Genomic DNA, 57,671 nt, shown 5'->3' with positions numbered 1-57,671 from the left:
AGGAAGAGAGATGGTAGAAGAATACCTTCCGAAGCTGAAAGAAAAATACCAGCCAGCTGCAACGATTATTAATGGCGAAAACGCAGCATCTGGAAAAGGCATTACTGAAAAAATCTATCGCCGGTTTCTTGAGTGCGGTGCCCAGGCCGTTACCCTTGGCAATCATTCGTGGGATAAGAAAGAAATTTTTGATTTTATCGATGATGCGGACTATTTAATCAGACCCGCTAATTTCCCGGAAGGTACACCTGGAAGCGGCATGACATTTATTAAAACACCAAAGGCGGAAATTGCTGTTATTAATTTACAAGGGAGAACGTTTCTGGCTCCGAACGACGATCCTTTTAGAAAGATCGATGATTTAATAGCGCAGGCAAAAAAAAGAACGAATGTAATTTTTCTTGATTTTCATGCAGAAGCAACAAGCGAAAAGCAAGCAATGGGGTGGTATGTAGATGGTCGCGTAAGTGTGAACGTTGGTACGCACACCCATATTCAGACAGCCGATGAACGAATTCTTCCAGCGGGTACAGGCTATATTTCAGACGTAGGGATGACGGGGCCTTATGACGGAATATTAGGAATGGAAAGAGAAGCTGTACTCAAACGCTTCCTGACAAATCTTCCTGTACGTTTTGAAGTTCCAAAAAAGGGAAGAACACAATTAAGCGGATTTTTGGCAGATGTAGACGAGCGGACAGGCAAAGCTCAAAAAGTAGAACGTATCCTCATCAATGATGATCACCCCTTCTTCCGCTGATTATTTGAATTTTGTGACAACTTCACTCATAATGAAAAGTAATATTCTACATCTCCAAGAATATAGTAGTTATGGAATAACTATAGTGATTGAAGGAGGAGCTAGTAATGGATGTATTAAAAGTATCAGCTAAATCCGTACCTAATTCAGTAGCAGGAGCTTTAGCAAATGTGGTTAGGGAGAATGGTACTGCAGAAATTCAGGCAATCGGAGCAGGTGCTTTGAACCAGGCTGTGAAAGCGGTTGCGATTGCTCGTGGATTTGTGGCACCTAGCGGAATGGACTTAATCTGCATTCCTGCCTTTACTGATATTATGATTGATGAGGAGGAACGTACGGCGATTAAGTTAATTGTCGAACCTCGTTAACTGCGCTTTCATGAAAAATTCAATTATTTATAGTGAAACTGCACTCTTCTACAGAGTGTAGTTTTTTTAATGTTCAAGTGTACACTGTGTACGTACACGAAGGGTTGCGGAAAAATTATAACATGTTAAGATTGTGGTAGTATTAGTTTTTGTTTAAAGAGGAATGTAACGGGAGTGTTCACTGTGAATGGAACTATGAAAGCAATTGTTAAACATCAACGAGGAGTAGGTGCCGAACTTAGAGAAGTTTCGATTCCTTCTATAGGAGAAGAAGAAGTATTGATTCGAGTTAAAGCAACTTCCATTTGCGGCACAGACGTGCACATCTATAATTGGGATGAATGGTCTGCGAGCCGCGTTCAGCCTCCTTATGTATTCGGGCATGAATTTGCAGGAGAAGTAGTAGAAGTTGGCGAAAAGGTAAATAATTTTACTATTGGAGATTATGTAAGCGCTGAAACGCACCTCGTATGCGGCGATTGTCCCCAATGTTTAACCGGACAGTATCATATTTGTGAAAATACAAAAATTATTGGTGTAGATACACAAGGTTGTTTTGCGGAATACGTAGCACTGCCAGCCAAAAACCTCTGGCGTAATCCTGAGGACATGCCGACCGATATCGCCTCCGTACAAGAGCCGATGGGGAATGCTGTCCACACGGTTTTAAACGGAGAGGTGGCAGGGAAATCCGTTGCTGTTATCGGGTGTGGTCCCATTGGATTAATGGCTGTAGGAGTAGCAAAAGCAGCTGGAGCATCCCAAGTCCTGGCCTTCGATTTAAATGAGTACCGCTTGGATTTGGCCAAACAGATGGGAGCGTCTGCTGTCATTCATTCTGGAAACGTTGACCCTGTAAAGGAAGCGAAAGCTTTGACGAATGGTCATGGAGTAGACGTTGTTTGTGAGATGAGCGGGCATCCGGCAGCGATGGATCAAGGATTCAAAATGATTACCAATGGCGGCAGAATGTCTATTTTAAGTCTGCCGGCAAAACCAGTAACTTTAGACGTCACCAATGATATAGTCTTCAAAGGTATTCATGTCCAAGGAATTACAGGAAGAAAAATGTTCGAAACTTGGCAGCAGGTTTCCCGCCTACTTCATTCCGGGCAGGTAGATGTCAAGCCTATGGTTACTCATCATTTGAAATTGGAAGAGTTTGAATATGGATTTGATTTAATGAACGAAGGAAAGTGCGGTAAAGTAGTATTGCACCCATAATTGACAAGGAGGATTCTTAATGAAGGGTTTTGAGTATCTGCAAGAAGAGCTCGATCAGATGAAAGAACAGGGAACGTTTAGAAACTTGATTCCACTTGAATCAGCACAAGGTTCTAAAGTAAAGATCAAAGGAAAAGAAGTTATTCAGCTTTCCTCTAACAATTACTTAGGACTTACTTCGCATCCCAGACTTGTTCAAGCCGCAGATCAGGCAAACGAAAAGTATGGCGTGGGTACGGGTTCTGTTCGTACCATTGCCGGCACCTTATCGATGCATGAGGAATTTGAAAAAAAGCTTGCTGAATTTAAGCATACCGAGGCTGCTCTCGTTTTTCAGTCGGGTTTTACAACTAATCAAGGCGTGCTTTCTTCTATTCTTGGCAAAGAGGATGTAGTCATTTCAGATGAATTAAACCATGCGTCCATCATCGATGGTATTCGTTTGACAAAAGCAGACCGTAAGATATATAAACACGTTGATATGGGATCACTGGAAGAGGCGCTGAAGGAAAGTAAAGATTACCGGACACGCTTGGTTGTTACGGACGGTGTCTTTTCCATGGATGGGAACATTGCTCCATTACCTGAAATTGTCGAGCTTTGCGAAAAATACAATGCCCTGGTGATGGTGGATGATGCTCATGCCAGCGGTGTCCTTGGCAGCAATGGAAGAGGATCGGTCAATCATTTTAATCTAGATGGCCGTGTTCATATTCAAGTAGGTACACTGAGTAAAGCAATAGGTGTGCTCGGCGGATATGTAGCAAGCACGAAAACGTTAAGAGAATACTTAATTCATAAAGGCCGTCCATTCTTATTCAGCACTTCTCATCCCCCGGCAGTTACAGCGGCCAATGCTGCAGCCATTGACGTGCTATTAGAAGAACCGGAGCTGATTGAAAAGCTTTGGGAAAACACGAAGTTCTTTAAAGATGGATTAACTAAGCTCGGATTCGATACCGGCATAAGCCAGACACCGGTAACTCCTGTGCTAATCGGCGATGATGCGCTGACCCATAAGTTCTCGGACGAACTGTTTGAACAAGGTGTATTCGCTCAAGGAATCGTTTTTCCTACTGTTCCAAAGGGAAAAGCAAGGATTCGTACGATCGTAACAGCGGAACACTCGAAAGAAGAATTGCAGGAAGCGCTTGATGCTTTTGAAAAAGCAGGCAGAAAGTTAGCGATTATTTAAATAACGTATAGACCGTTAAGGCTTATCTTAGCGGTCTATCTTTATTTTCCAATCCTTTTTGTAGTATAATTAGTGGTTAGAGGTTGGACAACTGCCTGCATTAAAAGGAAGGCATGTTTGGGCACTTAAAAAAGTGGGTGAATCCTGATATAATAAGGCAGTTAGCAGGCTCTTTCTGAAAGGAGATAACCATGAACGAAGAACAACGAAAACAAATGACGCAAATTCGCCAAATAGATCCAGCGGACGTAAAATCCGACCAGGATAACTTGAAGCGGATTAAAGAAAAAAGCAGCGAAGATTTTATGGAATATTTTGAAACGACCTATCAGCCTCCTAATTTGCGGGATGCTCAGCGCCGACGCAAACAAAAGGTGGAATTTCATTATGATTTCTCGATTCCTGAAGACATGGAGAGAGTTGGGAAAGGAAGAAAATATTTAATCCGCACGTATGGATGTCAAATGAACGAACATGACACCGAAGTAATGGCAGGTATCTTTGAAGAGATGGGTTATGAATCAACGGAAGATACGAAGGAAGCCGATGTGATCCTGCTGAACACGTGTGCGATCCGTGAGAACGCAGAAAACAAAGTGTTTGGCGAAATCGGTCACTTAAAGCCTCTTAAAATGGAAAATCCTAACTTAATTATCGGTGTCTGCGGGTGTATGTCCCAAGAAGAATCTGTAGTAAACCGCATCTTGAAAAAGCATCCGTTCATTGATTTAATCTTTGGAACACATAATATTCACCGGTTGCCGCAGCTTGTGAAAGAGGCCATGTTCGGCAAGGAAATGGTCATTGATGTCTGGTCGAAGGAAGGGGATATTATAGAGAATCTTCCCCGTTCCAGAAAAGGCAACATTAAAGCATGGGTCAACATTATGTACGGCTGTGACAAATTTTGTACGTACTGTATTGTGCCTTACACACGCGGAAAGGAAAGGAGCCGTCTGCCTGAAGATATCATCCAGGAAGTCAGACACCTCGCTGCCCAAGGGTATAAAGAAATCACGCTTCTTGGTCAAAATGTAAATGCGTACGGAAAAGATTTGGATATGGAATACGGGTTAGGCGATTTAATGGATGATCTCCGCGGAATTGATATCCCGCGGATCCGGTTTACAACCTCTCACCCGCGCGATTTTGATGATCGCTTAATTGAAGTTCTCGCTAAAGGTGGAAACATGCTTGATCACATTCATCTGCCGGTTCAGAGCGGCAATTCCGATGTGCTTAAGATCATGGGACGTAAGTACTCAAGAGAGCAGTATATGGAGCTTGTTCGAAAAATTCGTGCAGCGATGCCGGAGGCTACTTTGACCACGGATATTATCGTGGGCTTCCCGAATGAAACGGAAGAACAGTTCCAGGATACGTTATCACTCGTGGAGGAAGTCGGTTTTGAAGCTGCTTATACGTTTATTTATTCCCCAAGAGAGGGCACTCCTGCGGCTAAAATGAAGGATAACATTCCGATGGAAGAGAAAAAAGACCGGCTGCAGCGGTTAAATCACATAGTCAATCAATACTCTGCAGAAGCGATGCAGAAGTATGAAGGCGAAATTGTGGAAGTCCTCGTCGAGGGAGAAAGTAAGAATAATCCAGATGTTTTAGCAGGACATACGAAGCGTAATAAACTCGTTAATTTTACAGGTCCTAAATCAGCCATCGGCCAGATTGTACCGGTTAAAATTGTGAAAGCAAAAACCTGGTCCTTGGACGGCGAAATGGTTGAGGAAAGAGCAGAGGTGAAATAATGGCTCAATATACTAGAAAGCAAGTGGTGGAAGAAGCTCATAAGCTTGCCAAAATGATGGCAGATATCGAGGAAATTGACCGTTTTAAACAACTGGAAGCTAAGCTGAATGAAAATAAAAAGGTCCAGGACTATATCCAAAGGATTAAAGCTTTGCAGAAACAAGCCGTGAATTTCCAAGCGTATGGAAAAACAGAAGCGCTCGAAAAAGTAGAAAAAGAGATCGACCGTCTGCAGGAAGAGCTCGATCAAATTCCTGTCGTTGCTGAATTCAAAGAATCCCAAATGGTCATTAATGATATACTGCAAATGGTTTCAAGTACAATTTCCCGTGAAGTTTCCAATGAAGTGATCCGCTCTACGGGAGGAGACGTTCTCAAAGGGGAAACGGGGTCACAATTAAATAATCAAACATCTTGTAATCACTAATTTGACGCCATCCGTCAGAAGGTTTTCACTTCTGACGGATTTTTTTTGTACAATTCTATGGGCATTTGCATAGAATGAATTACACACGTCCTAAAGCCATTATTATTTTTAGTCACCAACCGCCCAGCCCAAGCATAGGATGGGTGGTAGAATAAGGAGGAGAGAATCCTATGTCATTTTTTGAACGTGATTACAGAGAAATCATCACGAAGGCTGTAATTGGAAAAGGAAAAAAATTCACAGAAGCTGAACATACGATCAGCCCTTCTCACCGCCCAACCAGTATATTGGGGTGCTGGGTCATTAACCACATTTACAATGCAAAGAAGAAAGGCGATCACGTCGAAGTGTCCGGCAGCTACGACATTAACGTCTGGTATTCGTATAATGATAATACGAAAACAGAAGTTGTCACAGAACGGGTAAATTATTGCGATCAAGTACCGCTTGCTGTTAAGGATCACAATTGTGTTCATGACGATGTAGAAGTCATTGCCAAGGCTGTTCAGCAGCCCAATTGCCTTGAAGCGAATATTTGTGCCCAAGGCCAAAAAATCTGCGTAGAGGTAGAAAGAGAGTTTGTCGTAGATGTCATCGGTGAAACCAAATTATGTGTAAAAGTTGATCCTCACGGTTGTGATAATGAGGATGATTACGATTTTGAATTATCATCGGATGAGTTTTCAGCAATTGAAACGGACTTCCTCCCATCCTCTTCAGACAGCCACGACCATAACAATGATTAGAGACCACAGTCCTTGCTGATTCAGCGAGGATTTCTTTTTTATATGGACAAGCCCATCTCGTTCAATGGGGTCCTTTTATTATGCTATAATGAGCTCATGACGAATTTTGTACGTTTTGGGGGATTATTGAATGGCACAATACACACCTATGATGCAGCAATACTTAAAAATAAAGGCACAATATAAGGATGCTTTTTTATTTTTTCGACTCGGTGACTTTTATGAGATGTTTTTTGAGGATGCTTTGAAAGCCTCTAAAGAACTTGAGATTACGTTAACGAGCAGGGACGGTGGCAAGGAAGACCGGATTCCGATGTGCGGCGTTCCTTATCATTCTGCTGAAAATTACATAAAGCAATTGTTGGAAAAAGGATTCAAAGTAGCGATTTGTGAGCAGGTGGAGGATCCGAAAACGGCTAAAGGAGTAGTAAAACGGGAGGTCGTTCAATTAATCACTCCAGGGACCGTTATGGAAGGAAGTATGCTGAATGAAAAAGAAAACAACTATTTAGCATCTTTAACTGAATTTGCGGATGGAACATGTACGGTCAGCTACAATGATTTAACTACTGGAGAAACGAGCATTGCCTTAGTAAAGGATGGTTTCGAAGCCGCTGTAAGTGAATTGTACACCCGCCCTGTAAAGGAAATAGTCATTGGAAGCGACCTTAACGAAGATAAAGTAGAAGGATTAAAAGAACGTCTTGGCTATACGGTTTCCATAGAGGATCGTACAGAAATCGATGATGAATTCCAGCCCTTAACGGAAAACATTCATCAAGAAAAATTTCTCATTGGTTTTGGCCGTTTGTTACAGTATATCCAGCATACACAAAAGCGTGCACTTGAACATCTTCGGCCTGTAGATGTGATTGAACTAAAGCAATTTATGGCTTTAGACATGTATTCCAAAAGGAATCTGGAATTAGTGGAAACGTTGAGGAAGCAAGGGAAATCCGGCAGTCTTCTTTCAATCCTCGATCGCACGATTACCTCAATGGGGGCGCGCATGCTTAAAAAATGGATGGAACGCCCTTTGTTAAGCAGGCAGGACATCGAGCTCCGTCACCAGCAGGTAGAAGGGCTTTTGGAACAATTCTTTGAACGGGAATCTTTAAGGGAACAGCTCACCTCAGTCTATGATTTAGAACGTCTGGCTGGCAGGGTTGCTTATGGAAACGTAAACGCCCGCGATCTGATCCAGCTGCGCCAATCGCTCTCTCGAGTACCGGAGATCTTGAAGATTCTTCAGGATTTCGCTAATGAATCGATTGAACGTCTGTACCAGTCGATTGATCCATTAACGGAACTAAAAGAGCTTCTTGAGGAGAGCATTGCAGAGGATGCGCCGCAGACACTGAAAGAAGGCGGCATGATCCGGGACGGGTTTAACAGTAAGTTAGATGAATACCGGCATGCACAGGCGAACGGGAAACAGTGGATTGCCGAGTTGGAAGCTAAGGAACGGGAAGCGACTGGAATCCGGTCGTTAAAAATCGGCTATAACCGAGTGTTTGGCTATTATATAGAGGTGACAAGAGCTAATTTAAAACACCTGCCTGAAGATCGCTATGAACGCAAGCAGACGTTAACAAACGCTGAACGTTTTATCACACCTGAGTTAAAAGAGAAAGAAGCGTTAATTTTAGAAGCGTCAGAAAAGGGAGTGGAGCTTGAGTACGAATTATTTTTGCAAGTGCGTGAACGGGTGAAAGCATTTGTGCATAAGCTGCAGCTGCTTGCGGATCAACTAAGTACAATTGATGTACTTCAGGGATTTGCAGAGGCTGCTGAGAGTCATGATTACGTTAAGCCGGAGTATCACGAGACACGGACTGTGGATATAAAAAAGGGCAGACATCCCGTAGTGGAACGAGTGATGAAAGAAGAAACTTTTGTACCCAATGACATTTATTTAGATGATGAGACGGATATCCTTCTCATAACAGGTCCTAATATGTCAGGGAAAAGTACGTATATGCGGCAGCTTGCACTCACGGCTATCATGGGGCAGATGGGCAGTTTTGTTCCTTGTGAATCTGCCAATCTTCCAATCTTTGATCAGATTTTCACAAGAATTGGAGCAGCAGATGATCTCGTCTCCGGGCAAAGTACATTTATGGTCGAAATGTTAGAAGCTAATCATGCCTTGAGTCATGCGACAGAAAACAGCATGATTCTCTTAGATGAAATAGGCCGGGGTACAAGTACGTACGACGGAATGGCGCTTGCTCAAGCCATTGTCGAACATATTCATGAGCATATCCGCGCCAAAACGCTTTTTTCCACTCATTACCATGAGCTGACATCGCTGGAGAATGAGCTGAACCGGTTGAAAAATGTACACGTACGTGCAGAGGAATACGAAGGAAATGTCATTTTTCTTCATCAAATAAAAGAGGGGGCAGCAGATGAAAGCTATGGCATTCATGTAGCCAAGCTTGCTGAGATGCCTTCTTCACTCATAGACAGGGCATCGGAATTATTAGCCTTGCTTGAAAATCCTGCTCGGAATGAAGCGGCGGCTGGTCAGGAGCAACAATTGAGTCTGTTTGTGGAAGAAGCCCGACAAAAGAAACCAAAAGCTGAGAATGAGGATCTTGAAAAGCAGCTGTCACAATTAAACCTTATGGAAATGACTCCAATGGATGCCATGAACGAGTTATATCGTTTGCAAAAAAAGCTAAAATCATAAGGAGGGAACTTACGTGGCAAAAATTCAGCTGATGCCGGATCATTTGTCGAATAAGATTGCGGCAGGAGAAGTTGTTGAACGCCCGGCCTCTGTAGTAAAAGAGCTTGTGGAGAATAGTGTGGATGCCGGCAGTACATGGGTACAAATCGATTTAAAAGAAGCCGGACTGGAAAGAATCCACATTCGGGATAATGGAGCGGGGATGGAGGAAGACGATTGTGAACGTGCTTTCTTCCGTCATGCTACGAGCAAAATTTCCAGTGAACATGACTTGTTCCACGTGCGGACACTGGGGTTTCGCGGTGAGGCCCTAGCAAGCATCGCGGCGGTCAGCCGTCTAAGAATTCACTCCTCTACAGGTGAAGAAGCGGGAACGTGCTTAGAACTTGAGGGAGGAAAGCTCATAAAAAAGTCCAAAAGTGATGCACGTCAGGGGACGGACATTACTGTAAACGAACTCTTTTTTAATACACCGGCCCGCTTGAAATATATGAAAACCATTCATACAGAGCTTGGACACATTACAGATGTCCTCAACCGAATGGCGTTATCCCACCCGGAAGTGAAATTCACGTGCACTCATAATGAAAAACAATTGTTTCAAACAAACGGAAGAGGAGATCTTCTTCAAGTCATTGCTAAGATATACGGGGTAAACGTTGCGAGAAAAATGGTGCGCATCGAAACGGAAACGCTGGACTTTTCTGTGAAAGGATACGTGGCTAAACCTGAGATCACAAGGGCATCCAAAAATTATATGTCTACGATCATTAACGGGCGCTATATTAGAAACATTGCATTAAATAAAGCGATTCTACAAGGCTATCATACGCTGCTTCCAATCGGGAAAAGCCCCATTACTGTATTAAATATTGAAATGGATCCTATTCTAGTGGATGTAAACGTCCATCCTGCCAAGCTGGAAGTACGCTTTAGTAAAGAAAAAGAACTATTTGAAGCAATTGAGGAAGCCGTCAGGACGACCTTCCGTGGTCAGACGCTGATTCCGCACGCGGCCGATACAAAAGCGAGGCCGAAAAAAGAAAGCGTGAAGCAAGAAGCGTTGAACTTATATGATGTTCATAAAGAAGAAGCTCAACAGCAAAGGGAAACCGCGTTTCAACAGCTTGTTGAACAAGAGGACAGTCGGTTTGTTAATGAACAGCAGAACGTCATAAAGGAAATGCAGGAACCTGAAGAAATATATGAAGAAGGCAAAAATCTTCCACCTGAAACTACGGAAAACGAAATACGCCAAGAGAAGCCAAAACGTGTGCCGGCTATGTATCCTGTTGGTCAAGTGCATGGTACTTATATCATTGCGCAAAATGAAAATGGGATGTACATCGTTGACCAGCATGCTGCACAAGAGCGGATCAAATATGAATTTTTCAGGGAAAAATTAGCCGAAGTTAATCATGAAGTACAGGAGCTGCTCGTCCCAATAACGTTTGAATTCTCACATCAGGAAGCCTTGCAAATTGAAGAATATAAGGAACAGCTAGCTGAAGCCGGTTTGTTTTTTGAGCCATTTGGAGAAAAGACATACATTATTCGCAGTCACCCGCAATGGTTCCCGAAAGGATTCGAAGAAGAAGTGATTAAGGAAATGATAGACCAGCTGGTCAATGAGGATCGTGTGGATATAGGAAAGCTTAGAGAAGAAGCGGCGATTTTAATGTCCTGTAAACGATCCATTAAAGCCAATCATTATTTAAATCATTCCGATATGCTGCGGCTGCTGGAGGATTTAAGAAATTCAACAGATCCATTTACTTGTCCTCACGGTCGGCCCATCATTGTATTTTTCTCAGAGTATGAAATGGAGAAAATGTTCAAACGCGTAATGTAACGCTGCTGTCCAAAAAAGGGCAATCTATTTAATATTTGTAAAAAAATCTTCTGCCTGCAATGCAGAAGATTTTTTTGTGGGTGCATATTTTAATAACTTCAATCATGAACTGAATAGAGAGGGGGATTTGCGCGTATGACAAATGAACACCATCATCGTCCGCATATGACTGTAAGAGGGGAGGGGAGTATTACAGCTGAGCCTGATTTGGCAGAGGTTGAATTAGGGGTGGTTACGGAAAATGAAAATGTAACGACTGCTCAGCAGGAGAATGCCGTGATCATGCATCAAATCCTGCAATCGCTCCTGTCATTCGGGGTAGGGGAGGGGCAGATCCAGACAAGCGATTATTCCATTTATCCTAAATATGATTACGAAGACGGGAAACAAATTTTAAGAGGCTATGTAGTGACACATATGATTCGGATACGGGTCCCTGACATATCCATGATTGGCAGTCTGATCGACAGTGCGGCTGCAAACGGAGCGAACAAAATTGCCGGCATACAGTTTACACTGAGAAATCCTGATACCTATGAACAGCAAGCGTTAAGTTCTGCGGTTGACGATGCGTTAGTTAAGGCGAGAACGATTGCATCTACCATTCAAGTACAATTAGTACCTAAACCTGTACAAATCCTCGAGACGTCGACACAAGGCCCCCGGCCCCGTACGATGATGAAAGCAGAGTCGTTTAGTGCTTCGTCAACACCGGTTCAGCCAGGGAAGTTAGAGATTACGGCGAGCGTGGAAGCGAAATTTGAGTATATTCGATAAAAGAAATACCTCAATGAAGACTATAAAAAAACCATGACAAGTTAACATAAGATCGTTGAAGTTAACTCTTCATGGTTTGCCTGTTTATATGAGCAATCATGATATATTTTTTTGCTGCAGGAGAAAGCGGAAATAATTCTCAATTTGCTTTATTTCTTCAGGCTGTACACCAAACCAGGCTTGTTTGTCAAAAAAGACCGGATGGTCGTACCCCTGAGTTTTCAAATGTTCTTTTATTTCTCTCATTTCATCTTCTGTCTCATCGCTTAACCCGAGTAAATAATCGGCTGTCGTATGGAGGGCGTGAGCGATCTTCGACAAGTCCTCAATGTCCGGGGAAGTATATTGCCGTTCCCAATTGGATACCACTTGAGCAGAAACACCGACTTTTTGAGCGAGCATTGTTTGTGTCAACCGTCGTTCTTTACGCAGGGATCGAATTCTTTCATGTACCACGAAAAGACGCCTCCTTTTTTACATAATACCATAAACTAACGAAATGCGATAGTATAACTAACGAATTTTTTGATTTTTAATAACGGATTTCGTTACTTATGATAACGGTATACGTTAGTTTGAGGCTTGAGGTATGATTCTGTAAGGGTTCATGTATAATGGGAAACGTAAGGAAGGTGGAGTTTATGAAGCCAGCAGTAGTTTCTGTGGTGGGACCGACAGCGGTTGGAAAATCAAAGCTGGGTGTGGAAATCGCCAAAGCGTTTGATGGAGAAGTGATCAGTGGTGATTCCATGCAGATCTATAAGGGAATGGACATTGGTACAGCTAAAGTGACGAATGAAGAAATGGAAGGTGTCCCTCATCATATGATTAATATTAAACGACCGGATGAGCCCTTTTCTGTCGCTGAATTTCAAAAAATGGTGCAAGCCTTAATTTATGATATTTCTGCCCGTGGAAAACTTCCGGTCCTTGTGGGAGGTACTGGATTATACATACAGGCTACGCTCTATAACTTCAACTTTTCCAATCAGCCCAAAGATACAAGGATAGTGGAAAAGCTTGAAAAGGATTGGGATACTTACGGACCGGAAGTGATGTATGACCGTTTGATTGAGGTGGATCCCCGGCAGGCAGAGAGGATTCACCCAAATAATAAGCGGCGGGTCATCAGAGCGCTGGAAGTTTTCGAGAGCACAGGGAAGGTAATGAGCGACTACCAGGAGGACCAGGCTGCCGCTTCTCCGTTTCACCCTTTATTAATAGGGTTGGAAATGGAAAGGGAAGCGTTATATGAGCGAATTAACCGCAGAGTAGAGGAAATGATGGAGAATGGTCTGTTAGAAGAAGTAAAAGCTTTGTATGAGAAGGGGCTTGAAGAGGCGCAATCGATGAAAGCGATCGGATATAAAGAATTTATTCCTTATTTTAAAGGCGAATATCCACTTGATGAAGCCGTAGAATTATTGAAGCGGAATTCAAGAAGGTATGCAAAAAGGCAGTACACGTATTTTAAGAATAAAATGGATGTGCGTTGGTATGAGGTTACCGAAAAGAATTATGTGAATGAATTTACAACAATTTTACGTGATTTAGCAGGAATGCTGAAATAGGATATCGAATGGTACTAATACAGATAGAAAAGAGGAGGCAGATTCATGGCTCAGTCCGTAAATATTCAGGATAATTACTTAAATCAGTTAAGAAAAGAACGCATTCAAGTTACTGTCTTTTTACTCAATGGTTTTCAGCTGCGTGGAGTAATAAAGGCATTTGATAATTTTACCGTCTTACTTGAAACCGATGGCAAACAGCAGCTGATTTTTAAACACGCGATTTCCACTTTTGCTCCAATGAAAAACGTGACATTGGATAAAGAATAAGAATTCAGCGGACGCCTTTAAGCGTCCGCTTTTTGATGGAAAGATTCTCGCGAATTTAATGGGCGGATGTCACAGGTTCTCCATATGACGCGTATGATGAAAGGAAATGAGGAGGGATCCATGTGCAACCGCAAGCTAAATCCGCCCGTCTAAGGACGATAAATATCGTGCTGAATGAAACAAATACCTCCACGGTAAGCGTCCAGCAGACAAAATCAAAAGAATCCGCCATTCCACCTTTTCAGCGCATTGATGAATTTTTTGCCAATATTATTGGAATGGAAGAATTGAAAAAGCGTATGAAAGAAATATATGCTCAAGTGCTTATTGCTAAGAAGCGTAAGGACCTGGGTCTGAAATCTAACGTCCAAGTGCTACACATGGTATTCAAGGGAAATCCAGGTACTGGAAAAACTACGATTGCCCGGATGGTCGCTCAAATATTTAAAGAGATGGAAGTTCTCGAGAAGGGCCACTTTATCGAAGCTGACCGATCTGATTTAGTTGGAGAATATATCGGACATACGGCTCAAAAAACAAAAGACTTAATTCATAAGGCGCTCGGGGTGTGCTGTTTATTGATGAAGCTTATTCACTTGCCCGCGGAGGAGAGAAAGATTTTGGGAAAGAAGCCATAGATACGTTAGTCAAATGTATGGAAGATCATCATGACAGGCTCATCATTATCCTTGCTGGATACCCATATGAAATGGAACATTTTCTTAGCATAAACCCAGGGCTTGCTTCGCGTTTTCCTATTCAACTAGACTTTGATAATTACTCTGCAACGGAGCTTGCTGCTATAGCTCAAACGATGTTGGAAGAAAGAGATTATCGCTTAACCCTACAGGCTGAACGAAAACTTTATGACCATTTGCTTTCTGTATGTTCCCACACTCCTTACAATTTTTCCAACGCCAGGTATGTCCGCAATTTAATTGAAGAAGCTATACGCAAGCATGCCTGGAGAGTTATTGCAAGCAGTAATCCGAAAAAAAACGCGCTGATGACTCTCGAAGCTGAGGATTTCACGGCTTTAACAAGGTCCGAGTATCATTAGCCTTTGAACTTTTGTTATGATTTAGTAAAAGCAAGGTGAGGAAAGAGGGAGTTTAGGATGATGGAAAAAGAACAAGTCATACTCGTAGCAAGACAAAGTCCCAATGAACAGGAGCACCGTTTTACTTATTCACTGGAAGAACTGCAGTCTTTAACAGAGACGGCAGGCGGTGAAGTGTGTAAAATAGTGACGCAGAAAAGAGACCGTGTTCATCCTGCCACCTTTCTTGGGGAAGGAAAGTTAGAAGAAATTAAACAATTGGCAGATGAACTTAACGCCAATCTAATTATATTTAATGATGAACTGTCCCCGGGACAGTTAAGAAATATATCGGATAAACTGGAACGGACGGTTATAGACCGAAGCCAGCTGATCTTGGACATTTTCGCCAGCCGTGCCCGGACTAAAGAAGGGAAGCTGCAAGTTGAACTTGCCCAGCTGCAGTATTTGCTGCCTCGCTTAGCTGGGCAGGGAACTGCCCTATCTCGTCTTGGCGGCGGAATTGGAACGCGTGGACCAGGTGAGACAAAGCTTGAAACAGACCGCCGGCATATTCAAAGGCGGATTGATGATATTAAAAAGCGGCTGGATGCTGTGGTTAAGCAGAGGGAACAGTATCGAAAAAGAAGAAAAGAAAACAGAGCTTTTCAAATGGCTATCGTCGGTTATACTAATGCCGGTAAATCAACGTTCTTTAACCGGGTGACTGAAAGTGATTCTTTCGAGGAGAACCTGCTCTTTGCTACGCTTGATCCGTTGACACGTCAAGTAACCCTTCCTTCTGGTTTCAAGGCGCTTTTATCAGATACAGTAGGGTTTATTCAGGATCTTCCAACTTCGCTCATTGCGGCTTTTCGTTCCACCTTGGAGGAAGTGACAGAAGCTGATTTTATTTTGCATTTAGTAGATTCTTCTCATCCGGATCATGTTCATCAGGAAAGGACTGTGTTAAGTCTGCTTGATGAACTGGGTGCGGGACACCTGCCTGTGCTTACCGTATATAATAAGAAAGATCTGCTTACAAAAGATTTTATTCCCCATGCGTTTCCTTCTATAACAGTAAGTGTCCATGATCCTATTGATATTAAGCGGATCTTACATAAAATTGAGGAAGTTCTGTACGATGAATGGCAGGAGTTTGATGTATTTATTCCTGCCGATGAAGGGAAGCTTTTACAGGAAGTGAAAACTTCAAGTATTGTCACCAGTTTAAATTTTTTTGAAGAGAAAGAAGGGTATGCTCTGCATGGGTATATTCATCCGGAGCATCCAATAAAATACAAGATTCTATAAGGGTTAGGAAGAAGAGGACAAGATGAACATAAATGAAGCAAAACAAATAGCGGAAGAGAGCATCCAGCCTCTTCATGCTCAAGTGAACAAACGAGTAGAGAAAAACCAGCAGAAGGTCCTTGAGGCTTTTCAGAAACTGCGGGTAAGCGATGCTCATTTTCACCCGACGACAGGGTACGGGTATGACGATTTTGGCAGAGATACGCTTGAAGCCTTATATGCGGATATTTTTAAAACGGAGGACGCCTTGGTTCGTCCACAACTTATTTCCGGTACCCACGCCATCACTACTGCACTGTTCGGAGTACTTCGTCCGGGGGACGAGCTCTTGTATATTTCAGGGGAACCCTATGATACGTTAGCTGAAGTGATTGGCAAGCCATCGAAAGATACCGGCTCGCTTTCAAATTTCGGTATTTCATACAAAGCTGTTCCATTGACGAACGAGGAGACTTTTGATCTGGCGGCTATTGAACAATCCATCACTTCCAATACCAAAGTCATTGCCATTCAAAGATCTAAAGGGTACGCCACACGTCCATCTTTTTCGATTGAAGAACTATCAGCTGTCATTAAACATGTGAAATCGTTAAAGGAAGACATCATTGTATTTGTCGATAACTGTTATGGCGAATTCGTAGAAGAAAAAGAGCCGGTTGAGGCAGGGGCTGACTTAATGGCCGGTTCCTTAATAAAAAACCCGGGCGGAGGTCTTGCTAGAATCGGCGGGTACATTGCAGGAAACAAGGACTTGATTGAGCTTTGCAGTTTCCGTCTGACGGCTCCTGGGCTGGGGAAGGAAACAGGAGCGACAGTGAACAGCCTGCAGGAAATGTATCAAGGGATCTTTCTCGCACCTCACATAGTAGGGGAAGCGCTGAAGGGGGCGATTTTCACGGCAAGGTTTCTGGAATTGCTGGGATTTGAAACGTATCCTTCTTATGACACGCCGCGCACGGATTTAATTCAATCGGTTACTTTTCAAACAGCTGAGCAAATGATCCGTTTCTGTCAGGCGATCCAGCACGCTTCACCGATTAATTCCCATGTGACTCCGCATCCCAGTGCCATGCCCGGATATGAAGACCCGGTTATTATGGCGGCGGGAACGTTTGTTCAAGGAGCGAGTCTTGAATTGACTGCGGACGGACCGATTCGTCCCCCTTATACTGCTTTCGTGCAAGGCGGGCTGACATATTCCCACGTGAAATTGGCTGTAACAGCTGCAGTGGATAAGATGTTAAACACGCGGTAATCCTCTTTTAATGTAAGTAGAAAATCTGCCGTGAAAGCGTATTTAAAAATGCGAATGTAAACTAATCTAACATTCATTGACATATCACCTTCATGACGTATAATAAAAGTATCATTTCATTTGGGAGGAGGCACATCGATGAGTGATGAAATTCGTCGTTCCATGCCGCTGTTCCCGATGGGGATTGTTCAATCTTTAACCGATCTTTCTGCACGACAAATCCGTTATTATGAACAGCACAAGCTTGTGAACCCTGCCCGGTCAGAAGGCAACCGCCGCTTATTTTCTTTTAATGATGTAGATCGTTTGTTGGAGATTAAAGATCTCATTGAAAAAGGCGTGAATATGGCTGGTATTAAGCAGGTGTTAGAGCTTAGCGAGCACCCGGAAAACGATGCGATCGATGAAAACGTGGAAGAAGTCCACAATGAACTTTCTGAAAAAGAACTCCGTCGAATGTTACAGCAGGAATTATTCACCTCGGGGAGACAAGGTAAACTAGGGTTAAGACAGGGAGAATTATCACGATTCTTCCATTAATTATAGTTTAGAAGGAGACGAGGCAATGGGATTAACTAAAGAAGAAATTTACAAAAAACTGGATGAAGAAAATGTCCGCTTTATCCGTTTGCAGTTTACGGATATGCTGGGCACGATTAAAAACGTGGAAATTCCTATGAGCCAATTAGAAAAAGCGCTCGACGGGATGATGATGTTTGACGGTTCTTCCATCGAAGGATTTGTCCGCATCGAAGAATCCGATATGTACTTAGTACCAGACCTTGACACATTTGTTGTCTTTCCGTGGACTTCAGAAAAAGGGAAAGTCGCACGGTTTATCTGTGATATATACAATCCGGATAAAACTCCTTTTGAAGGCTGCCCGCGTTATAACTTAAAACGAAATTTGAAAAAAATGGAAAAACTAGGGTTCTCTGCATTTAATATCGGTACAGAACCGGAATTTTTTCTGTTTAAATTAGGTGAAGACCGTGAGCCTACAATGGAACTCAATGATAAAGGCGGATACTTCGATTTAGCCCCTACGGACCTTGGGGAAAACTGCCGCCGCGACATCGTGCTTGAACTGGAAGAAATGGGTTTTGAAATTGAAGCTTCCCACCACGAGGTAGCTCCTGGACAGCACGAAATCGATTTTAAATATTCTGATGCTGTTAAGCACTGTGATGATATACAAACCTTTAAACTAGTAGTAAAAACAATTGCCCGTCAGCACGGGCTGCATGCGACGTTCATGCCGAAGCCGCTGTTTGGCGTAAACGGTTCAGGCATGCACGCAAACATGTCTTTGTTCAATGATAAAGGCAACGCGTTTTTTGATGAAAAGGGAGATAAGCAGCTTTCTGAAGTAGCATATCAGTTCACAGCGGGGATCATTAAACACGCTACGAACTTTACGGCTGTCACGAACCCGACGGTAAATTCATACAAGCGACTTGTTCCTGGCTATGAAGCTCCTTGTTATGTAGCCTGGTCCGGTCGTAACCGTTCACCACTTGTACGAGTACCGACATCCAGGGGCTTAAGTACCCGTATTGAGGTGCGCAGTGTGGATCCATCCGCCAATCCTTATATGGCAATGGCTGTTTTGCTTGCAGCTGGGCTTGACGGAGTGGAAAATAAACTGGAAGCTCCTACACCAGTGGACCGGAACATCTATGTTATGAATAAGAAAGAACGCGAAGCTCACGGTATTAAAGACCTGCCTGGAACTCTGTACGATGCACTTGAAGAGCTTCAAGAGGACCCGGTAATGGTAGATGCCTTAGGAGAGCACCTTTTTGAGCATTTCATTGAGGCGAAGGAAATCGAATGGGATATGTTCCGGACACAAGTTCACCCTTGGGAACGCGAACAGTACCTGCAAACGTATTAAACAAAGAAAACCTCGACGTAGAAAGCGTCGAGGTTTTTTGTGTATAGATCAATCCTTAAATATCGGCGCCAGCCTGACTTTTCACAGCAGGCTACTCCAAGGTGCAGTCGAATTATCAAAATCCTTATTAAGTTAACAGAGCGGAGTGTCACTGTAGAGGCGTGGGGGGAATGAGAGGTTTAAGAAAGAGGCTGGGCGAAACAGGAGTCACTCAGGGGGCTTACTTCTCTTGGTGCTTAAGTTTTGCAGTCTGTTTAATAAGCCGTCAAGTTCTTGGGAGATTTTTAAAACGACGTCATATTGTTCAGCGTTGTTATAAGCTTCATACATTTTTATGCGGGTTTTTTCAATTTGTTTTTCTAAACAAGTTCTGTTCATTATTAGCGCTCCTGCCTCTTAGATTATAAAACTTCCATTATGTTCTATTCTAATCTAACAGACTTACTAATTGTCGAAATGTGGCAATTAGCAAACAAAACTTAATAAAACAACTGCAGCCTCGGAAAGTAGGTTTGATGTTATACCCACTCATGAATATGCTTACCGGACGTTTAACATGTGTTCATTCATTGATCTAAGATAACATCAACAGGAGTTACAAATATAAATCCCTCGGTAACTTTCTCTCTAAGAGCAGGGATCATTTCATTTATGATTGCACCGGAGGCTGCCGTCTCAATTATAACAGGTTCAGCAGCATGAAAAGAAAAGAAGGACGAGTCTTCATGAATTGGATGATTTCTGCCAAACCCTTCAATCCCTTTTGTTACAGTAGTCCAAATAAAACCTCGCTCATTTAGATCTTCCAGTATTGTTTGGTAAAGCGGGGATTCGAACCACTTGTGTGATTCCTGGAGAAATATTTTCAACATGTAATGCCTTCCAGGGTCAAGGTGCTCTTCTTTCATCAACTTATATCCTTCCATAACGAGTATCTCTCCCTTAGTAAGTCTTAGTCTTAAATCACGAACGGCTGCTTCTACCTGCAGGTGTTTACCTGCTGATTCGACTACGACAGGCAGGTTATTGTAAGCGGGGTCTTCGAGAAGAGCCATGCGGAATATGCCATCACCACTGATGCCCTCTGAAGACCTGTAAGCAGTCGCTCCAGGGAAGTTATGTTTATGAAGAATGTCCAAAATTTCATCATATAGAAACTGCTGCTTATGCTCGTCGTTAAATTCAAATTCATTGAGTACTATTCTAACCATTTTGTAAGGTTCCAATGAATCCACCTCCTTACCCTATCTTTACCCGAAAATTGGAAATATCAACAATGATCCAAGGAATTTTCTGTTTATTTGAACGCAATAGCATCTTTACTATAAATTACAAGTATACAAAAGCTTGGTTCACTCATATAATAAGAACAAACGTTCTTATTGGGGGTGGTTTTTGTGGATGCTTTACTTAGGCGGTCTAAAGAAAAGCAGGACCTTCTGGAAATTATTTATTTGGATCAGGACCAGCAGCTTTCCCAGCGGTTAATAAAAGTCATTGCAGTTAAGAAAAGTGTAGTGTTTGCCTACTGTTTTCATCGGCAAGGACTCCGTTCTTTTAACAAAGAAAACATTTTGTCAGCTTATCCTTACAAAGGAAGTAAAACGGGCTCTTAAAAGAGTTTAAGGAGCAGCAGTATTTCCAGCTTTTTTTAATCGCTGCCGTGAAGATTGCATGTCATTAGTTACTGGCTTTTGACCTAACGCTTGACCTAGTCCGAATAGAGGCATATTACGATATATTCCTTCACAATTACCTTCTGGAACGAGATACGTTTCGTGATAAATACCGACGGCATTGTTGTTTCTCATTTTATCATTAAAATTCTTCCACGCATTTAGATGCTTCTCATTATGAGCATAGGAAATCAACTGTTCAGAAGACCGCCAATACTGCACCATGAGAGTCGTTCTGATTCCTGCAAATGTTTCCATCGATAAAAAGCCGAGGTCTTTTGTTGTGTACAATTCCTTGATCATCGGCGGCATTGCCTTAAAGACCGGGAGCCATTTATGAACTGCTCTCCACTTATTCACTCTCATACCAATTAAAAACACAACCACTCCGTCTTCATTCGGAATATTGCGGCCGGTATATATTCTTTTTCTCAATTTATTCTTCCTCCTCTAATTGCTGTATTGTGTGTTCACACCATTCAATAGCAGCTTTCGTCACCTTTTTTCCATATTCCAGTGTAATCAACCCGTATTTGGCGTCAGCATCAAACGCACAGCTTGATAGAATGGAATGCTCGATGGTGAGATAAGCATTGTAGCGTTCTTGTAGACTGTTCAAGTAAGCTTCGACTTGGGCTATGGCCTTTTCAGCTGGCTGATGGCGGCTGAAAAATAATTTTAGAAGCAGCTCGTTTCTCTCAGTGGGTAAAGAGGAAAGAGGACCGCTGACCCATTGCTCAAGGGCTTCCTTGCCTCTTTCCGTAATCACATATTCTTTTCTATCGGGTTTCCCTCCCTCGTTCGCCGTGCTGACTTCCGCGAATCCTTCATCCGCCAATTGGCGAAGTGTGGGATAAATTTGTCCATAGCTGATTTTCCAAAAGTGATTCAAACTGTTGTCCATCATTTGTTTCACGTCATAGCCTGTATGACAGCCTGCTGTTAATAAACCGAGAATAGCGTAAGTTGTATGGTTCATTTTTACCACTTTTTCTGCCACCTTTATATATATCATGATGATATGTATCATTATGATATATAATACCATCAAAAAAAGCTGGAAATCAAGTAGTTCTTGATTTCCAGCTTTTATTAATGAACGGTACGGTATAAGCCGACAACTTTTCCTAGAATGGATACATCATTAAGGATGATCGGATTCATGGTGGCGTTCTCCGGCTGCAGACGAATGTGGTCTCTCTCTTTAAAGAATCGTTTTACTGTCGCTTCCTCATCCTCTGTCATCGCGACAACGATATCTCCGTTTTGAGCGGTCTGCTGCTGTCTGACGACGACCATATCCCCGTTTAAGATTCCTGCTTCAATCATACTTTCCCCTTGAACAATCAGCACGAAGGTGTTCTGTTCCGAGCCTGCGAGAGAGTCTGGGAGCGGCACATATTCCTCAATGTTTTCGACGGCTGTAATGGGTGAACCAGCTGTAACTTTACCAATTACAGGTGCATAAGAAGCTTCGCTTCTTGGAATGCTGTGGTCTTCTTCCAGCTCTATGACCTCGATCGCCCGTGGCTTAGTCGGATCACGCCTGATATAGCCTTTCTTTTCAAGTCTGGATAGATGTCCGTGAACGGTAGAACTTGAAGCAAGACCTACGGATTGTCCGATTTCCCTTACTGAGGGGGATACCCCTTTAATAGAACCTGGTCTTTAATAAAATCTAGTATTTCCTGCTGCCGCTTTGAAAGTTTACTCATAGAATTGACACCTCGTACATAGGATTATAGTAACCACATTGTACCATGCATCTAAAATAAATACAAACACGCGTTCGAAAAAACTGTTGACAAGAACCTGTGTTCGTATATAATGGAATTAACAAAAAGCGAACAGAGGTTCTTAAGGAACGTTCGTTCTTATTTGGAGGGAATAGTACATGTTTAATAAACTATCAAAACTTGATGTCACTTATATCATTTTGTTCGTGGTCAGTGTAGCGTTTTTGTATTTCTCTATGGTAATTACAGGATAGCTGGTAGAATAAAGGAAAGTAGAAGGAAAGGAACACATCATGAGAGTTATCCTATATTGCCGTGTGAGTACGGATAAAGAAACCCAGGTTTCTTCTCTTGGAAGGCAGAGAGAAGAATTAAATAAAATGGCGGATTTATATTCAATGGAAATTGTAGACAGTATTGAGGAACAAGCAAGTGGGTATGAAATCGAACGGGAAGGTGTATTTACACTCCTTGAATATTTTTCGAATGGACGTGCGGACACTTTGCTTATCCAGGATGAAACGCGATTAGGACGTGGGAATACAAAGATTGCTTTGTTTCATCAAATGAATAAGCTGGGCGTCCGTATTTTCACTTTATCCCATGAGGGAGAGATGGAAATCTCGGAATCGGATTCCATGGTTTTACAGATTGTGGGCATTGTTGAAGAATACCAGCGGAAAATACATAATATGAAAATCCGAAGAGGGATGAAGAGAGCTGTACAAAATGGATACAATCCCAATGAAAATCTTTCTAATCAGCACTTAGCTCCAGGAAGGGAAAGGATTGATTTTCCGGTTGAGGAAGTGGTTCGCCTCCGGAACAATAATCTCACCTTTCAAGATATTGCTGCGACCCTTCGCGGATTGGGTTACAATGTATCGAAAGCGACGGTTCACCGCAGGTACCGTGAATACGTATCACTTGAAAATAAAGCTGAATCAAGTTACGATAAATAAAAGACAAGGGTCCTTTTGGCGCTTGTTTTTTTCATGGAACTTACCATACAAAAGGGGTATGCGTTATGTTATCTAAAGGTAAGATTAATCGAATTAACGAGCTTTCAAAGAAATCCAAACAAGAAGGTTTAGATAAAGAAGAAAAAAAAGAGCAGCAGGAATTGCGCCAGGAATATTTAAAAAATGTCCGCAAGTCTTTTAAAAACCAGCTTAAAGGAATGAAAGTCATTGACCCGGAAGGGAACGATGTCACGCCTGAAAAGGTAAAGCAAATGCAAAGAAATGAAAAGAAGCACTAAGCCCGTACCTTTTTATGAGGTACGGTTTCTTTGTTTGTGAAATGAAGGGAATCCCGCGCCTTTCTATTGGAAAAGTAAAGAAATCCAAAGAGAATGCTTGTCACTGGAACGTTTTCATTATAGGATTATACATGTTACATATAACAGAAGAGAAAGGAGAAATTTGAACATGGCCAACAGCCTTGAACAAACTTCTATTAATACGATTCGAACGCTGGCAATTGATGCAGTTGAAAAAGCAAACTCAGGACATCCTGGTATGCCAATGGGAGCAGCTCCGATGGCATACACCCTTTGGACGAAATTTATGAACCACAATCCAAATAATTCTCATTGGTTTAACCGCGACCGCTTTGTGCTTTCTGCAGGTCATGGTTCTATGCTGTTATACAGCTTGCTTCATCTCTCTGGTTATAACGTGAAAATTGACGATTTAAAATCATTCCGTCAATGGGAGTCCAAAACTCCAGGGCATCCGGAATACGGTTATACGGACGGCGTAGATGCCACAACAGGACCCCTCGGACAAGGACTTGCTATGTCTACAGGAATGGCGATGGCAGAAGCCCATTTAGCAGCAAAGTATAATCGCGAAGACTATAATGTAGTCGATCACTATACATTTGCGATCTGTGGGGATGGCGACCTAATGGAAGGCGTCTCTCAGGAATCTGCATCGTTAGCGGGCCACTTAGGTCTCGGAAAATTGATCGTGCTTTACGATTCCAATGACATTTCTCTTGACGGAGATTTGGACCGTTCTTTCAGTGAAAGTGTAGAGAAACGCTACGAAGCTTATGGATGGCAGGTCATTCGTGTAGAAGACGGGACTGATACAGAAGCCATTGCCCGTGCGATTGAAAGTGCGAAGCAAAACACTGCACAGCCGACTATGATTGAAGTAAAAACCGTTATTGGCTACGGAGCACCAACCAAATCAGGAAAGTCAGCCTCTCACGGCGCTCCATTAGGTGATGAAGAAGTAACAGCAGCAAAAGAATTTTACAACTGGGACCATGAGCCTTTCCATGTACCAGATGAAGTTTATCAAGATTTCAAAGAAAAAGTACGTGACCAAGGTGAAGAGAAAGAGAAAGCCTGGAATGAGCTGATGAAAAATTACAAGGAAGCTCATCCGGAGCTTGGGGCAGAGCTAGAGGCTGCGATTAATGGTGAAATGCCTGAAGGGTGGGACAAAGAACTGCCTTCCTTTACAGCTGGAGAAGATAAGCTTGCCACCCGTGCTGCTTCCGGTGAAGTGATTAATGCCTTATCCGAGGCTGTACCTTACTTCTTTGGCGGCAGTGCCGACCTCGCAGGTTCTAATAAAACGACAGTCAAAGGGGAAGAGGACTTTTCCCGTGTGAATTACGCCGGCCGTAACATTTGGTTCGGGGTAAGAGAATTTGCCATGGCTGCTGCTTTAAACGGTATGGCGCTGCATGGCGGCTTAAAAGTCTACGGCGGAACATTCTTTGTATTCAGTGACTATCTGCGTCCTGCTTTGCGCTTATCAGCGATTATGAATCTCCCTGTTAATTACGTTTTCACTCATGATTCTATTGCGGTAGGAGAAGATGGACCTACACATGAACCTGTAGAACATCTTGCTTCGCTGCGCGCGATCCCGAATCTTTCCTTAATTCGTCCAGCAGATGGGAATGAAACAAGTGCAGCTTGGAGAATTGCTCTGGAATCCAATACTACACCAACAGCGCTTGTCCTTACCCGTCAGGGGCTTCCAACTCTAGAGGGGACAGCAGAGAATGCTTATGATGGCGTAAAACGTGGAGCTTATATTATCAGCGATTCTGAAAAAGAAGAACCAGATGCGATTCTTCTTGCCTCAGGCTCTGAAGTGCAGCTTATCGCTAAGGCTCAGGATGAATTGAAGAAAAAAGGCTATGACGTACGCGTTGTAAGTGTTCCTTCCTTTGATCGATTCAAGACACAAAGTAAGGATTACCAAGAAAGCGTTCTGCCTTCTAATGTCCGTAAGCGTCTCGCAGTAGAAATGGGAGCTTCCTTCGGATGGGAACGTTTCGTAGGATTAGATGGTTCTATCCTTGGAATCGATACCTTCGGAGCTTCTGCACCAGGAGATGAAATTATTAAGAATTACGGCTTTACCGTAGAAAATGTAGTCAAGCATGCAGAAAATCTTATGAATTCCTAATCAAGGAGGCAGCTGCTGCTAACGGGCAGCAGCTTGCTTTTTTCTGCTTTTGTTTAGACAAAAATCGAAAGCATCGGATGTCATAATGTGACAACTTTCGCTCTTTGAAATCGTTATAATACGACCAAGGAGTGATTAGGATGCAGTTTACTATTTATGCTATAAAGTCCGAAATCAGCGTCATGTATTATTATAAGGTAGAACTAATGAAACGTTTTTTTCTCGAATATCTCCGCTATCCGAAGTCTGAGATCTATAGAAAACAGGTTGAATATATTACCGAGCCTTTTCCATACATAGATTGGATTGAAAATATGGACGCCAGCCATAGAGGAAGCATGGTTTCAATGGATCGCTTTCCTTTTTTTAATGAGGCTGAAAAATATGGTATAATTACGAATAAGAATAATAGCTGTCTCTTTCAGTGTAATAGTCTCTGGCAGGCTGAACGCATGATCTTTCAGCCTTTAAGAAAATGCCATCAATCCTTTTATATTTTAGAAAAAAACGGCGAACACTATGGATGGATTTCATCGTTAGCCCGTCAGCGATTATTATCGTAAAATGCCCTATTGTATTCAAATGAGCATTTTACTATACTGTTATGGGAGACAACACGAAGGAGGAAGACAAATCGATGACACTGGGGATTGTATGGGTAATCATCATTGCGGTATTAGCTCTGATCGGTGGAGTAGCCCTTGGCTTTTTCATCGCTAGAAGATATATGATGAACTATTTGAAGAAAAACCCGCCTATTAATGAACAAATGCTTCGAACCTTAATGATGCAGATGGGTCAGAAGCCGTCGCAGAAGAAAATTAACCAGATGATGCGTTCTATGAACAACCAAATGAAATAAAAACCTTTACAAGTCTTCTTTCCTTATCGAAAGAAGACTTTTTTACAGCTTTTTTAAATGCAGTTGGAAAAACGGGTCCCGGTCATCGTTTTTTGTGTAAGGGTTTGATACAATGGAAATCTAGTAAGCTTATGGGGGTCAAAATCATGTCGGATCTCAATATATTCCTAGCTTTTGGAGCCGGGTTTCTATCTTTTATTTCACCCTGTGTGCTGCCTCTTTATCCAGCGTTTCTTTCGTACATAACGGGAATGAGTGTGAATGAACTACGCGAAGACAACGGCATGCTGAATCGAAAAAGCCTCTTGCATACGATTCTTTTTCTGCTTGGGTTTACGACGATCTTTATCATCCTTGGCTTTTCAGGATCTTTAGTATCGCAATTTTTTATTACGAATGAAGAATTAATCCGCAGGCTTGGCGCCATATTAATTATTTTCTTCGGATTTGTCATCGTCGGTGTCTTTAATTTTAAATTTCTTATGAAAGATAGAAAAATATCGTTTAAGAACCGTCCGTCAGGCTTTTTAGGATCTTTTTTAATCGGTTTGACTTTTTCTCTCGGCTGGACTCCGTGTACAGGCCCCATTTTGTCGGCTGTCCTCGTGCTTGCCGCAGACAATCCGGAATTGTTCTTGATTATGATGGTTGCGTATTCTTTAGGGTTTTCCGTCCCATTTCTTATCCTTTCGTTTTTTATCGGCCGAATGAATTGGATCAAGCGGCATAGTGCAATCATTGTAAAAGCAGGAGGCTATGTCATGATTTTCATGGGCATCGCGCTTTACTTTGATTGGATGACAAAACTGACCTCCTATTTAGTCAGCTGGTTTGGATTTCAAGGTTTTTAAACCATGGATTTTAGAGGCAATTTATATTATCATGAAATTATTGATACTACGTAAAGGAGTTTGCACATGGCCCGCACGAATGACATCATTCTTCGAACTACAACAACCTTAATTGCTTTTATCCTCTTTGGATTTTCCATCTACTTATTTCTGGCCGGGCATAATGCCCCGGGTGGAGGATTCATAGGCGGGCTGATGACATCTGCAGCGATCGTTCTTATGTATATGGCTTATGGCTTTCGAGCTATGCAGAAAGTCCTTCCTGTCAGCTTTCGTTATTTTGTTCCTGCCGGACTGTTGATTGCTGTAGGTACAGGTATTGGTTCTTTTGTGTTTGATCAGCCTTTTTTAAGTCATACTTATGGTTATTTTCATTTGCCTGTGCTGGGAAAAACAGAATTAGCAACCGCGTTGTTGTTTGATCTCGGAGTTTACATTACAGTAATTGGCGTAACGATGACCATCATCCTTACAATTGCGGATGATATTGATGAAGAGTAAATTGGAGGAGCACACATGGCAAAAATTTTAGTTGTAGATGATGCAAAGTTTATGCGTATGACACTAACTACCATCCTGGAAAAAGGCAACCACGAAGTCATCGGAGAAGCAGAAAACGGACAGGAAGCAGTGGAGATGTATGAGAAGCTGAACCCTGATCTTGTAACCTTGGACATTACCATGCCGGAAAAAAATGGCCTGGAAGCTCTTAAGGAAATTAAGGCTCAATCAGAAGACGCCCAAATTGTGATGTGTTCAGCAATGGGGCAGCAGAAAATGGTCGTGGAAGCGATTGAGAACGGAGCGAAAGATTTTATCGTAAAGCCTTTTGATGAAACAAGAGTTCTTGATGCCATTAAACGAGTTTTGAACTAATCGTAAATGAGCGGAATGGGAAGAGTGAATAGTTTATGTATTGGTTAATAGCAAGTACGATCCTGGCGGCTGGTATGGCAACTGGGATGATTTTTGTGCGTCTCAAGGCAGCCAAAAAGCCAGCCAGTATTAAAAAAATCATTTTACCGCCGATATTCATGAGTACAGGTGCTTTTATGTTTTTGTTTCCTGAATTCCGTGTTGCTTGGAGTCAGGTAGCGGAAGCCCTGATTGTAGGGGTGATCTTTTCGATTTTTCTCATTCGGACATCACGCTTCGAAATCCGGGGTGAAGAAATATATTTAAAGCCCTCAAGAGGATTTGTTTTTATTCTCGTTGGCTTGCTTGTGCTTAGAATTATACTGAAGGTTATTATCGGCCAAAAGGAAACCTTAGGCGAAACAAGCGGGATGTTTTTTCTCCTTGCCTTTGGAATGATTATTTCCTGGCGGATTGCCATGCTGAGACAATTTCTGCAGTTGGAAAAGAAAATGAAGACTCAGGATGCAAACGTTTAATTAAAAAAGGACCAGGCGGTTTAGCCTGGTCCTTTTTTCTATGGTGTTATACTTTGTTCCAAGAGCGGCTGATAGGGAGTGAGATCAATTTGTTTTTCTTCCAGTTTTTTGATGAGAAATTTATGATCTCGTTTTGGCGTTGCCAGGATATATCCTTCAATGAGGATGGATTCCGTAATCTTTGAAGATTTTTTTTCAAGAGCCACTTGCCCGATTCTTCCTGCAATCTTCTGACGTGCTACATCTCTGAACAGCTCAGGGACAGGTGAAACGAGTTCTTCGAGCAGGTCCTTTTTTTCCTGGGTCCACATATGACGTGTTAATTCAATGTAACGTTCTTCCCAGTCGATCACGGATCGTCCGTCTTCCTTAGGCAGGCGTTTAAGAAATTTTCGAAACATAAAAAATCCGCCGATACTCATCAAGCCGATCATGATGATAATCCACGATATGATAAATAAGGAAAAGCCGAGGGACATTGATAATCACCCTGTTTCATCTTCTAAGTATTTGATGTCCTTAATTATAAGAGGTTGGCGTCAGAATTACAAGAACCTTCCATTGGTAATGACAGCGGATACATGAAAGGATAAGTCGAAAAATATAAAAATTGGACTTATTTGTTTTACTTATAAATCGTTTTCATTTACAATAAAGGGTGCAAATTTGTGTCCTTTTTTGTAAAATGGACTCAGATCAACAATTGGGGAATGGGGAAGCCGCTCTGGCTTCACCATTTAATTTTGATGAGGGGGTAAAAAGGAATTATGGCTAGCAGTGCATATAATGCTCGCAAACAATTTGATATTAATGGCAAAACGTACAACTATTACGACTTAAAAGCCTTAGAAGAAGCGGGACATGGCAAGATCTCCCGTCTGCCTTTCTCCATCCGTATTCTGCTTGAATCTCTGCTCCGTCAACACGACGGACGAGTTATTAAAGATGAACACGTGGAGAGTCTATCTAACTGGGGAACTAGTAAATCCACTGGAGAAGATGTTCCATTCAAACCTTCCCGGGTTATTTTGCAGGATTTCACAGGCGTTCCAGCTGTTGTAGACCTCGCTTCCTTGAGAAAAGCAATGGTTGATATGGGAGGAAGCCCGGATAAAATTAATCCTGAGGTTCCTGTCGACCTCGTTATTGACCATTCTGTTCAAGTGGACAAGTACGGTACACCAGATGCCTTGAGTGCCAACATGGAACTGGAATTTGAACGCAACCAGGAACGTTACGAATTTTTACACTGGGCTCAAAAAGCCTTTGATAACTATCGTGCAGTTCCGCCTGCAACAGGGATTGTACACCAGGTTAACTTGGAGTACATTGCTAATGTTGTACATGCGAACACGAACGAAGATGGTTCAGTAGATACGTATCCGGATACACTAGTTGGAACCGATTCCCATACGACGATGATCAACGGTCTAGGCGTTCTCGGCTGGGGTGTCGGCGGTATCGAAGCTGAAGCAGGAATGCTTGGCCAGCCATCGTATTTCCCTGCACCTGAAGTGATTGGAGTCAAACTGACAGGAAGCTTCCCGCAAGGAACGACTGCAACGGACTTGGCTCTTAAGGTAACGCAAAAGCTTCGTGAACAGAATGTTGTCGGCAAATTCGTTGAATTCTTCGGATCCGGCCTGCAGGAAATGCCGCTTGCGGACCGTGCGACGATTTCTAACATGGCACCAGAATACGGAGCAACTTGTGGATTCTTCCCTGTTGATGGGGAATCGCTTGAATACTTACGTTTGACTGGACGCAGTGAAGATCAGATTGCGCTCGTTGAGAAGTATTGTAAAGAGAATAATTTATGGTATGATCCTTCTTTTGAAGATCCTGAATTTACGAAACTGATTGAAATCGATCTCGGAGAGCTTGAACCAAACTTATCCGGACCAAAGCGTCCACAGGATTTGATTCCGCTTTCTAAAATGAAGGATTCCTTCCACGAAGCGATCACAGGGCCAGCAGGGAACCACGGGTTCGGCCTTGATAAATCCGAATTCAAAAAAGAAGCGGAAGTCGAATTTTCAAACGGCGATAAATCAATCATGAAGACAGGGGCGCTTGCGATTGCTGCCATCACTTCATGTACGAATACTTCCAACCCGCACGTTATGCTGGGAGCTGGGCTTGTGGCGAAGAAAGCCGTGGAAAAGGGCTTAAACGTTCCAGCCTATGTAAAAACTTCCTTAGCACCGGGCTCCAAAGTCGTCACACGCTACCTTGAAGATTCTGGTTTGATGGAATACTTGAACAAATTAGGTTTTAATCTCGTCGGTTACGGTTGTACAACTTGTATCGGGAATTCCGGACCGCTTCTGCCTGAGATTGAAAAGGCCATTGCCGATACAGACTTAACGGCAGCTTCTGTATTGTCTGGTAACCGTAACTTTGAAGGTCGTATTCACCCGCTTGTGAAAGCCAATTATCTTGCTTCTCCACCGCTTGTAGTGGCCTATGCCCTCGCAGGTACAGTGGATATTGATTTGAAGAAGGAATCAATTGGCAAAGATGCTCAAGGGAATGAAATTTTCTTTGATGACATCTGGCCGACTCAGGAAGAAATTAAACAGGAAATCGCACGCGTAGTGACTCCTGAAATCTTCCGTAAAGAATATGAAAATGTGTTCAATTCCAATGAAAAATGGAATGAAATCGATACAACGGACGAACCATTGTATGATTGGAATGATAAGTCCACATACATTCAAAATCCTCCATTCTTTGAAGGATTGTCCAGCGATCCTGAAGAAGTGAAGCCGCTGAACGGAATGAGAGCGATTGGTAAATTTGGTGATTCTGTTACGACGGACCACATCTCCCCGGCAGGTGCGATTCCGAAAGATATGCCTGCAGGAGAGTATTTACAGGAGAATGGTGTCAGCCCTCGAAACTTTAACTCTTATGGCTCTCGTCGTGGTAACCACGAAGTAATGATGCGTGGTACGTTCGCCAATATCCGTATCCGTAACCAGTTAGCTCCAGGAACTGAGGGTGGATTTACAACTTACTGGCCAACGGAAGAAGTCATGCCTATTTATACAGCAGCGATGAAGTATCAAGAAGACAAAACTCCACTGCTTGTCATTGCAGGAGATGACTACGGTATGGGAAGCTCTCGTGACTGGGCAGCTAAAGGGACAGATCTCTTAGGTATTCGCACAGTAATCGCTCAAAGCTTTGAACGAATTCACCGTTCAAATCTGGTTATGATGGGGGTTCTGCCTCTTCAATTTAAAGAAGGAGATACCATTGACTCCCTCGGATTAACTGGACGTGAAACGTATGACGTAAGTATAGATGAGTCTGTGAAGCCGCATGACCTTGTTAAAGTAACGGCTACAGATGAAGAAGGAAATAAAAAAGAATTTGACGTAGTAGCCCGTTTTGACAGTGAAGTTGAAGTGGACTATTACCGTCACGGCGGAATCCTGCAAATGGTTCTCCGCAATAAGCTTAACTAAGCGAAGCTTACACTTTCAGCTGCCGAGACGATCTCGGCAGCTTTTTTTGTTAGGAGAGCCTATTCTTAAAATCTGCATGAATAAAATTGTTAGGTGATAGAAGGACGGTTATCCTATATAATGAAAACATTGAATAAAGCTTAAACAAGGCTACATACATATAAGAATAGAGAGATCATCAAGAAAGGAGCGGCCTGGAAATGGTTAAACAATGGCTCGCTGCAGCTTTTCTCCTGCTGTTAGTAGGACTGCTGCTTTTTAATATTTATCAACGGACAAGCCAGACCGAACAAAATACGAACGAAGCGGAAGGGAAACAGCAAGTGCAAACGGCAGATGAACAAAGCGGAGTTATGGTAGCTCCCAATGCTCCTGAAGGTTTGAAGCCGGGGGATAAGGCTAAAGATTTTACACTGGAGACTTTGGATGGAAAACAAGTAAAGCTGAAAGATTTGAAAGGAAAAAAAGTGTTTTTAAATTTCTGGGCTACTTGGTGTCCGCCATGCCAGGAGGAAATGCCTGAGCTTGAACGCTTTTATCAAACGTACGGCAACGAAGTCGAAATCCTTGCTGTCAATGCTACAGGCACTGAAAAAGGAGTCGACGAAGTTCGTAAATATATGAATAAACACGGATATCACTTCCCAGTCGGATTAGATAAAGATTTATCTGTGAACAACAATTATCAAGCTTTAACGATTCCTACCACATATTTCATTGGCACAGATGGAAAAATTCAAGAACAGAAGCATGTAGGACCAATGACGTTCGATTTTATGGTTAAAATGAAGAACAAGCTTAACTAGTATAAATTTTTACAATCATGGGAATCCTTTTGCTTAAAGGAGAGATTTCCATGAGAAAAAAACCATTCATTTCCTTCCAGGAGCGTGTAGAAGAGAATATTCAGAGCATTTTGCAGGATCAGGAGCAAATGGAAAAGATCGATGAAAAGATTGAACAACGACATAATGACCGGTTAAAACAGATTCCTTCTTAATGAGATGGAATCTGTTTTTGTATAATCGCACCTGCAAAGGGCAAAAGTAAACATGACTTTGAGTTCGATATACAGGAGGGTTTAACATGACAAACGAGCAGCGGCCAAATCCGGATAACCGCGCGGATAATGTCGATCGTTTACAGGAAAATGTAACGAATACCATTGAAAACATTGAAGAATCGCATGAAGCCATGAAGTTCAGCAATGAAAAAGAAAAGCAGCAAATTCAAGAAAAGAATAAGCGTCGTGAGCAATCGATTGAAGGGATGCGCGAGGAAATCAAAGAGGAAGCAGAATTTAACGACGAGCGTTAAATCATTGATTAAAAGATAGCAGGAGCAGCTTGTAGAGAAGATCCAATTTTCTACAAGCTTTTCTTGTGTAACGTTTTATGAAAAGGCAACTTTGTCAGATCTTTCTTCGAGCGTGTTCGTCTACATACAATTTGGAATGTGATAAAATGAAGGGCGTTGATAGGAAGGATGTGAGGACATGGTAGACGATATGAAGCAGTGGAGAAACTTAGATCAGGCTCCGCCTCTAAGTGAAATAGAGGCTCTTCGTTATTTAGATGCACAAGAGTCCGAAGACAAAGAACTGCAGGCTTTATTGTATGTGGCACTTGCCTATCACAGAATGAAGCGTCATCCAAACGGGGATGCACTTGCTGATCAATTTATTGATGAAGCTAGAGTTATCAACGGCGGACATTCCATTGTAAAAGAGATCTATGAATCTAAACAGCTCCTGCAGGCCTATACGCTGCTTAAGGACACACCTATTGAACAGTGGGTGATGCATGAGACAGACCATGACTCGGCTAAAGCCAAAAAAGCAAAAGTAATCCAGGCAGACATCTCTCAATTATTGAGTCATTGGGATCAGGAATTAGCTGAAAAGACGGTCGTGGACGCATCAAGCCGTATTGGACTTTACCAGGAAGTTTATGAGCAATTGTTAGACTTAAGAGAAATGCTGGCAGGTGCAATCGCTACGATAGAAAAAAGGCGGATTCTTGTACCTGTGAAAGAAATAAATGAGAAGTCAAGAAAACTTACTGATTATCAGGATGAATTATACAAGCAGCTCCCGGATGTGTTAACTAATGCCGCTTCTTCAAACCCGCTGGAAGAGTTTGATCAGATGGTAGGGCTTACAGATGTAAAAGAGTACATTACGCGCTATTATCATTTTCTTCAATATCAGCAGGAGAGGAAGAACTTTGGCTTTTCCATGGTAGATGAACCCGGTCTTCATATGATTATTACCGGAAATCCAGGGACGGGGAAGACGACGATCGCAAGGCTGCTCGCTTCTATTTATTACGAGCTGGGAATCCTGGATACTAAAGAAGTCGTGGAAGTGAATCGTTCCCATTTAGTCGGTTCATATGTGGGTCAAAGTGAAGAAAATACGATGAATTACGTCAAGCAAGCCATAGGCGGTGTCTTGTTTATTGATGAAGCCTACAGCTTGAAACGGGAAGGACAGACCGGCAACGACTATGGCCAGGCAGTCATAGATACCCTTGTTTCAGCGATGACAAGTAAGGAGTTTGGCGGAAAATTTGCCGTTATCTTAGCTGGATACCCTGAGGAAATGCGTCAATTTCTATGGTCCAATCCAGGCCTCAGAAGCCGTGTTCCTGAGCAAAACCACATCGCGCTGGCTGACTACCGGATGGACGAACTGCTGACCATTGCTGAACAAACGGCCATAGAAAACGATTTTTTCTTTACAAAGACAGCACTCAGTGAATTCGAAACGCTGATCGATAAAGAAAGGGTAGACGAATCTTTTGGAAATGCGAGGACGGTAAAGAATCTTGTATTGAAAACAGTTTTTAATAAAGGTGCGCATGAAGCAGAAAGAGATAAGCATCATTGGCTTGATCATATGAGAATTGTGAGGAAAGATTTGATATGGGAAGACGAAATACCTGAAAATGAACCAGCCCCGATGGAAAAATTATATGAACTTATCGGGCTTGGAAGCGTAAAAAATGAAGTGAAAAAACTTTCCTCCTTTGTCCAGGCTCAGCAAAAAAGGAAAGAAAATGGTTATCCAGTCGTACCGATTCAGCTCCATTCTGTATTTTCAGGCAACCCTGGAACCGGGAAAACCACCGTTGCTTCCATTTACGCAGATATACTCAAGCAATGTGGTTTATTGAAGCGTGGTCATATGGTCGTTGTATCACGCAGTGATCTTGTAGCTGGATATGTGGGACAGACAGCTATAAAAACAAAAAGGAAAATCAGAGAAGCCTTAGGTGGTGTGCTGTTTATTGATGAAGCTTATTCGCTTTATAACGGCAGCCGGGATGACTTCGGCAAGGAGGCGATCGAAACTCTGGTGGACGAAATGACCAAGCATAACGAAAACTTGATTGTCATTCTTGCCGGGTACCAGCAGGAAATGGAACAGCTCATTAACAGCAACCCGGGGCTTGCAACACGATTTAAGAAGTATTTTTATTTCGCGGATTACAATGAGCAGGAATTACTGGATATGACCACTTTCCAGGCGGATCAATACGGTTATCAGCTCGTACCGGAAGCAACTTCGTTCCTTTATCAAAAATTTCAAGCGCATGCGATCAGAGGGAATGGACGATTCGTCAGCAATCTTGTAAATGAAGCGGTTCAATATCAAGCCATCAGAATCGTAGAGCATGAGGCCGTAAACATAAATGAATTGACTCAGGAGGATTTTGAAAATGCGTGGAAGTCGACGAGAAGGGAGACTTAAGGATGATAGTAACTGAGACACCGGTTCGCGTACGCTATCAGGAAACAGATATGATGGGGGTTGTCTATCATGCCAATTATCTCGTATGGTTTGAAATGGGGCGCACCGATTTTATTGATCGATTAGGATTTAAGTATCATGAGTTGGAAGAGCAAGGGGTTGTCTCCCCGGTCGTGGATGCTTCTATTCATTATCAAACCCCGGTTCGTTACGGGGAGGATGTATATGTGAAAACGTGGCTTGCAGCTTATGACGGCCTACGAGTCACCTATGGATACGAAGTGATGCATACGAATGGAGAAGCTGCTGTAACAGGAGAAACGAAGCACGTGATTGTGAAGAAAGACAACTTCAGACCTTTATCGATCCGCCGGAGCTTTCCTGATTGGCATGAAGCTTATCTCGGGGCTTTGGAGCAGGCAAAATAATGGCATTTGGAATTAATCGTAACGAATTGCGCTCTTGGAAAACGAAGGTGAAAAGAGGTGAAATTGCTTTTTTAACGCATTTTTGGCTCGATGATCGTTTTCCTGGCTGTGATTCGGTTACAAAAGTTGGCTGCTCCGACCTACAGAAGCTGGCTGAGTGGGGAAACAGCTACGGGCTTGATCCGAAGTGGATTCACCGTGATGATCATTATCCTCACTTCGATTTATTTGGTGACCGTCAGCTGCGGATCTTAAGAAAGGAATCTCAATGGAACCAGATTGAACGGTTTCAATTGGAAGAAAAAAGACGCCGTTAGCTTGCTTGGCGGCCACTGAAAAATATTCTTGCTAATTTAGAGATGCTGCTAAAGTCTTTCCTTGATTCTAGCGAATCACTTGTCGGTGGATGCTTGCCGCGGGGACGGCTTCAGAACTTGGGAGTACGTTCCAAGATCGTAAAATGATTTATTCTGTCGGAGCATCGACAGATCATACGAGTCCCAAAGCTCATGAAGGAGTAAAAGCCAAACGTCTCGTCGAGAGTATAAGAGAAGCCGAATTGGAGGGTTTTATCGTCCAATTCGGCTTCTCTTTTTATGCATAATTCAGAAAGGCAGCAGTTCTCAAACGGCTAGCGGGTGTCTTTATTTTCTTCGTATTTAAATTCCGGCTCTTCCCATGCCTCATTTAATTCTACAATGATGGACTGGTCGTCAAAATACCAGCTGTCTTCTTCTTCCACAAAATAAGTGACTTCGTTGATATTTTCTTCAGCAATAGGGTTTTCTGGAGTTTGTCTTTTGATTGCTAATGAAAAACCTGGCTGCAGTCCTCCACTCCCCCCGTAACGGACGTAAAAGCGCAGGGAAGCATCCTTTGGAAGATCCAGTTCTTTTTCATACCAATTCGCTGCTTGTTCAGTTAAGGTAAGGTTCACTTGATCATCTCCTCTGATTTTAACGAGTCATGTAATTCGTGATTTCCGATTTTCCTTGAGGTTAAACTTTTCCCGATGCGAATGAAAAGAGACAGGGAAATCCTTAAACTCCTCCAGCTATAGGCTTACAACGAAGGAATATGTCGAAGTCATACTTTCGTTCATTTCCCATAAAAAACCCGGACGAGGATGAAATCTTATCATAAAAATTTCACTCTCATCCGGATTTTAGAATGGCTGACCCCTTTTTTCCAGCTTTTTTATTTACCCGGCTGTTTTTTTTCTGGAACAGGATCAAAGCCACCTTTGTGTAAAGGGTGACATTTAGCTACGCGTTTAACAGTCAAGTAAAATCCTTTGAAAAAACCGAACCTTCGGAAAGCTTCCAATCCATAGGCCGAACAAGTCGGTTGGAAACGGCAGGAAGGCGGGAAAAAAGGGCTGATTCCTTTTTGGTAGAATCTGATTAATCCGATCATGACATACTTCATAGGCTATCATTACTCCGTACGTTCAGCTTTTTTATCATAGCTTAAAGAAGCGACAGCATCGTGCAAATGGATGGATTCTTCATTTCGGCACGTGACTTCAAAAGACTCTACAAAATCGTATTCGTAAAGATCAGCCGCAACAAGCCGTACGATGTCCTCTACGAAACGTGGGTTCTCATATGCCTGTTCCGTGACCATTTTTTCGTCAGGCCGTTTTAACACAGGATGAATCCTGGCACTTGCATTGCTCTCAGCCGCTTCAAGAAGAGCAGCTTTCCAGTCGGTTTCCTGCTCGTTAAAATCATCGGCCAGCTTCACTTTCATCGTTACATTTCCCCGCTGATTATGGGCGCTGTATTCACTAATTTCCTTTGAACATGGGCAGAGAGTAGTGATTTTACCCGTTAAAGTGACGGTGACATCATGTCCAAGCTCCTGATCGTAATTCACATCAATGGTTGCATCCGCATGGTTCATTCCAGTCAAGTCCGAATAAGGTCCTTTTCTTTCAAAAAACCATGGAAAATCCACAGTAACACTGGCATCGCTTTGTTTCAGACGCTCTGCAAGTTCCACGGTGAATTCCTTCATCGTGGCAATGTCAATGGCGAAACCTTCGTGGTGGTATTTGTCAAGCTGTTCCGTGAAGCGGCTCATATTGGTTCCTTTACTGCCCTGGGCAATGGAAGACCCGAAGGTGAAGGTGCCAATAGTAGTTTGGATCTCAGGAGTTAACTTACTGGAAATGCGAATCGGATGTTTTACGTTGGAAATTCCTACCATGTCGATATTAAATAGAAAGTCTTTTCTTGAATTCTGTAAATCAGCCATTTGGTCTTTTTCAATGGGTTTCGTTCTCGGACCTGGGTCCACAGAGCCGAATAATTTATGTCGCTCTTCCTTGGAAGGTAGCTGTTTTTGTTTGTTTAATTCAGTTTGGTTCATAACAAGGACTCCTTTCAGACCTTATACGACAAAGTATACAATATGTAAAGGGATATATACAATTTAATGCTTTTTATGATGTGCTATTTAGGATGGCTCGTTTACGTTGAATTTATCCAACTGAAACAAGCCTACGGCCGGCAGCCATAGACTTTATCATTGAGATTACATCCAGGTAATTTTAGGCTCAGTTTTATTGATAATTCTCTTAATATTCGTACGGTGGCGGTAAATGACAAACAAGGTCATTAAAGATATGACGATCGTAAGCCCGTATTCCTGCTGGATGACAGTAACTATAATCGTTACGATCCCGGTAACCATCGAAGATAATGATACATATTTACTTAAGTACAGCATTAAAAAGAAGGTGCCAAGCATAATAACAAAGAGCAGCGGATTTACTCCTAACACAACTCCTGCTGAAGTGGCTACCGCCTTTCCTCCTTTGAAACCGGCAAAGACCGGATACATATGGCCCACTACGGCAAACAGCCCAATAATGAGAGGGATGACATCTGCTTGAAATAATATCGGTAAAACAACGGCTAACGTACCTTTTAATATATCAGCTGTCGTGACCACAAGGCCTGCTTTGATCCCTAACACCCTGAACGTATTGGTGCCGCCTAAATTGCCGCTGCCGTGTTCGCGTATATCGATTCCATAACCAAGTTTGCCTACAATTAGACCCGATGGAATGGCTCCTAATAAATAAGCAATCAGTCCGAAGATTAAATAATCCATGAAGCCCAACTCCTTAAAGTCTCGTATATGTCTAGTTTATCATGATTATTAAGATAGAAGAACTAGTATAATAGTAAAAATCCAACGAATTCTCCCTCTCTTTTCTTTACCTTTTTTTACAAGATTCGATATGATGGAGCAGGGAGGAATACGATGCAGAAATCAGAATCTTTATACCAGCTTCTCTTAAAAAGAAAAACAATTATTTTCATTATTCTCGGGGTATTCGCTATCCTTATCGGGATCATCATTAAGTTCTTTCTGCTAGCTTCTAACACGCAGAAAGAGTATTTTCCATATGAGCATTCGATTATTTTTCAAAACCAACTGGATCGCGCTCATCCTGCAAAAATGATTGATGGTAAAGTCTTTGTTCCGCTTGATTTCGTGAAAGAATCCATTGATTCTACAGTTACTTACGACCAGTCCACTCAATCTGTGATTGTGACGATGCCTCGTTCGGTTTACCAGCTTCCTTCTGAAAAATTAAATTATTTCATGAATGAGAAGAAATACAAATTGGATTTTCCTGCCATTAAAGGTGGTGGTCAAACAACGTGGGTCGCCGCTGAATGGATCGCAAGTGTTTATCCAGTAAAAGTAACGTACCAATCCAGTACAGGAGCTGTATTTTTATATAAAAACGGCTATAAAAAGCAGCAAGCGGCCGTCAAAGCTGACGCAAAGGATAAATGGACAAAACTGAGGGAGAAATCGTCGCGCACATCACCCTATTATACCAAGTTACAGCCTTCTGACAAGCTGTTTTTAATGGGGAAAGTGGGTGCTTACTACAAAGTGCGCACAGCAGAAGGGTACGGCGGCTACCTTCCTGAACAAGTCGTCCTGAAACAAAATACGAAGACAGTCGAGACGAAAACAAAAATAACGAAAGCGCCTGAAGTCAATCAACCTTCTCTTCCTTTTCAAGTCGTTTGGGATGGGATTTATGTCGCTGAGGCAAATCCGAAGATGGTGGATCAGTTAGCAGGCGTAGAAGTGATGTCACCTACGTGGTTCAAACTAAAAAATAAGGAAGGAGCTATAAAAAATATTGCTTCCAAATCTTATGTGGAACAGGCCCACAAAAACGGAGATAAAGTCTGGGCACTCTTTTCCAATGATTTTGATCCGGATATGACAGCTCAAGTTCTGCCTTCGTTTGAAAAGAGACAGTCGATGATTAGACAGCTCATTAAATTTGCTGACATTTACGAAATCGACGGCATCAATATCGATTTTGAGAATGTGTACGAGAAAAACGGGGATGATTTTACTCAATTTGTCCGTGAACTGGTCTCTTATGCTCATTCAGCCGGCCTGACTGTTACTGTAAACGTAACCTTTGAGTCAGGCAGTGGTCAGTGGTCGAAATTTTTTGACCGCAAAGAGCTAGCGAAAACCGCTGATTTCTTGATGGTTATGGCTTATGACGAACATTGGGCCAATGCGCCTCAGGCAGGGAGTGTGGCTAGTCTTCCATGGGTCGAAAACCACTTAAAAAGCACTTTACAAAAAGTCCCTGCTGATAAACTGCTCTTAGGAGTCCCGATGTATACCCGCCTTTGGAAGGAAGAGAAGCAGGAAAACGGTGAAACTAAAGTCAGTTCTGAATCTAAAACTATGAAGGAAGCAAAGCAGTGGATGAACAAACATCATTTGAAACCAAAGGTTGATCAATCTTCAGGCCAGCATTATGTAGAATTGAAAAAAGAAAACAAGGTATATCGAATGTGGCTGGAGGATGGATTTTCCTTAAAAAAACGGATATCTCTAGTGGGAAAATATAATTTAGCAGGAGTTTCCGCCTGGAGCAGGCATTTTGCAGAACCATCCATTTGGAAAGAAATTGAAAAAGACTTGAATCGTAAATGAACATGAGTTTAGCTGCCGGAAATTTGCCGGCAGTTTTTTATTCTGAGACGAAGCAGTTGAAGGAATTATGCTTACAAGGATCCATCTGTTGCGAACAAATGTTTTGATAAATGTTTTGTATTATGTAAATGTGGGAATATAAGAGTGATCTAATTTTATCTAATCAGGGGGAAGGCAATGATAACTTTTGAAAATGTCACAAAGACTTTTCCAGATGGAACAACAGCAGTCAAAGCTATTGATCTCCATGTGGAGGAAGGAGAACTATTAACACTAATCGGACCGAGTGGTTGTGGTAAGACGACGACGATGAAGATGATCAACCGTCTTATCCAGCCGACGGAAGGGACGATAAAAATACATAATAAAGATATTCGTGACTACAATATTCATGAATTGCGGTGGAATATCGGCTATGTGCTCCAGCAGATCGCTCTATTTCCCCACATGACAGTAGAAGAGAATATTTCGATTGTTCCGGAAATGAAAAAATGGAAAAAGAAAGAGCTGTCCAATCGGATTGATGAGCTGATGGACATGGTTGGACTTGACGCTTCCAAGCATCGAAAAAGAAAACCTAGAGAACTCTCCGGCGGCCAGCAGCAGCGCGTGGGAGTGATTCGTGCCCTCGCTGCAGACCCGGATATTATCCTCATGGATGAACCCTTCAGCGCTCTTGATCCGATCAGCAGGGAACAGCTGCAAACAGATATCAGGGAATTGCAGAGGAAAATTCAGAAGACCATCGTGTTTGTTACCCATGACATGGATGAAGCCATGGCACTTGGCGACCGTGTCTGTTTGATGAAACAAGGAGAAATCATCCAACTGGATACGCCACAGAATTTGATTTTGAATCCTGCCAATGCGTTTGTTAAAGACTTTATCGGAGCACGCAAGTCCCCTTGGCAGACGGCGGTGGATGTTATGCTCGACCAGACAAAAAGCCACGTATTTACGGAGGATGAATTTACCAACGGGCAGATACCGGACCGGGGGACATTTGCCTTAAAAGATGCTCAAGGAAAATATACCGGAGGCGTTCATGAGGGAAATAGAACAGAGCTTCCAGTCCTTGGCAACGGCATGACATTGAGAGAAGCCACTGCAGAATTTGAAAGTTGTGACTACCCGCTTCTTCCGGTTGTTAAAAATGGTCAGCTGCTTGGGACGCTTTCCTATAAGGACATGGTGTTCTACCTTAAACAGCAGATTAAAACGGAAAACGGGGTGGTGCAGACATGAGCGGATTTTTGGAAGTGTTTCAGCAGAGGCAGGATGTATTCCTTGAAAAAATATGGGAACACCTGCAAATATCCATCATTGCCCTCGTTATCGCTACGTTAATCTCTGTACCGCTCGGGCTGCTTTTGACAAGGAATCAGCGGATTGCAGAACCCATTATCGGAGTGACGGCCGTACTGCAGACCATCCCAAGTCTTGCCGTTCTAGCCTTTTTAATTCCGTTCTTTGGCATCGGCCAGACGCCGGCAGTAATTGCCCTAACCGCATATGGACTCCTGCCGATTCTCAGAAACACCTACACAGGGATTAAAGAAGTCGATCCGGCATTAAAAGAAGCAGCGACGGGGATGGGAATGAGTTCCTTCCGCAGACTGTCGCGAGTAGAGCTGCCGCTGGCCATGCCGGTCATAATGGCAGGCATTCGGACATCGATGGTGCTGATTGTAGGTACGACAACCATCGCCGCTTTAATCGGGGCAGGAGGCTTAGGGATTTAATTTTACTTGGATTGGACCGTGGAGGAGATATTAATTTAATTCTTCTTGGAGCGATTCCTGCTGCTCTTTTAGCTATCATTCTGGATGTTATTTTACGGATGTTTGAAAGAACCTCTGCTAAATCCGGGTTTCGTTCCCTCGTCACACTTCTCGTTGTTGCTGCCTTGATTGCTGTTGGTCCGCTTGCCTTTGGAGGAAAAGCTAAAAACGACATCGTTTTAGGAGCGAAGCTTGGAGCTGAACCTGCCATACTCATTAATATGTATAAGCTGTTGATTGAGGATGAAACCGATTTAAAAGTAGGTCTTAAGCCCAATTTGGGAAAAACCGATCTCGTTTTCAGCGCTTTACAGGAGGGGAGTATCGATATTTATCCGGAATTTACCGGCACAGCGATCGTTTCCCTCTTAGATCAGCAGGCCGACAGCAATGATCCGGAGAAAGTATATGAGCAGGCGGAAAAGGGCATGTCAGAAACGTATGACATGGCTTATCTTCAGCCGATGAAATATAATAACACTTACGCCGTGGCCACGACCCAGGAGCTTGCTAAGAAATACAATTTAACATCGATTGGCGACTTAAAATCCGTTGAAGATCAGATAACCGCCGGGTTTACGTTGGAATTCAATGACCGTAAAGACGGATACCAGGGCATGAAAAAAGTCTACAACTTGAATTTAGGAAAAGTGAAAACGATGGATCCTGGCTTAAGACAGGGAGCCATTTCCAGTGGGGAAGTAGATGTAATAGATGCTTATGCTACAGCCGGCTATATGGTGGATTTAAACTTAAAAGTGCTTGAAGATCCTAAGCATTTATTCCCGCCGTATCAAGGGGCTCCGTTAATGAGACAAGAAACGCTTGATGAGCATCCGGAGCTTAAAGACGTGCTCAACCAGCTGGGCGGCAAGATTACCGGCGATGAAATGAGAGAGATGAATTATGAAGTTGATTTTAAAGACCGCGATCCTCAAGAGGTAGCGAAAGAATATTTGGAAAACGAAGGATTACTAGATTAGGAGGAATATTCATGCCATTTGAAAACCCTTCCAGAGACCAGATCAAAAAACTTCTGGATGAATCGAAGACCATCGCTGTCATAGGTCTCTCCGATAACCCGGCGCGTACTTCCTACCAGGTGAGTCAGGCCATGCAGCAAGCAGGTTACAGGATTATTCCTGTAAATCCGACGATTGGAGAAGCATTAGGTGAAAAGGCATATGGAAGCATAACGGAAGTGGAAGAACCGATCGACATCATCAATGTGTTCCGCAGACCGGAACACTTACCTGAAATTGCACGTGAATGCCGGACGGTTAAAGCTGAAGCGTTTTGGGGACAATTAGGAGTAATTCATGAAGAAGCGTATGAATATTTAAAAGATACCGATAAGCTTGTTATTATGGACATGTGCATTAAAGTCGCGCACGCCGTGCTCCGATAAAAGATATAGGAACTGGTTAAAATCCCTGTTTATGCAGGGGTTTTTCCTTTGTTAAGAAAGAATTTTATTTGCGTCTTTCGTCAAAACCGCTACAATATAACAAGCGATGCTTTTATGGGACGTTTACACTTGCGAACATTTGTTCTATTATAGATGTAGATGCTGTCGAGCAGAAAGGAGCCGATGGAAAATTGTCAAAACAACAACAAGCCTACTCAGATGATTCCATTCAAGTACTGGAGGGGTTGGAAGCGGTAAGAAAGCGGCCCGGAATGTATATTGGGTCAACAGATCACCGCGGTTTGCACCATCTGGTTTATGAAATTGTCGATAACGCTGTAGACGAAGCTTTAGCTGGTTTCGGACAAGCGATGACAGTCACTCTTCATCAGGACGGAAGCGTTTCTGTAGAGGATGAAGGACGAGGAATGCCTACCGGGATGCACAGAACAGGAAAGCCGACTCCAGAAGTCATCATGACTGTGCTTCATGCCGGAGGCAAATTCGGCCAGGGCGGCTATAAATCAAGCGGAGGACTGCATGGTGTCGGAGCTTCTGTTGTGAATGCTTTGTCGGAATGGCTGGAGGTTTATATTTGCCGGGATGGTGAGAAATTTTACCAGCGGTTTGAAAATGGCGGGGTCCCTGTCACCTCCCTGGAGAATAAAGGGAACACAAGAAAATCTGGAACAACGATACGTTTTAAGCCGGATCCGGGCTTGTTTTCGATCACTAAGTTTAATTTTGAAACTCTATCAGAGCGGCTCCGGGAAGCAGCTTTTCTATTAAAAGGTTTCCAAATCAATCTTGTTGATAAAAGGGATGGCGTTACGGAAGAATCCTACCAATACAATGACGGATTGGAATCATTTGTTGCATATTTAAATGAAGAAAAGGACACTCTGCATCCTGTCGTTTCTTTTGAAGGGTCAAATGGCAGTATTGAAGTCGACTTTGCTTTTCAATTTAACGATGGCTTTGCTGAAAGCATGCTGTCCTTTGTAAATAATGTACGGACAAGAGACGGCGGTACTCATGAATCAGGAGCCAAAACGGCCATTACACGAATTTTTAATGATTATGCAAGAAGGGCCCAGCTTCTGAAGGATAAGGATAAAAATTTAGAAGGAAATGATATCCGTGAAGGATTTACGGCCATTATTTCCGTTAGAATTCCTGAGGAGCTGCTGCAGTTTGAAGGTCAAACGAAAAGTAAGCTTGGAACTTCAGAAGCAAGGTCATCGGTTGATGCCGTCGTAGCTGAGCATTTGTCTTATTTCCTTGAGGAAAACCCGGATGTAGCTTCCATGCTGATCAAAAAAGCCCTTAAAGCAAAAGAAGCGAGGGAAGCAGCACGCAAAGCCAGAGAAGATGCGCGTTCCGGTAAAAAGAAGAAGCGGAAGGATACGATGCTGAGCGGCAAGCTTACTCCAGCGCAATCCCGAAATGCAGAGAAGAATGAACTGTATCTCGTTGAGGGAGACTCAGCAGGTGGTTCGGCCAAGCAGGGAAGGGATCGTAAATTCCAAGCGGTCCTGCCGTTGAGGGGAAAAGTTATTAATACAGAAAAAGCAAAGATTGCTGATATCTTTAAAAATGAAGAAATTTCAACGATTATTCATACGATCGGCGCCGGTGTTGGCGGAGACTTTACGCTTGAGGATTGTAATTATGATAAAATTATCATCATGACTGATGCCGATACGGACGGAGCTCACATACAAGTCCTGCTGCTCACTTTTTTCTACCGATATATGAGACCGCTTGTGGAAGCAGGGAAGGTATATATTGCACTTCCGCCGTTGTATAAAGTCTCTAAAAGAAAAGGCAAAAAGGAACAGACCGAATATGCCTGGGATGACGAAGGCATGAAGAAGATTTTAAAAGAATTTAAAAATGGTTATACGATCCAGCGGTATAAGGGTCTGGGGGAAATGAATGCAGACCAGCTGTGGGAGACCACTATGAATCCTGAATCCCGTACCTTAATAAGAGTAACCATTGATGATTTAGCAAGAGTGGAACGACGAGTGACAACCTTGATGGGAGATAAAGTGGAACCTCGCCGAAAATGGATTGAATCCCATGTTGCTTTTGGGCTGGATGATGAAGCAAACATACTAGAAAACGAAAAAATTCAGACATAAAGGGGGATATTCTGTTGGCTGAGGCAGAAAAGTTTTTAGACTTACCTTTTGAAGAGGTGCTGGGCGACCGGTTTGGACGGTATAGTAAATATATTATTCAAGAAAGAGCACTTCCTGATACGAGAGATGGGCTGAAACCGGTTCAGCGAAGAATTTTGTACGCGATGCATCAGGAGAGAAATACATTCGATAAACCTTACCGGAAATCAGCAAAAACGGTAGGTACTGTAATCGGAAATTACCATCCGCATGGAGATACGTCCGTCTATGATGCGATGGTCAGACTGAGCCAGACTTGGAAAGTGCGGAATCCGCTTGTAGAGATGCATGGGAATAACGGAAGTGTAGATGGAGATCCTCCAGCGGCCATGCGTTATACAGAAGCTCGTCTTTCCAGCATTTCCTCGGAACTGCTGAGAGATATTGAAAAGGAAACCGTTGAATTCATTCCTAACTTTGATGATACGATCGAGGAACCGACTGTGCTTCCTGCGAAGTTTCCGAATTTGCTTGTCAATGGCTCGACTGGAATTTCAGCAGGTTATGCTACAGAAATTCCTCCTCATAATTTAGGCGAGGTCATTGATGCTGTCATCATGAGAATTGATAAGCCAAGTGCAGGAGTGCCGGAACTGATGACAAAATTATCGGGTCCTGACTTTCCAACAGGTGGAACAATTCAAGGGATCGATGGGATCCGGAAAGCCTACGAAACAGGAAAAGGCAAAATCGTCGTCCGCGGACGGGCAGAGATTCAAAAAGTCCGCGGCGGCCGTGAGCAGATTATTATTGATGAAATTCCTTATGAAGTAAACAAAGCCTCTATGGTTAAGCGGATGGATGAACTCCGAATTGACCGTAAAGTGGAAGGGATTGCAGAAGTCAGGGATGAAACGGACCGAACAGGACTCCGTGTCGTCGTAGAATTAAAGAAGGATGCCAATAGTGAAGGGGTCTTGAATTATCTGTTCAAGCACACCGATCTGCAGATTTCCTATAACTTTAATATGGTGGCGATTCATGATCGTACGCCGACACTGTTAAGCCTACCGATGATTCTCGATGCCTATATTGCTCATCAGCGGAACGTCGTCACAAGACAAGCGGAATATGATTTGAGAAAAGCAAAAAAAAGAGCGCACATTGTAGAAGGGCTGATCAAAGCCATTTCGATTCTCGATGAAGTTATTGCTACTATACGCGCTTCTAAAGATAAGCAGGATGCGAAGCAGCAGCTGATTGCCAAATACGACTTTACAGAAGTTCAATCCGAAGCCATTGTTACACTTCAGCTCTATCGATTGACTAACACTGACATCACGCTATTGCAGAAAGAAGCGGAAGAATTACGAAAGCAGATCGAGTATTTAGAAAAACTGCTCAATAACCAGCACGAACTGATGAAAGTGATCAAAGCGGATTTACGGTCTATGAAGAAGAAATACAACGACCCGAGGCTCACTCAGATCGAGGAACAAGTAGAAGAACTTAAAGTTGATCTGGAAGTTACGGTGGCGAGTGAAGATGTGCTCGTGTCCGTTACGAAGGATGGCTACATTAAACGGACGAGTCTGCGTTCGTACGCCGCATCGAACGGTGAAGATTTCGCCATGAAAGAAGAAGATCACATCTTAAGGCTGTTCGAAATGAATACGACGGATACAATTCTGTTGTTTACGAATTTAGGGAAATATTTGTACCTGCCTGTTCATAAGCTTCCGGATATTCGTTGGAAGGATCTCGGCCAGCATATAGCGAATATCGTCCAGCTTGAAAAGGAAGAATATTTCGTCGAAGCCATTCCTGTACGTGCCTTCAAAGAGGATCGTTTTCTCGTGTTCTTTACGAAAAATGGAATGGTTAAAAAGAGTGAGCTTTCTTTGTATCAGGCACAAAGGCATTCGAAGTCTCTTGTTGCGATCAACTTAAAAGGCGATGATGAAGTGGTGGATGTACACATGACCGACGGGTCCCAGTCCATTTTTGTCGCTTCTAATAAAGCTTACGGGCTTTGGTTTCATGAAGAGGAAATCAATCCTGTCGGCCAGAGAGCAGCAGGTGTGAAAGCCATGAATCTAAAAGATGATGATATCCTTGTGTCTGGACAAGCATTTGATGAAGCGGACGACCCTTCCTTGATCATTACGACTCACCGGGGAGCAGTGAAGCGGATGAGGCTGAAGGAATTCGACCGTACTTCCAGGGCAAAGCGAGGCGTGATCATGCTTCGGGAGTTAAAATCAAATCCTCACCGGCTCGTAGATCTTCATGTTGTCAAAAACACCGACAATGTCATGATTAAATCAGTCAATCAGGAGACGCTTGCCGTTCATCCGATGGATTTTAAAGCGAATGATCGGTACAGCAACGGTTCTTATGTGATGGATACGGAACAATCAGGCGGTGTTGTAGAAGCCTGGATAAAGCCGGAATACGAAAAACCCTTTGAGGAACCAGAACAAGAAATTTAAATGTACAAACCAGCCTGCCGTAACTATGGAGGCTGGTTTTTTATATGGGAAGAAAGCTTTGTGTTTTCTGAAAACTGTGATAAAATGAATGTGTATTCAGCAGAATGGGGATGATATATGGCTGATTTGAGAAGCACCATCATTGAGGTATCCCTTGATTTGTTTGATAAGTTCGGATTTCATGGCGTAACCGTTAACCAGATCGTTTTGGCCAGCAATACGTCCAAAGGCGGCTTTTACCATCACTTTCATTCTAAAGATGAACTACTGTTTGTAATTCACGATGCCTTCATTACATATGTATTACAAGAAGCAAAAGCTGCAGATCGAACACAGGGTTCCCCCGTTAAAAAAATCCAGTCTATCATCCGTGCGTTTGTCCAGGTCTTTGATTTGTATAAACCCCATATTTCGGTGTTTTATCAGGAGAGCAATTACTTAAAGCCGGAATACGAGGAGCCGATCAAGCGTAAACGCGATGAGTTTAAACAGCTGATTTTTGCAGTGATCACTGAAGGCCAGGAGAGTGGTCATTTTCGTAAGGAGCTCCCACCAGAAATTACGGGTATGGCGATCCTTGGCATGGTGAATTGGATTTATAAATGGTATAAGCAGGACGGAACGTATTCCATTAATGAAATTGCCGATGTATTTGTGGACTTAATCCTTCATTCTCTCCTTCCAGTTGGAGAAGAAAAGGATTATCATCAACATTTACTCCATGTCCCTTTTTTTTACGAAAGTGAGTAAACGCTTTCATTTTTTTTTAGGTGAAGACCGACCAACCAGTCGGTCTTAGAGAAAATAGAGGAGGAACACGTATGAACTTCGAACTGACAAAAGAACAGGAAATGACGAGAAAAATGGTACGTGATTTCGCAGCAGATGTGATTCAGCCGCGTGCGGTTGAAATTGACAGGGATGCATCGTTTCCAGACGATATATTTAAGGAAATGGGAGCCCTTGGATTACTTGGAATCCCGTTTCCTGAAGAGTACGGAGGTGCCGGCGGAGATACTATATCTTATGCGCTCGCAGTGGAAGAAATCGGCCGTGTGTGCGGTTCGACAGGACTAAGCTATGCGGCTGCTGTATCTTTAGGCGCAAGTCCGATCTATTATTTTGGAACGGAAGAACAAAAGCAGGAATTTTTAGTCCCTTTAGCGAAAGGGGAAGCACTTGCTTCCTTTGGTTTGACGGAGCCGAATGCAGGTTCTGACGCAGGAGGAACGAAAACACGTGCCATTCTAGAAGGCGACCAATATGTCATTAATGGGGAGAAATGCTGGATTACCAACGCTGAATACGCGCGGTCGATAACGGTTACCGCTGTGTCCGGCAAAAGAGACGATGGAAAAAACATCATTTCTGCCTTTATTATTCCAAAAGGTACAGAAGGCATGTCAATTACCAGCCCTTATGAAAAAATGGGTGTCCGCGGTTCAAACACGTCTGAAATCATTTTAGAAGATGTGAAAGTACCTAAAGAAAATATTCTCGGAGACCCGAAAAAAGGATTTGGACAGTTTCTTCATACGCTTGATGGAGGCAGAATTTCCATAGCTGCTTTAGCCGTAGGTATTGCTCAGGCTTCGCTTGACAGAGCTCTCTCCTATGCCAAAGAGAGAAAACAGTTTGGTCAGTCGATATCTAAATTTCAGGCGATTCAATTTAAACTGGCGGACATGGCCATGGAAGTGGAACTTGCCAGGAATATGGTGCTGAAGGCCGCATGGCTGAAAGATCAAGGCAAGCCGTTTACTAAGGAATCTGCCTTTGCAAAATTGTTCGCATCTGAAACCGCTTTCAGATCTTCTAATCAGGCCATTCAAATACACGGAGGATACGGATATATGCAGGAATACGAAGTGGAGCGTTTTCTGAGAGATGCCAAACTTCTGGAAATCGGGGAAGGAACGTCGGAAATACAGCGTATGGTTATCGCACGCCAGCTTGGATGTTAACAAATAAAAAGGAGGAACGCTGATGGCTCTTTTAGAAAAAACGGTAGGTCAACTGCTTGAAGCACAGGCAGAGAAATATCCCGACTATGAAGCGATGGTTTATCCAGAAAAAAAATTGAGAAAAACGTACCGTGAATTTAATGAGATGACTAACATTGCGGCGAGAGGACTGATGTCATTAGGGATTGAAAAAGGGGAGCACATTGCAATCTGGTCCGATAATAAGCCGGAGTGGCTGACTTCGCAGTTTGCTACGGCTAAAGCAGGAGCAGTACTTGTCACGGTCAATACGAATTACCGGGCACAAGAGCTGGAATATTTGTTAAGTCAATCGGATGCTACGACGCTTATTCTCGCTGAAGAGTTCAGAGGTACATCCTATATCGATATTTTAAAGGAAATCTGTCCAGAATTGGATTCTTCGATTAAAGGAGATCTTCAAAGCGAGCGGCTTCCCCGATTAAAAAATGTAATCATATTAAGCGAAAAAGAATATGCCGGCTGTTTTACGTGGCAGGATATCCTTGACATGAGCCGTTCTACAAGTGAAAACGCGTTAGCAGAACGTCAACATACGCTCCACATTCACGATGTGATCAACATGCAGTATACTTCCGGCACAACAGGTTTTCCGAAAGGCGTCATGCTCACTCATTACAACATCGTTAACAACGGCAACCAGGTGGCTGACTGCATGCGGTTAACCGAGGAAGACCGGCTGTGTATTCCCGTTCCTTTCTTTCATTGCTTCGGTTGTGTGCTGGGTACGATGGCCGCCGTTTCTAAAGCAACGACGATGGTCATTCTGGAGCAGTTTCACCCTGAAAAGGTTCTAAAAGCTGTCCGGGATGAAGCATGTACCGGTCTTCACGGAGTGCCTACGATGTTTATCGCTGAATTAAATGATCCATCGTTCGACGATCTCAAGCCTGAAACCTTACGAACAGGGATAATGGCCGGATCGACCTGTCCGATGGAAGTGATGAAAGGGGTCATGGATAAAATGGGAGCAACAGAGATTACGATTGCTTACGGTCAGACGGAATCGTCTCCTGTTATCACTCAGACGCGCACGGATGATCCTATTGAGCTCAGGGTTTCAAGCGTAGGAAAAGCGCATCCAAATGTGGAAGTGAAAATCATCGATCCAGCTACCGGGAAGGAAGCAGAACCGGGAATTCCCGGCGAGCTTTGCACTCGTGGGTATTTGGTCATGAAAGGCTATTATAAAAACGAGGAAGCAACAGAAGCAGCGATTGATGAAGAAGGCTTTCTCCATACAGGAGACATCGCAGTCATGGATCAGGATGGCTATGTAGAGATCACCGGGCGAATGAAAGACATGATTATCCGAGGTGGAGAAAATGTGTATCCTCGGGAGATTGAAGAATTTTTATACCAGCATCCGGATGTATTGGATGTACAGGTCATAGGAGTACCGGACCAAAAGTATGGAGAAGAAATCATGGCCTGGATTATTCCTAAAGAAGGTAAAAGCTTAAAGGATGAAGATATCCGCAACTTTTGTGAAGGGCAAATTTCCAAGCATAAAATTCCCCGTTACATTACATTTACAAAAGAGTACCCGATGACAGCCAGCGGGAAAATTCAAAAATTTAAACTGAGGGAAGATGCACTGGATCTTATCGATATCAAATCCTGACGAGAAGGGAGAATTCTTGGATGTTTAATAAAATACTTATTGCCAATCGGGGCGAAATTGCCTCGAGGATCATTCGAACTTGTAAGAGGCTGAATGTTCAGACCGTTGCTGTGTTCTCTGAAGCTGATCAGTACGCACCTTTTGTAAAGGAAGCGGATGAGAGCTATTTGATCGGCAAACCAAGAGTCAATGAATCGTATTTAAATATTGACAAAATTCTTCAAGCAGCAAAGGAATCCCAGGCAGAAGCGATTCATCCTGGCTATGGCCTGTTAAGTGAAAATGCAGAATTTGCCCGCAGGGTGGAAGCGGAAGGACTCGTATTCATAGGTCCAAAAGCAGAAGTAATCGCGAAAATGGGCGATAAAATTGCTGCAAGGAAGACGATGAAGAAAGCCGGTGTTCCGATCGTACCTGGTACGGAGGAAGCAATCGCCGACACAAATGAAGCGAAAGAGCTGGCTAATCAATACGGTTATCCGATCATGCTGAAAGCAGCAGCAGGCGGAGGCGGAATCGGTATGCAGGCTGTTTCCAATGATGAGGAGATTGAGAAGGCGTTTGAAGGCAATTCAAAGCGTGCAGAAACCTTCTTTGGGGATGGGAAAATGTTTCTTGAAAAGCAGATTGTTGATCCTCACCACATAGAAATCCAAGTTTTAGCAGATGAACATGGCAATCACATCTATTTGTTCGAGCGGGAATGTTCAATTCAAAGACGGCATCAAAAAGTTGTCGAAGAAGCACCTTCGCCTTTTCTTTCTGAAGAAACAAGACACAAGATGGGAGAAAGTGCGATGAAAGCAGTTGAAACGCTCGGTTATTCGAACGCTGGTACTATTGAGTTTCTCGTGGATGACCAAGAAGACTTCTATTTTCTTGAAATGAATACAAGGCTTCAGGTGGAACATCCGGTGACAGAAGAAATTACAGGCATTGATTTAGTCGAACAACAGCTTCTAGTTGCAGCAGGGGAAAAGCTATCCATCCGTCAGGAAGATTTGACGATTCATGGCCATGCCATTGAAGTCAGAGTCTACGCCGAGGATTCCAATACGTTTTATCCTTCTCCAGGACAAATCACTCGTTTACAATTGCCGGAAGGAGAAGGAATTCGGCATGAATTAGCCGTCACGGGGGATTCGAAAGTCACTCCATTTTATGATCCGATGATTGCAAAGCTTGTGGTAAGCGGAGCAACGCGGACAGAAGCAATTGAAAGGCTGACAAAAGCACTTCACCAGTATGAAATTGAAGGCATTAAATCGAACTTGACGATGCTGAAAAGAATCATCACCCACGAGAGATTTCGTGCAGGTGATACAACAACGAGTTTTATACCTGACTATTATCTACCAACAATCACCAACCATTAAGGGGAGTAATCAATGAAGGAAGTTAAAGCATCAATGGCAGGAAGTGTATGGAAGCTTGTAGCAAAAGAAGGAGAAGAGATCAGCGAAGGTCAGGATATCGCAATCTTGGAATCCATGAAAATGGAAATCCCCATTGCTTCGGAACAGAAAGGAACAGTGAAGGAAGTAAAAGTTGCTGAAGGCGACTTCGTCAATGAAGGAGATATTATCGCAATCATTGAATAGGGAGCGTATGTGCATGCTGTCTTTGCCAACACACGTAACAATAAAGGAAGTCGGGCCAAGAGACGGGCTGCAAAACCAGCCGGCGGAAGTGGCTACGGAAGATAAAATCACCTGGATTAATCAGCTTTCCGAGTCCGGATGTCCTTATATTGAAATCAGTTCATTTGTTCATCCAAAATGGATCCCCCAATTAAAGGACGCTAGAAAAGTAGCGGCAGGAATTAAGAGAAAGAAAGAGGTGACCTACGCCGCACTAGTTCCCAATATGAAAGGTCTCGAAGGGGCTCTTGAAACAGATGTAGATGAAATTTCTGTATTTATGTCAGCGAGTGAAACACACAATCAAAAAAACATTAATAAATCAATAGAAGCAACATTTCCTGTATTGAAAAAAGTTATAGAGGAAGCAAAGCAAGCAGGGAAAAGTGTGAGAGGATATGTATCCACAGTATTTGGCTGCCCTTATGAAGGGCACATTCCTGTGGAGCAAGTCATTAATGTCAGCGAGCAGCTGCTTTCCATGGGCATCGGGGAATTATCGCTTGGAGATACGGTTGGAGTTGCTAATCCTAAACAAGTCGATCGAGTACTCACTGAGCTGGCACGTCATCTGCCGATGGATCAGACAGCAATGCATTTTCATAACACACGAGGAATGGCGCTTGCTAATACCTTAGTAGCCTTAGAGCACGGAATTACGACTTTTGACAGTGCTCTCGGAGGACTCGGGGGCTGTCCGTATGCGAAAGGCGCTTCAGGAAATGTGGCCACCGATGATCTAGTGCACATGCTTCATGAGATGGATATTCAGACTGGGATCAGTGAAGAGCAGCTCAAGAATGCTGCACGCTTTATCCAATCGAAGCTCAGTGCCCCCTTGCCTAGCCACTTGATGCAGATCATCAATCGGGAGGAGGAACATTGTGAGTGACTTAATCAGGGTAGAAGAAGTTCAGGACCACGTCGGCCTCCTTACGTTACATCGTCCGGAGGCAGCCAATGCTCTATCGCATGAACTCCTGGATGCGCTTAGGGATTCGTTGGTTCAGCTGAAGACAAAAGAGCCTTATCGAGCCTTGATCATTACAGGAGCTGGAGAGAAAGCTTTTTGCGCAGGAGCCGATTTAAAAGAAAGAAAAGGAATGACGGAAGCTCAGGTTATTCAAACAGTTGAAAAAATCGGACGTACGATCCGTTTAATCGAAGAATTCCCGGCTCCAACGATTGCCGCTGTGAACGGCGCTGCATTTGGCGGGGGGCTTGAATTAGCCCTTGGGTGTGATCTTAGAATCATGAGCACGAAAGCTAAAGCGGGATTGACGGAAACTTCGCTTGCGATTATCCCTGGAGCTGGAGGAACGCAGCGCTTAACGAGGCTGATTGGACTTGGAAAAGCGAAAGAAATGATATTCACTGCAAAACCTGTGGATGCTGATCGCGCCTTTGCATTAGGATTAGTGGAACACCTAAGCGAACCGGACAACCTTTTATCCGAAGCGAAGCAGTTAGCCGGAATGATCGCGGAAAATGGTCCTGTTGCTCTCAAAGAAGCAAAAAAAGCGATTCAGCTTGGTTTCCAAACTGATTTAACGACAGGAATGGAAATCGAAAGACTCTGCTATCAAAACACAATCCCAACAGAAGACCGTCTGGAAGGGCTTCAAGCATTTAAAGAAAAAAGAAAACCCATATACAAAGGGAAGTAGAGGAGGGAGCACATGGGAATCAATGAAACGTTAGAACAAAAATCTCAGCAAATCGCTTCTGGGGGAGCAGAGAAATATCACAGCAAAAATGCCGAAAAAGGAAAATTGTTTGTAAGGGAACGCCTGCAGCTGCTTTTTGATGAGGACATGGACATTGAAGACGCTTTTTTTGCCAACTGTCAAAACGAAGGGCTGCCTGCAGACGGAGTTGTGACAGGAATCGGCAGGATCAATGGCGAACACGTCTGTGTAATGGCTAACGATTCTACCGTTAAAGCGGGTTCCTGGGGCGCACGTACCGTGGAAAAAATTATCCGGATCCAGGAAACAGCCATGAAGCTGGAAGTGCCGATGCTTTATTTAGTCGATTCAGCAGGAGCGAGGATTACGGATCAAGTGGAAATGTTTCCGAACCGCCGCGGCGCGGGTCGGATCTTTCATAACCAAATAAAGCTCTCAGGCAGAGTCCCTCAAATCTGTCTCTTATTTGGACCATCTGCAGCGGGCGGAGCTTACATACCGGCTTTTTGTGATATCGTCGTAATGGTGGATGGTAATGCTTCGATGTACTTAGGTTCACCAAGAATGGCAGAAAAGGTAATCGGGGAAAAAGTTTCTCTTGAGGAAATGGGCGGCGCAGACATGCACTGCTCCGTTTCTGGATGCGGGGATGTGCTTGCTGGCGACGAAAAGGAAGCCATTTCGTTTGCTAGAAAATATTTAAGCTATTTCCCTCCAAACTTCAGGAAACATCCAAACCATGAAGAAAAAGTGGATCCTGAGTTTTTTGATAAAACGATCGAACAACTGATCCCAGAAAACCAAAACGCTCCTTTTGACATGTACCAGCTGATTGACAGACTGATTGACAAAGGTTCGTTTTGTGAAATCAAGAAGAAATTTGCTCCGGAAATTATCACCGGCCTTTCAAGAATTGAAGGAAAATCAGTAGGAATTATCGCGAATCAGCCGCGGGCAAAGGGAGGCGTTTTATTTCCGGATTCTGCGGATAAATCCGCAAAATTTATGCAGCTATGCGATGCTTTTAACATACCGCTTCTGTTTTTAGCGGATATTCCAGGCTTTATGATCGGAACGAGAGTGGAAAGAGCAGGAATTATCCGGCATGGAGCAAAAATGCTGTCGGCTATGAGCGAAGCTACCGTACCG

Annotated in this window: 58 protein-coding genes and 3 pseudogenes (2 of these 61 only partly in view); 50 read left to right on the top strand and 11 right to left on the bottom strand. The window is 43.1% G+C overall.

Going from position 1 to position 57,671, the window contains the following annotated elements; genetic code table 11:
* The 10 genes from MUN89_RS13620 to MUN89_RS13575 all read left to right on the top strand — a co-directional run.
* On the top strand, window positions 1-760 hold the 3' portion of the coding sequence (locus MUN89_RS13620; protein WP_244708349.1) for a TIGR00282 family metallophosphoesterase. 38 nt of this gene lie to the left of the window's left edge; only the last 760 of its 798 coding nucleotides appear in the window; its start codon lies beyond the left edge, outside the window; its stop codon occupies window positions 758-760.
* A 107-nt stretch (window positions 761-867) separates the two neighbouring features.
* Window positions 868-1,128, top strand: a complete 261-nt coding sequence (locus MUN89_RS13615) for a stage V sporulation protein S (RefSeq protein WP_244708348.1) — start codon at window positions 868-870, stop codon at window positions 1,126-1,128.
* 183 nt (window positions 1,129-1,311) lie between these two features.
* A complete protein-coding gene (gene tdh / locus MUN89_RS13610) occupies window positions 1,312-2,352 on the top strand; it encodes an L-threonine 3-dehydrogenase (RefSeq protein ID WP_244708347.1) in 1,041 nt (346 codons plus the stop codon).
* 19 nt (window positions 2,353-2,371) lie between these two features.
* Window positions 2,372-3,547, top strand: coding sequence for a glycine C-acetyltransferase (locus MUN89_RS13605; RefSeq protein WP_244708346.1), 1,176 nt, complete (start codon window positions 2,372-2,374; stop codon window positions 3,545-3,547).
* 191 nt (window positions 3,548-3,738) lie between these two features.
* A complete protein-coding gene (gene miaB / locus MUN89_RS13600; RefSeq protein ID WP_244708345.1) occupies window positions 3,739-5,310 on the top strand; it encodes a tRNA (N6-isopentenyl adenosine(37)-C2)-methylthiotransferase MiaB in 1,572 nt (523 codons plus the stop codon).
* On the top strand, window positions 5,310-5,738 hold the full coding sequence (locus tag MUN89_RS13595) for a YlbF/YmcA family competence regulator (RefSeq protein WP_244708344.1): 429 nt from the start codon (window positions 5,310-5,312) through the stop codon (window positions 5,736-5,738). Before miaB ends, MUN89_RS13595 begins: the two co-directional genes overlap by 1 nt.
* A gap of 170 nt (window positions 5,739-5,908) precedes the next feature.
* Window positions 5,909-6,484: an outer spore coat protein CotE gene (locus MUN89_RS13590; protein ID WP_244708343.1), complete on the top strand. Its 576-nt coding sequence runs from the start codon at window positions 5,909-5,911 to the stop codon at window positions 6,482-6,484.
* A 130-nt stretch (window positions 6,485-6,614) separates the two neighbouring features.
* Entirely contained in the window at window positions 6,615-9,179 is a 2,565-nt protein-coding gene (gene mutS / locus MUN89_RS13585; protein WP_244708342.1) for a DNA mismatch repair protein MutS, read from the top strand.
* A 31-nt stretch (window positions 9,180-9,210) separates the two neighbouring features.
* Complete coding sequence (gene mutL, locus MUN89_RS13580; RefSeq protein WP_396266113.1) at window positions 9,211-11,031, top strand: DNA mismatch repair endonuclease MutL; 1,821 nt, start codon at window positions 9,211-9,213, stop codon at window positions 11,029-11,031.
* A gap of 135 nt (window positions 11,032-11,166) precedes the next feature.
* Window positions 11,167-11,808 (top strand): SIMPL domain-containing protein, encoded by a 642-nt coding sequence (locus tag MUN89_RS13575; protein ID WP_244708340.1) that lies wholly within the window; start codon window positions 11,167-11,169, stop codon window positions 11,806-11,808.
* A 96-nt stretch (window positions 11,809-11,904) separates the two neighbouring features.
* Here MUN89_RS13575 and MUN89_RS13570 read toward each other — a convergent pair whose 3' ends face one another.
* Window positions 11,905-12,264, bottom strand: a complete 360-nt coding sequence (locus MUN89_RS13570; protein ID WP_244708339.1) for a helix-turn-helix domain-containing protein — start codon at window positions 12,262-12,264, stop codon at window positions 11,905-11,907.
* A 185-nt stretch (window positions 12,265-12,449) separates the two neighbouring features.
* Between MUN89_RS13570 and miaA the strand changes: the two genes are divergently transcribed.
* The 8 genes and pseudogenes from miaA to glnA all read left to right on the top strand — a co-directional run bounded on the left by miaA (window position 12,450) and on the right by glnA (window position 19,154).
* Window positions 12,450-13,379, top strand: a complete 930-nt coding sequence (gene miaA / locus MUN89_RS13565) for a tRNA (adenosine(37)-N6)-dimethylallyltransferase MiaA (RefSeq protein WP_244708338.1) — start codon at window positions 12,450-12,452, stop codon at window positions 13,377-13,379.
* Window positions 13,380-13,424: 45 nt separating this feature from the next.
* Window positions 13,425-13,649 (top strand): RNA chaperone Hfq, encoded by a 225-nt coding sequence (hfq, locus tag MUN89_RS13560; RefSeq protein ID WP_244708337.1) that lies wholly within the window; start codon window positions 13,425-13,427, stop codon window positions 13,647-13,649.
* A gap of 278 nt (window positions 13,650-13,927) precedes the next feature.
* A pseudogene (locus MUN89_RS22090) lies at window positions 13,928-14,361 on the top strand (AAA family ATPase); the annotation flags it as partial.
* A complete protein-coding gene (locus MUN89_RS22085) occupies window positions 14,359-14,709 on the top strand; it encodes a hypothetical protein (RefSeq protein ID WP_396266111.1) in 351 nt (116 codons plus the stop codon). The pseudogene MUN89_RS22090 and the gene MUN89_RS22085, both read left to right, overlap by 3 nt.
* 57 nt (window positions 14,710-14,766) lie before the next feature.
* Window positions 14,767-16,002, top strand: a complete 1,236-nt coding sequence (hflX, locus tag MUN89_RS13550) for a GTPase HflX (RefSeq protein ID WP_244708336.1) — start codon at window positions 14,767-14,769, stop codon at window positions 16,000-16,002.
* Between the two features lie 22 nt (window positions 16,003-16,024).
* Window positions 16,025-17,257, top strand: coding sequence for a methionine gamma-lyase family protein (locus MUN89_RS13545; RefSeq protein WP_244708335.1), 1,233 nt, complete (start codon window positions 16,025-16,027; stop codon window positions 17,255-17,257).
* A gap of 138 nt (window positions 17,258-17,395) precedes the next feature.
* Window positions 17,396-17,797 carry a MerR family transcriptional regulator gene (locus tag MUN89_RS13540; RefSeq protein WP_244708334.1) on the top strand — a complete coding sequence of 134 codons (402 nt, stop codon included), beginning with the start codon at window positions 17,396-17,398 and terminating at the stop codon, window positions 17,795-17,797.
* 25 nt (window positions 17,798-17,822) lie between these two features.
* Window positions 17,823-19,154 (top strand): type I glutamate--ammonia ligase, encoded by a 1,332-nt coding sequence (gene glnA / locus MUN89_RS13535; protein ID WP_244708333.1) that lies wholly within the window; start codon window positions 17,823-17,825, stop codon window positions 19,152-19,154.
* Window positions 19,155-19,361: 207 nt separating this feature from the next.
* Here the strand turns inward: glnA and MUN89_RS13530 are convergent, their stop codons facing one another.
* Entirely contained in the window at window positions 19,362-19,532 is a 171-nt protein-coding gene (locus MUN89_RS13530; protein WP_244708332.1) for an aspartyl-phosphate phosphatase Spo0E family protein, read from the bottom strand.
* Window positions 19,533-19,720: 188 nt separating this feature from the next.
* Entirely contained in the window at window positions 19,721-20,380 is a 660-nt protein-coding gene (locus MUN89_RS13525; protein ID WP_244708331.1) for a DUF190 domain-containing protein, read from the bottom strand.
* A gap of 171 nt (window positions 20,381-20,551) precedes the next feature.
* Between MUN89_RS13525 and MUN89_RS13520 the strand changes: the two genes are divergently transcribed.
* Window positions 20,552-20,770, top strand: coding sequence for a hypothetical protein (locus tag MUN89_RS13520; protein ID WP_244708330.1), 219 nt, complete (start codon window positions 20,552-20,554; stop codon window positions 20,768-20,770).
* A gap of 6 nt (window positions 20,771-20,776) precedes the next feature.
* On the opposite strand, the gene MUN89_RS13515 is transcribed toward MUN89_RS13520, so the two are convergent.
* The 3 genes and pseudogenes from MUN89_RS13515 to lexA all read right to left on the bottom strand — a co-directional run bounded on the left by MUN89_RS13515 (window position 20,777) and on the right by lexA (window position 22,545).
* Window positions 20,777-21,265: a DUF4188 domain-containing protein gene (locus MUN89_RS13515; RefSeq protein ID WP_244708329.1), complete on the bottom strand. Its 489-nt coding sequence runs from the start codon at window positions 21,263-21,265 to the stop codon at window positions 20,777-20,779.
* Between the two features lies 1 nt (window position 21,266).
* Complete coding sequence (locus MUN89_RS13510) at window positions 21,267-21,818, bottom strand: PadR family transcriptional regulator (protein ID WP_244708328.1); 552 nt, start codon at window positions 21,816-21,818, stop codon at window positions 21,267-21,269.
* A 104-nt stretch (window positions 21,819-21,922) separates the two neighbouring features.
* Window positions 21,923-22,545 (bottom strand): annotated as a pseudogene (lexA, locus tag MUN89_RS13505) (transcriptional repressor LexA).
* 314 nt (window positions 22,546-22,859) lie between these two features.
* Here lexA and MUN89_RS13500 point away from each other — a divergent pair.
* The 9 genes from MUN89_RS13500 to MUN89_RS13460 all read left to right on the top strand — a co-directional run bounded on the left by MUN89_RS13500 (window position 22,860) and on the right by MUN89_RS13460 (window position 29,110).
* Window positions 22,860-23,528, top strand: coding sequence for a YneB family resolvase-like protein (locus tag MUN89_RS13500; protein ID WP_244708327.1), 669 nt, complete (start codon window positions 22,860-22,862; stop codon window positions 23,526-23,528).
* Window positions 23,529-23,593: 65 nt separating this feature from the next.
* A complete protein-coding gene (locus MUN89_RS13495) occupies window positions 23,594-23,827 on the top strand; it encodes a DUF896 domain-containing protein (protein ID WP_244708326.1) in 234 nt (77 codons plus the stop codon).
* 169 nt (window positions 23,828-23,996) lie between these two features.
* Window positions 23,997-26,003 (top strand): transketolase, encoded by a 2,007-nt coding sequence (tkt, locus tag MUN89_RS13490; RefSeq protein WP_244708325.1) that lies wholly within the window; start codon window positions 23,997-23,999, stop codon window positions 26,001-26,003.
* 140 nt (window positions 26,004-26,143) lie between these two features.
* Window positions 26,144-26,566 carry a sporulation inhibitor of replication protein SirA gene (sirA, locus tag MUN89_RS13485; RefSeq protein WP_244708324.1) on the top strand — a complete coding sequence of 141 codons (423 nt, stop codon included), beginning with the start codon at window positions 26,144-26,146 and terminating at the stop codon, window positions 26,564-26,566.
* 74 nt (window positions 26,567-26,640) lie between these two features.
* Window positions 26,641-26,865 (top strand): YneF family protein, encoded by a 225-nt coding sequence (locus MUN89_RS13480; protein WP_396266019.1) that lies wholly within the window; start codon window positions 26,641-26,643, stop codon window positions 26,863-26,865.
* Window positions 26,866-27,011: 146 nt separating this feature from the next.
* Entirely contained in the window at window positions 27,012-27,716 is a 705-nt protein-coding gene (locus MUN89_RS13475) for a cytochrome c biogenesis CcdA family protein (RefSeq protein WP_244708323.1), read from the top strand.
* A gap of 66 nt (window positions 27,717-27,782) precedes the next feature.
* Window positions 27,783-28,217, top strand: a complete 435-nt coding sequence (locus tag MUN89_RS13470; protein ID WP_244708322.1) for a Na(+)/H(+) antiporter subunit B — start codon at window positions 27,783-27,785, stop codon at window positions 28,215-28,217.
* A gap of 15 nt (window positions 28,218-28,232) precedes the next feature.
* Window positions 28,233-28,592: a response regulator gene (locus tag MUN89_RS13465; protein ID WP_244708321.1), complete on the top strand. Its 360-nt coding sequence runs from the start codon at window positions 28,233-28,235 to the stop codon at window positions 28,590-28,592.
* A 35-nt stretch (window positions 28,593-28,627) separates the two neighbouring features.
* Complete coding sequence (locus MUN89_RS13460; protein ID WP_244708320.1) at window positions 28,628-29,110, top strand: CcdC family protein; 483 nt, start codon at window positions 28,628-28,630, stop codon at window positions 29,108-29,110.
* Window positions 29,111-29,148: 38 nt separating this feature from the next.
* Here MUN89_RS13460 and MUN89_RS13455 read toward each other — a convergent pair whose 3' ends face one another.
* Complete coding sequence (locus tag MUN89_RS13455) at window positions 29,149-29,589, bottom strand: DUF2621 family protein (protein WP_244708319.1); 441 nt, start codon at window positions 29,587-29,589, stop codon at window positions 29,149-29,151.
* Between the two features lie 288 nt (window positions 29,590-29,877).
* Between MUN89_RS13455 and acnA the strand changes: the two genes are divergently transcribed.
* The 8 genes from acnA to MUN89_RS13415 all read left to right on the top strand — a co-directional run bounded on the left by acnA (window position 29,878) and on the right by MUN89_RS13415 (window position 37,369).
* Entirely contained in the window at window positions 29,878-32,583 is a 2,706-nt protein-coding gene (gene acnA / locus MUN89_RS13450; protein ID WP_244708318.1) for an aconitate hydratase AcnA, read from the top strand.
* Between the two features lie 200 nt (window positions 32,584-32,783).
* Window positions 32,784-33,389: a TlpA disulfide reductase family protein gene (locus MUN89_RS13445; RefSeq protein ID WP_244708317.1), complete on the top strand. Its 606-nt coding sequence runs from the start codon at window positions 32,784-32,786 to the stop codon at window positions 33,387-33,389.
* Between the two features lie 50 nt (window positions 33,390-33,439).
* Window positions 33,440-33,583, top strand: a complete 144-nt coding sequence (locus MUN89_RS13440; protein ID WP_244708316.1) for an FbpB family small basic protein — start codon at window positions 33,440-33,442, stop codon at window positions 33,581-33,583.
* Window positions 33,584-33,669: 86 nt separating this feature from the next.
* The gene (gene tlp, locus MUN89_RS13435; RefSeq protein ID WP_244708315.1) at window positions 33,670-33,900 is read left to right on the top strand and encodes a small acid-soluble spore protein Tlp; all 231 of its coding nucleotides are present in this window, start codon (window positions 33,670-33,672) and stop codon (window positions 33,898-33,900) included.
* Window positions 33,901-34,078: 178 nt separating this feature from the next.
* Window positions 34,079-36,337, top strand: a complete 2,259-nt coding sequence (locus MUN89_RS13430) for an AAA family ATPase (RefSeq protein ID WP_244708314.1) — start codon at window positions 34,079-34,081, stop codon at window positions 36,335-36,337.
* A gap of 2 nt (window positions 36,338-36,339) precedes the next feature.
* Window positions 36,340-36,765 carry an acyl-CoA thioesterase gene (locus tag MUN89_RS13425; protein ID WP_244708313.1) on the top strand — a complete coding sequence of 142 codons (426 nt, stop codon included), beginning with the start codon at window positions 36,340-36,342 and terminating at the stop codon, window positions 36,763-36,765.
* Window positions 36,765-37,082, top strand: coding sequence for a hypothetical protein (locus MUN89_RS13420; RefSeq protein WP_244708312.1), 318 nt, complete (start codon window positions 36,765-36,767; stop codon window positions 37,080-37,082). Before MUN89_RS13425 ends, MUN89_RS13420 begins: the two co-directional genes overlap by 1 nt.
* Window positions 37,083-37,225: 143 nt before the next feature.
* On the top strand, window positions 37,226-37,369 hold the full coding sequence (locus MUN89_RS13415) for a hypothetical protein (RefSeq protein WP_244708311.1): 144 nt from the start codon (window positions 37,226-37,228) through the stop codon (window positions 37,367-37,369).
* 27 nt (window positions 37,370-37,396) lie between these two features.
* On the opposite strand, the gene MUN89_RS13410 is transcribed toward MUN89_RS13415, so the two are convergent.
* The 4 genes from MUN89_RS13410 to plsY all read right to left on the bottom strand — a co-directional run bounded on the left by MUN89_RS13410 (window position 37,397) and on the right by plsY (window position 39,885).
* Window positions 37,397-37,702 carry a HesB/YadR/YfhF family protein gene (locus tag MUN89_RS13410; protein WP_244708310.1) on the bottom strand — a complete coding sequence of 102 codons (306 nt, stop codon included), beginning with the start codon at window positions 37,700-37,702 and terminating at the stop codon, window positions 37,397-37,399.
* A gap of 260 nt (window positions 37,703-37,962) precedes the next feature.
* Window positions 37,963-38,193, bottom strand: a complete 231-nt coding sequence (yidD, locus tag MUN89_RS13405; RefSeq protein WP_244708309.1) for a membrane protein insertion efficiency factor YidD — start codon at window positions 38,191-38,193, stop codon at window positions 37,963-37,965.
* Window positions 38,194-38,202: 9 nt separating this feature from the next.
* Complete coding sequence (folE2, locus tag MUN89_RS13400; protein ID WP_244708308.1) at window positions 38,203-39,138, bottom strand: GTP cyclohydrolase FolE2; 936 nt, start codon at window positions 39,136-39,138, stop codon at window positions 38,203-38,205.
* A gap of 165 nt (window positions 39,139-39,303) precedes the next feature.
* Window positions 39,304-39,885: a glycerol-3-phosphate 1-O-acyltransferase PlsY gene (plsY, locus tag MUN89_RS13395; protein ID WP_244708307.1), complete on the bottom strand. Its 582-nt coding sequence runs from the start codon at window positions 39,883-39,885 to the stop codon at window positions 39,304-39,306.
* A 153-nt stretch (window positions 39,886-40,038) separates the two neighbouring features.
* Between plsY and MUN89_RS13390 the strand changes: the two genes are divergently transcribed.
* The 14 genes and pseudogenes from MUN89_RS13390 to MUN89_RS13325 form a co-directional block, all read left to right on the top strand.
* Complete coding sequence (locus tag MUN89_RS13390) at window positions 40,039-41,760, top strand: glycosyl hydrolase family 18 protein (RefSeq protein ID WP_244708306.1); 1,722 nt, start codon at window positions 40,039-40,041, stop codon at window positions 41,758-41,760.
* A 177-nt stretch (window positions 41,761-41,937) separates the two neighbouring features.
* Window positions 41,938-43,005 carry an ABC transporter ATP-binding protein gene (locus tag MUN89_RS13385; RefSeq protein WP_244708305.1) on the top strand — a complete coding sequence of 356 codons (1,068 nt, stop codon included), beginning with the start codon at window positions 41,938-41,940 and terminating at the stop codon, window positions 43,003-43,005.
* A pseudogene (locus MUN89_RS13380) lies at window positions 43,002-44,524 on the top strand (ABC transporter permease/substrate-binding protein). Before MUN89_RS13385 ends, MUN89_RS13380 begins: the two are co-directional and overlap by 4 nt.
* An 11-nt stretch (window positions 44,525-44,535) precedes the next feature.
* On the top strand, window positions 44,536-44,949 hold the full coding sequence (locus MUN89_RS13375; RefSeq protein ID WP_244708304.1) for a CoA-binding protein: 414 nt from the start codon (window positions 44,536-44,538) through the stop codon (window positions 44,947-44,949).
* A gap of 191 nt (window positions 44,950-45,140) precedes the next feature.
* Window positions 45,141-47,096, top strand: a complete 1,956-nt coding sequence (parE, locus tag MUN89_RS13370) for a DNA topoisomerase IV subunit B (RefSeq protein ID WP_244708303.1) — start codon at window positions 45,141-45,143, stop codon at window positions 47,094-47,096.
* A gap of 14 nt (window positions 47,097-47,110) precedes the next feature.
* On the top strand, window positions 47,111-49,567 hold the full coding sequence (gene parC / locus MUN89_RS13365) for a DNA topoisomerase IV subunit A (RefSeq protein WP_244708302.1): 2,457 nt from the start codon (window positions 47,111-47,113) through the stop codon (window positions 49,565-49,567).
* Between the two features lie 117 nt (window positions 49,568-49,684).
* The gene (locus MUN89_RS13360; RefSeq protein ID WP_244708301.1) at window positions 49,685-50,317 is read left to right on the top strand and encodes a TetR/AcrR family transcriptional regulator; all 633 of its coding nucleotides are present in this window, start codon (window positions 49,685-49,687) and stop codon (window positions 50,315-50,317) included.
* Between the two features lie 71 nt (window positions 50,318-50,388).
* Complete coding sequence (locus MUN89_RS13355; RefSeq protein ID WP_244708300.1) at window positions 50,389-51,531, top strand: acyl-CoA dehydrogenase family protein; 1,143 nt, start codon at window positions 50,389-50,391, stop codon at window positions 51,529-51,531.
* A 22-nt stretch (window positions 51,532-51,553) separates the two neighbouring features.
* Window positions 51,554-53,194, top strand: coding sequence for an AMP-binding protein (locus tag MUN89_RS13350; protein WP_244708299.1), 1,641 nt, complete (start codon window positions 51,554-51,556; stop codon window positions 53,192-53,194).
* A gap of 20 nt (window positions 53,195-53,214) precedes the next feature.
* Window positions 53,215-54,570 (top strand): acetyl-CoA carboxylase biotin carboxylase subunit, encoded by a 1,356-nt coding sequence (locus MUN89_RS13345; RefSeq protein WP_244708298.1) that lies wholly within the window; start codon window positions 53,215-53,217, stop codon window positions 54,568-54,570.
* Window positions 54,571-54,582: 12 nt separating this feature from the next.
* Entirely contained in the window at window positions 54,583-54,795 is a 213-nt protein-coding gene (locus tag MUN89_RS13340; protein ID WP_244708297.1) for an acetyl-CoA carboxylase biotin carboxyl carrier protein subunit, read from the top strand.
* Window positions 54,796-54,808: 13 nt separating this feature from the next.
* Window positions 54,809-55,726, top strand: a complete 918-nt coding sequence (locus MUN89_RS13335) for a hydroxymethylglutaryl-CoA lyase (protein WP_244708296.1) — start codon at window positions 54,809-54,811, stop codon at window positions 55,724-55,726.
* Window positions 55,719-56,501, top strand: a complete 783-nt coding sequence (locus MUN89_RS13330; protein WP_244708295.1) for an enoyl-CoA hydratase-related protein — start codon at window positions 55,719-55,721, stop codon at window positions 56,499-56,501. Before MUN89_RS13335 ends, MUN89_RS13330 begins: the two co-directional genes overlap by 8 nt.
* 12 nt (window positions 56,502-56,513) lie before the next feature.
* Window positions 56,514-57,671 carry the 5' portion of an acyl-CoA carboxylase subunit beta gene (locus MUN89_RS13325; protein ID WP_244708294.1) on the top strand. Its footprint extends 372 nt past the window's final position, so the window shows 1,158 of its 1,530 coding nt (coding positions 1-1,158); the start codon lies at window positions 56,514-56,516; the stop codon falls past the right edge of the window.

It is taken from the genome of Halobacillus salinarum (genome assembly GCF_022919095.1).
GTDB classification, from domain to species: Bacteria; Bacillota; Bacilli; order Bacillales; family Halobacillaceae; genus Halobacillus_B; species Halobacillus_B salinarum.
This window is presented reverse-complemented; position numbering and strand designations above follow the sequence as displayed.

Excerpts from the sequence above, each read along its gene's own strand:
- MUN89_RS13545 (WP_244708335.1), top strand. The coding sequence starts at position 16,025 with ATGAACATAAATGAAGCAAAACAAATAGCGGAAGAGAGCATCCAGCCT.
- hfq (WP_244708337.1), top strand. The coding sequence starts at position 13,425 with ATGGCTCAGTCCGTAAATATTCAGGATAATTACTTAAATCAGTTAAGA.
- miaA (WP_244708338.1), top strand. The coding sequence starts at position 12,450 with ATGAAGCCAGCAGTAGTTTCTGTGGTGGGACCGACAGCGGTTGGAAAA.
- MUN89_RS13470 (WP_244708322.1), top strand. The coding sequence starts at position 27,783 with ATGGCCCGCACGAATGACATCATTCTTCGAACTACAACAACCTTAATT.
- MUN89_RS13440 (WP_244708316.1), top strand. The coding sequence starts at position 33,440 with ATGAGAAAAAAACCATTCATTTCCTTCCAGGAGCGTGTAGAAGAGAAT.
- MUN89_RS13420 (WP_244708312.1), top strand. The coding sequence starts at position 36,765 with ATGGCATTTGGAATTAATCGTAACGAATTGCGCTCTTGGAAAACGAAG.
- MUN89_RS13340 (WP_244708297.1), top strand. The coding sequence starts at position 54,583 with ATGAAGGAAGTTAAAGCATCAATGGCAGGAAGTGTATGGAAGCTTGTA.
- MUN89_RS13345 (WP_244708298.1), top strand. The coding sequence starts at position 53,215 with ATGTTTAATAAAATACTTATTGCCAATCGGGGCGAAATTGCCTCGAGG.
- MUN89_RS13540 (WP_244708334.1), top strand. The coding sequence starts at position 17,396 with ATGAGTGATGAAATTCGTCGTTCCATGCCGCTGTTCCCGATGGGGATT.
- MUN89_RS13605 (WP_244708346.1), top strand. The coding sequence starts at position 2,372 with ATGAAGGGTTTTGAGTATCTGCAAGAAGAGCTCGATCAGATGAAAGAA.
- MUN89_RS13590 (WP_244708343.1), top strand. The coding sequence starts at position 5,909 with ATGTCATTTTTTGAACGTGATTACAGAGAAATCATCACGAAGGCTGTA.
- mutS (WP_244708342.1), top strand. The coding sequence starts at position 6,615 with ATGGCACAATACACACCTATGATGCAGCAATACTTAAAAATAAAGGCA.
- MUN89_RS13460 (WP_244708320.1), top strand. The coding sequence starts at position 28,628 with ATGTATTGGTTAATAGCAAGTACGATCCTGGCGGCTGGTATGGCAACT.
- MUN89_RS13375 (WP_244708304.1), top strand. The coding sequence starts at position 44,536 with ATGCCATTTGAAAACCCTTCCAGAGACCAGATCAAAAAACTTCTGGAT.
- MUN89_RS13495 (WP_244708326.1), top strand. The coding sequence starts at position 23,594 with ATGTTATCTAAAGGTAAGATTAATCGAATTAACGAGCTTTCAAAGAAA.
- MUN89_RS22085 (WP_396266111.1), top strand. The coding sequence starts at position 14,359 with ATGGAACATTTTCTTAGCATAAACCCAGGGCTTGCTTCGCGTTTTCCT.
- MUN89_RS13415 (WP_244708311.1), top strand. The coding sequence starts at position 37,226 with ATGATTTATTCTGTCGGAGCATCGACAGATCATACGAGTCCCAAAGCT.
- sirA (WP_244708324.1), top strand. The coding sequence starts at position 26,144 with ATGCAGTTTACTATTTATGCTATAAAGTCCGAAATCAGCGTCATGTAT.
- MUN89_RS13360 (WP_244708301.1), top strand. The coding sequence starts at position 49,685 with ATGGCTGATTTGAGAAGCACCATCATTGAGGTATCCCTTGATTTGTTT.
- MUN89_RS13390 (WP_244708306.1), top strand. The coding sequence starts at position 40,039 with ATGCAGAAATCAGAATCTTTATACCAGCTTCTCTTAAAAAGAAAAACA.
- MUN89_RS13350 (WP_244708299.1), top strand. The coding sequence starts at position 51,554 with ATGGCTCTTTTAGAAAAAACGGTAGGTCAACTGCTTGAAGCACAGGCA.
- MUN89_RS13480 (WP_396266019.1), top strand. The coding sequence starts at position 26,641 with ATGACACTGGGGATTGTATGGGTAATCATCATTGCGGTATTAGCTCTG.
- MUN89_RS13385 (WP_244708305.1), top strand. The coding sequence starts at position 41,938 with ATGATAACTTTTGAAAATGTCACAAAGACTTTTCCAGATGGAACAACA.
- MUN89_RS13335 (WP_244708296.1), top strand. The coding sequence starts at position 54,809 with ATGCTGTCTTTGCCAACACACGTAACAATAAAGGAAGTCGGGCCAAGA.
- mutL (WP_396266113.1), top strand. The coding sequence starts at position 9,211 with ATGCCGGATCATTTGTCGAATAAGATTGCGGCAGGAGAAGTTGTTGAA.
- MUN89_RS13445 (WP_244708317.1), top strand. The coding sequence starts at position 32,784 with ATGGTTAAACAATGGCTCGCTGCAGCTTTTCTCCTGCTGTTAGTAGGA.
- MUN89_RS13500 (WP_244708327.1), top strand. The coding sequence starts at position 22,860 with ATGAGAGTTATCCTATATTGCCGTGTGAGTACGGATAAAGAAACCCAG.
- yidD (WP_244708309.1), bottom strand. The coding sequence starts at position 38,193 with ATGAAGTATGTCATGATCGGATTAATCAGATTCTACCAAAAAGGAATC.
- MUN89_RS13465 (WP_244708321.1), top strand. The coding sequence starts at position 28,233 with ATGGCAAAAATTTTAGTTGTAGATGATGCAAAGTTTATGCGTATGACA.
- tlp (WP_244708315.1), top strand. The coding sequence starts at position 33,670 with ATGACAAACGAGCAGCGGCCAAATCCGGATAACCGCGCGGATAATGTC.
- MUN89_RS13575 (WP_244708340.1), top strand. The coding sequence starts at position 11,167 with ATGACAAATGAACACCATCATCGTCCGCATATGACTGTAAGAGGGGAG.
- miaB (WP_244708345.1), top strand. The coding sequence starts at position 3,739 with ATGAACGAAGAACAACGAAAACAAATGACGCAAATTCGCCAAATAGAT.
- glnA (WP_244708333.1), top strand. The coding sequence starts at position 17,823 with ATGGGATTAACTAAAGAAGAAATTTACAAAAAACTGGATGAAGAAAAT.
- plsY (WP_244708307.1), bottom strand. The coding sequence starts at position 39,885 with ATGGATTATTTAATCTTCGGACTGATTGCTTATTTATTAGGAGCCATT.
- MUN89_RS13530 (WP_244708332.1), bottom strand. The coding sequence starts at position 19,532 with ATGAACAGAACTTGTTTAGAAAAACAAATTGAAAAAACCCGCATAAAA.
- MUN89_RS13425 (WP_244708313.1), top strand. The coding sequence starts at position 36,340 with ATGATAGTAACTGAGACACCGGTTCGCGTACGCTATCAGGAAACAGAT.
- MUN89_RS13615 (WP_244708348.1), top strand. The coding sequence starts at position 868 with ATGGATGTATTAAAAGTATCAGCTAAATCCGTACCTAATTCAGTAGCA.
- hflX (WP_244708336.1), top strand. The coding sequence starts at position 14,767 with ATGATGGAAAAAGAACAAGTCATACTCGTAGCAAGACAAAGTCCCAAT.
- MUN89_RS13455 (WP_244708319.1), bottom strand. The coding sequence starts at position 29,589 with ATGTCCCTCGGCTTTTCCTTATTTATCATATCGTGGATTATCATCATG.
- folE2 (WP_244708308.1), bottom strand. The coding sequence starts at position 39,138 with ATGAACCAAACTGAATTAAACAAACAAAAACAGCTACCTTCCAAGGAA.
- acnA (WP_244708318.1), top strand. The coding sequence starts at position 29,878 with ATGGCTAGCAGTGCATATAATGCTCGCAAACAATTTGATATTAATGGC.
- MUN89_RS13475 (WP_244708323.1), top strand. The coding sequence starts at position 27,012 with ATGTCGGATCTCAATATATTCCTAGCTTTTGGAGCCGGGTTTCTATCT.
- MUN89_RS13430 (WP_244708314.1), top strand. The coding sequence starts at position 34,079 with ATGGTAGACGATATGAAGCAGTGGAGAAACTTAGATCAGGCTCCGCCT.
- tkt (WP_244708325.1), top strand. The coding sequence starts at position 23,997 with ATGGCCAACAGCCTTGAACAAACTTCTATTAATACGATTCGAACGCTG.
- MUN89_RS13355 (WP_244708300.1), top strand. The coding sequence starts at position 50,389 with ATGAACTTCGAACTGACAAAAGAACAGGAAATGACGAGAAAAATGGTA.
- MUN89_RS13595 (WP_244708344.1), top strand. The coding sequence starts at position 5,310 with ATGGCTCAATATACTAGAAAGCAAGTGGTGGAAGAAGCTCATAAGCTT.